Annotated in this window: 52 protein-coding genes, 3 tRNA genes and 1 pseudogene (2 of these 56 cut by a window edge); 14 read left to right on the top strand and 42 right to left on the bottom strand. The window is 45.6% G+C overall.

The window, feature by feature from the left end; all coding sequences use genetic code 11:
- Positions 1–519: the 5' portion of a tRNA (adenosine(37)-N6)-dimethylallyltransferase MiaA gene (gene miaA / locus OSC7112_RS02300; protein WP_015174387.1), read on the bottom strand. 384 nt of this gene lie to the left of the window's left edge; only the first 519 of its 903 coding nucleotides appear in the window; its start codon is at positions 517–519; its stop codon lies off the left edge, out of view.
- Positions 520–778: 259 nt separating this feature from the next.
- Here miaA and gyrB point away from each other — a divergent pair, with 259 nt between their 5' ends.
- Together gyrB and OSC7112_RS02290 are read left to right on the top strand one after the other, a co-directional pair.
- Complete coding sequence (gene gyrB / locus OSC7112_RS02295; protein WP_015174386.1) at positions 779–2,719, top strand: DNA topoisomerase (ATP-hydrolyzing) subunit B; 1,941 nt, start codon at positions 779–781, stop codon at positions 2,717–2,719.
- 235 nt (positions 2,720–2,954) lie between these two features.
- Positions 2,955–3,671: a biliverdin-producing heme oxygenase gene (locus OSC7112_RS02290; RefSeq protein ID WP_015174385.1), complete on the top strand. Its 717-nt coding sequence runs from the start codon at positions 2,955–2,957 to the stop codon at positions 3,669–3,671.
- Between the two features lie 261 nt (positions 3,672–3,932).
- Here OSC7112_RS02290 and OSC7112_RS02285 read toward each other — a convergent pair whose 3' ends face one another.
- Both OSC7112_RS02285 and mfd read right to left on the bottom strand, forming a co-directional pair.
- Complete coding sequence (locus tag OSC7112_RS02285) at positions 3,933–4,592, bottom strand: S-layer homology domain-containing protein (RefSeq protein WP_223300741.1); 660 nt, start codon at positions 4,590–4,592, stop codon at positions 3,933–3,935.
- Between the two features lie 126 nt (positions 4,593–4,718).
- On the bottom strand, positions 4,719–8,291 hold the full coding sequence (gene mfd / locus OSC7112_RS02280) for a transcription-repair coupling factor (RefSeq protein WP_015174382.1): 3,573 nt from the start codon (positions 8,289–8,291) through the stop codon (positions 4,719–4,721).
- 425 nt (positions 8,292–8,716) lie between these two features.
- Here mfd and OSC7112_RS02275 point away from each other — a divergent pair, with 425 nt between their 5' ends.
- Entirely contained in the window at positions 8,717–10,048 is a 1,332-nt protein-coding gene (locus tag OSC7112_RS02275) for a hemolysin family protein (RefSeq protein ID WP_015174381.1), read from the top strand.
- A 248-nt stretch (positions 10,049–10,296) separates the two neighbouring features.
- Here OSC7112_RS02275 and OSC7112_RS02270 read toward each other — a convergent pair whose 3' ends face one another.
- From OSC7112_RS02270 to OSC7112_RS02205, 15 genes are all read right to left on the bottom strand, one after another.
- Positions 10,297–11,628 (bottom strand): hypothetical protein, encoded by a 1,332-nt coding sequence (locus OSC7112_RS02270; RefSeq protein WP_015174380.1) that lies wholly within the window; start codon positions 11,626–11,628, stop codon positions 10,297–10,299.
- 6 nt (positions 11,629–11,634) lie between these two features.
- Positions 11,635–12,960, bottom strand: a complete 1,326-nt coding sequence (locus OSC7112_RS02265; protein WP_015174379.1) for a hypothetical protein — start codon at positions 12,958–12,960, stop codon at positions 11,635–11,637.
- Between the two features lie 13 nt (positions 12,961–12,973).
- Positions 12,974–14,206 (bottom strand): SGNH/GDSL hydrolase family protein, encoded by a 1,233-nt coding sequence (locus tag OSC7112_RS02260; RefSeq protein ID WP_015174378.1) that lies wholly within the window; start codon positions 14,204–14,206, stop codon positions 12,974–12,976.
- Between the two features lie 4 nt (positions 14,207–14,210).
- Positions 14,211–14,375, bottom strand: coding sequence for a DUF5989 family protein (locus tag OSC7112_RS39255; protein WP_015174377.1), 165 nt, complete (start codon positions 14,373–14,375; stop codon positions 14,211–14,213).
- Positions 14,376–14,783, bottom strand: coding sequence for an SxtJ family membrane protein (locus tag OSC7112_RS02255; RefSeq protein WP_015174376.1), 408 nt, complete (start codon positions 14,781–14,783; stop codon positions 14,376–14,378). It lies immediately after the preceding gene.
- Between the two features lie 93 nt (positions 14,784–14,876).
- Entirely contained in the window at positions 14,877–16,853 is a 1,977-nt protein-coding gene (locus OSC7112_RS02250; RefSeq protein ID WP_015174375.1) for a carbamoyltransferase family protein, read from the bottom strand.
- Positions 16,854–17,022: 169 nt separating this feature from the next.
- On the bottom strand, positions 17,023–17,508 hold the full coding sequence (locus OSC7112_RS02245) for a hypothetical protein (protein WP_015174374.1): 486 nt from the start codon (positions 17,506–17,508) through the stop codon (positions 17,023–17,025).
- Positions 17,509–17,829: 321 nt separating this feature from the next.
- Positions 17,830–18,750, bottom strand: coding sequence for an NAD(+) kinase (locus tag OSC7112_RS02240; RefSeq protein ID WP_015174373.1), 921 nt, complete (start codon positions 18,748–18,750; stop codon positions 17,830–17,832).
- A gap of 391 nt (positions 18,751–19,141) precedes the next feature.
- On the bottom strand, positions 19,142–20,971 hold the full coding sequence (locus OSC7112_RS39250; protein ID WP_015174372.1) for a hypothetical protein: 1,830 nt from the start codon (positions 20,969–20,971) through the stop codon (positions 19,142–19,144).
- A 41-nt stretch (positions 20,972–21,012) separates the two neighbouring features.
- On the bottom strand, positions 21,013–21,696 hold the full coding sequence (locus OSC7112_RS02230) for a DUF3226 domain-containing protein (RefSeq protein WP_015174371.1): 684 nt from the start codon (positions 21,694–21,696) through the stop codon (positions 21,013–21,015).
- Positions 21,696–22,814 (bottom strand): AAA family ATPase, encoded by a 1,119-nt coding sequence (locus tag OSC7112_RS02225; RefSeq protein ID WP_015174370.1) that lies wholly within the window; start codon positions 22,812–22,814, stop codon positions 21,696–21,698. The genes OSC7112_RS02230 and OSC7112_RS02225 overlap by 1 nt, the downstream gene beginning before the upstream one ends.
- Before the next feature lie 45 nt (positions 22,815–22,859).
- Complete coding sequence (gene cobN, locus OSC7112_RS02220) at positions 22,860–26,774, bottom strand: cobaltochelatase subunit CobN (RefSeq protein WP_015174369.1); 3,915 nt, start codon at positions 26,772–26,774, stop codon at positions 22,860–22,862.
- A 168-nt stretch (positions 26,775–26,942) separates the two neighbouring features.
- On the bottom strand, positions 26,943–27,803 hold the full coding sequence (locus OSC7112_RS02215; protein ID WP_015174368.1) for an EamA family transporter: 861 nt from the start codon (positions 27,801–27,803) through the stop codon (positions 26,943–26,945).
- Positions 27,800–28,537 (bottom strand): ABC transporter ATP-binding protein, encoded by a 738-nt coding sequence (locus OSC7112_RS02210; protein ID WP_015174367.1) that lies wholly within the window; start codon positions 28,535–28,537, stop codon positions 27,800–27,802. Before OSC7112_RS02210 ends, OSC7112_RS02215 begins: the two co-directional genes overlap by 4 nt.
- A 212-nt stretch (positions 28,538–28,749) precedes the next feature.
- A complete protein-coding gene (locus tag OSC7112_RS02205; protein WP_015174366.1) occupies positions 28,750–29,562 on the bottom strand; it encodes an ABC transporter ATP-binding protein in 813 nt (270 codons plus the stop codon).
- A 286-nt stretch (positions 29,563–29,848) separates the two neighbouring features.
- Here OSC7112_RS02205 and OSC7112_RS02200 point away from each other — a divergent pair, with 286 nt between their 5' ends.
- Together OSC7112_RS02200 and OSC7112_RS37715 are read left to right on the top strand one after the other, a co-directional pair.
- Entirely contained in the window at positions 29,849–30,229 is a 381-nt protein-coding gene (locus tag OSC7112_RS02200; protein ID WP_190274319.1) for a HEAT repeat domain-containing protein, read from the top strand.
- 25 nt (positions 30,230–30,254) lie between these two features.
- On the top strand, positions 30,255–30,440 hold the full coding sequence (locus OSC7112_RS37715) for a hypothetical protein (RefSeq protein WP_150111473.1): 186 nt from the start codon (positions 30,255–30,257) through the stop codon (positions 30,438–30,440).
- Between the two features lie 37 nt (positions 30,441–30,477).
- Here OSC7112_RS37715 and OSC7112_RS02195 read toward each other — a convergent pair whose 3' ends face one another.
- Positions 30,478–31,401, bottom strand: coding sequence for a hypothetical protein (locus OSC7112_RS02195; RefSeq protein ID WP_015174365.1), 924 nt, complete (start codon positions 31,399–31,401; stop codon positions 30,478–30,480).
- Positions 31,402–32,771: 1,370 nt separating this feature from the next.
- Here OSC7112_RS02195 and OSC7112_RS02190 point away from each other — a divergent pair.
- On the top strand, positions 32,772–34,640 hold the full coding sequence (locus tag OSC7112_RS02190; protein WP_015174364.1) for a tetratricopeptide repeat protein: 1,869 nt from the start codon (positions 32,772–32,774) through the stop codon (positions 34,638–34,640).
- 152 nt (positions 34,641–34,792) lie between these two features.
- On the opposite strand, the gene OSC7112_RS02185 is transcribed toward OSC7112_RS02190, so the two are convergent.
- On the bottom strand, positions 34,793–35,428 hold the full coding sequence (locus OSC7112_RS02185) for a L,D-transpeptidase (protein ID WP_015174363.1): 636 nt from the start codon (positions 35,426–35,428) through the stop codon (positions 34,793–34,795).
- A gap of 673 nt (positions 35,429–36,101) precedes the next feature.
- Here OSC7112_RS02185 and OSC7112_RS39245 point away from each other — a divergent pair.
- Both OSC7112_RS39245 and OSC7112_RS02170 read left to right on the top strand, forming a co-directional pair.
- Positions 36,102–36,608, top strand: coding sequence for a hypothetical protein (locus OSC7112_RS39245; RefSeq protein ID WP_015174362.1), 507 nt, complete (start codon positions 36,102–36,104; stop codon positions 36,606–36,608).
- 332 nt (positions 36,609–36,940) lie between these two features.
- Positions 36,941–38,287, top strand: a complete 1,347-nt coding sequence (locus OSC7112_RS02170) for a PQQ-dependent sugar dehydrogenase (protein WP_015174361.1) — start codon at positions 36,941–36,943, stop codon at positions 38,285–38,287.
- Between the two features lie 211 nt (positions 38,288–38,498).
- Here the strand turns inward: OSC7112_RS02170 and OSC7112_RS42620 are convergent, their stop codons facing one another.
- From OSC7112_RS42620 to OSC7112_RS02140, 7 genes and pseudogenes are all read right to left on the bottom strand, one after another.
- On the bottom strand, positions 38,499–38,687 hold the full coding sequence (locus OSC7112_RS42620; RefSeq protein ID WP_445933950.1) for a DUF924 family protein: 189 nt from the start codon (positions 38,685–38,687) through the stop codon (positions 38,499–38,501).
- A gap of 232 nt (positions 38,688–38,919) precedes the next feature.
- A pseudogene (locus OSC7112_RS02165) lies at positions 38,920–40,612 on the bottom strand (IS1634 family transposase).
- 175 nt (positions 40,613–40,787) lie between these two features.
- A complete protein-coding gene (locus OSC7112_RS02160; protein WP_015174360.1) occupies positions 40,788–41,321 on the bottom strand; it encodes a DUF924 family protein in 534 nt (177 codons plus the stop codon).
- 419 nt (positions 41,322–41,740) lie between these two features.
- Positions 41,741–42,097, bottom strand: coding sequence for a peptidoglycan-binding domain-containing protein (locus OSC7112_RS02155; protein WP_015174359.1), 357 nt, complete (start codon positions 42,095–42,097; stop codon positions 41,741–41,743).
- Positions 42,098–42,401: 304 nt separating this feature from the next.
- Positions 42,402–42,854, bottom strand: coding sequence for a peptidoglycan-binding domain-containing protein (locus OSC7112_RS02150; protein ID WP_015174358.1), 453 nt, complete (start codon positions 42,852–42,854; stop codon positions 42,402–42,404).
- 129 nt (positions 42,855–42,983) lie between these two features.
- Positions 42,984–43,622 carry a ThiF family adenylyltransferase gene (locus OSC7112_RS02145; protein WP_015174357.1) on the bottom strand — a complete coding sequence of 213 codons (639 nt, stop codon included), beginning with the start codon at positions 43,620–43,622 and terminating at the stop codon, positions 42,984–42,986.
- A 12-nt stretch (positions 43,623–43,634) separates the two neighbouring features.
- Positions 43,635–44,480, bottom strand: a complete 846-nt coding sequence (locus tag OSC7112_RS02140) for a hypothetical protein (RefSeq protein WP_223300740.1) — start codon at positions 44,478–44,480, stop codon at positions 43,635–43,637.
- Between the two features lie 277 nt (positions 44,481–44,757).
- On the opposite strand from OSC7112_RS02140, the gene OSC7112_RS02135 reads away from it, so the two are divergent.
- Complete coding sequence (locus tag OSC7112_RS02135) at positions 44,758–45,150, top strand: DUF4189 domain-containing protein (RefSeq protein WP_015174355.1); 393 nt, start codon at positions 44,758–44,760, stop codon at positions 45,148–45,150.
- A gap of 141 nt (positions 45,151–45,291) precedes the next feature.
- Here the strand turns inward: OSC7112_RS02135 and OSC7112_RS02130 are convergent, their stop codons facing one another.
- On the bottom strand, positions 45,292–45,633 hold the full coding sequence (locus OSC7112_RS02130; RefSeq protein WP_015174354.1) for a hypothetical protein: 342 nt from the start codon (positions 45,631–45,633) through the stop codon (positions 45,292–45,294).
- Between the two features lie 461 nt (positions 45,634–46,094).
- Here OSC7112_RS02130 and OSC7112_RS02125 point away from each other — a divergent pair, with 461 nt between their 5' ends.
- Positions 46,095–46,349 (top strand): DUF433 domain-containing protein, encoded by a 255-nt coding sequence (locus tag OSC7112_RS02125; protein WP_015174353.1) that lies wholly within the window; start codon positions 46,095–46,097, stop codon positions 46,347–46,349.
- Between the two features lie 72 nt (positions 46,350–46,421).
- Here OSC7112_RS02125 and OSC7112_RS02120 read toward each other — a convergent pair whose 3' ends face one another.
- From OSC7112_RS02120 to OSC7112_RS02060, 14 genes are all read right to left on the bottom strand, one after another.
- A complete protein-coding gene (locus OSC7112_RS02120) occupies positions 46,422–47,048 on the bottom strand; it encodes a Uma2 family endonuclease (RefSeq protein ID WP_015174352.1) in 627 nt (208 codons plus the stop codon).
- A 60-nt stretch (positions 47,049–47,108) separates the two neighbouring features.
- Positions 47,109–47,429: a type II toxin-antitoxin system Phd/YefM family antitoxin gene (locus tag OSC7112_RS02115; protein WP_051041571.1), complete on the bottom strand. Its 321-nt coding sequence runs from the start codon at positions 47,427–47,429 to the stop codon at positions 47,109–47,111.
- A 230-nt stretch (positions 47,430–47,659) separates the two neighbouring features.
- The gene (locus OSC7112_RS02110; protein ID WP_015174350.1) at positions 47,660–48,118 is read right to left on the bottom strand and encodes a DIP1984 family protein; all 459 of its coding nucleotides are present in this window, start codon (positions 48,116–48,118) and stop codon (positions 47,660–47,662) included.
- Positions 48,119–48,336: 218 nt separating this feature from the next.
- Positions 48,337–49,776: a vWA domain-containing protein gene (locus OSC7112_RS02105; RefSeq protein WP_015174349.1), complete on the bottom strand. Its 1,440-nt coding sequence runs from the start codon at positions 49,774–49,776 to the stop codon at positions 48,337–48,339.
- Positions 49,777–49,943: 167 nt separating this feature from the next.
- Positions 49,944–50,450, bottom strand: coding sequence for a hypothetical protein (locus OSC7112_RS02100; protein ID WP_015174348.1), 507 nt, complete (start codon positions 50,448–50,450; stop codon positions 49,944–49,946).
- 739 nt (positions 50,451–51,189) lie between these two features.
- On the bottom strand, positions 51,190–51,390 hold the full coding sequence (locus tag OSC7112_RS02090) for a hypothetical protein (protein ID WP_015174347.1): 201 nt from the start codon (positions 51,388–51,390) through the stop codon (positions 51,190–51,192).
- 124 nt (positions 51,391–51,514) lie between these two features.
- Positions 51,515–51,715, bottom strand: a complete 201-nt coding sequence (locus tag OSC7112_RS02085; protein ID WP_223300739.1) for a radical SAM protein — start codon at positions 51,713–51,715, stop codon at positions 51,515–51,517.
- A gap of 304 nt (positions 51,716–52,019) precedes the next feature.
- Positions 52,020–52,982, bottom strand: coding sequence for a GNAT family N-acetyltransferase (locus tag OSC7112_RS02080; protein WP_015174344.1), 963 nt, complete (start codon positions 52,980–52,982; stop codon positions 52,020–52,022).
- Positions 52,983–52,988: 6 nt separating this feature from the next.
- A complete protein-coding gene (locus OSC7112_RS39240; RefSeq protein WP_190274318.1) occupies positions 52,989–53,165 on the bottom strand; it encodes a hypothetical protein in 177 nt (58 codons plus the stop codon).
- A 52-nt stretch (positions 53,166–53,217) separates the two neighbouring features.
- Positions 53,218–53,291, bottom strand: a tRNA-Lys gene (locus OSC7112_RS02075).
- 335 nt (positions 53,292–53,626) lie between these two features.
- A complete protein-coding gene (gene tuf / locus OSC7112_RS02070) occupies positions 53,627–54,856 on the bottom strand; it encodes an elongation factor Tu (RefSeq protein WP_015174343.1) in 1,230 nt (409 codons plus the stop codon).
- Positions 54,857–54,957: 101 nt separating this feature from the next.
- Positions 54,958–55,043, bottom strand: a tRNA-OTHER gene (locus tag OSC7112_RS37705).
- 201 nt (positions 55,044–55,244) lie between these two features.
- Positions 55,245–55,316, bottom strand: a tRNA-Lys gene (locus tag OSC7112_RS02065).
- A gap of 101 nt (positions 55,317–55,417) precedes the next feature.
- Positions 55,418–55,990, bottom strand: coding sequence for a dihydrofolate reductase family protein (locus OSC7112_RS02060; protein WP_015174342.1), 573 nt, complete (start codon positions 55,988–55,990; stop codon positions 55,418–55,420).
- Between the two features lie 125 nt (positions 55,991–56,115).
- Between OSC7112_RS02060 and OSC7112_RS39235 the strand changes: the two genes are divergently transcribed.
- The 4 genes from OSC7112_RS39235 to OSC7112_RS02045 form a co-directional block, all read left to right on the top strand.
- Positions 56,116–56,271, top strand: a complete 156-nt coding sequence (locus tag OSC7112_RS39235) for a hypothetical protein (protein WP_190274317.1) — start codon at positions 56,116–56,118, stop codon at positions 56,269–56,271.
- A 34-nt stretch (positions 56,272–56,305) separates the two neighbouring features.
- A complete protein-coding gene (locus tag OSC7112_RS41590; RefSeq protein WP_263053578.1) occupies positions 56,306–56,434 on the top strand; it encodes a hypothetical protein in 129 nt (42 codons plus the stop codon).
- Between the two features lie 71 nt (positions 56,435–56,505).
- A complete protein-coding gene (locus OSC7112_RS02055; RefSeq protein ID WP_015174340.1) occupies positions 56,506–56,736 on the top strand; it encodes a hypothetical protein in 231 nt (76 codons plus the stop codon).
- A 682-nt stretch (positions 56,737–57,418) separates the two neighbouring features.
- Positions 57,419–57,671 carry the 5' portion of an IS1634 family transposase gene (locus tag OSC7112_RS02045; protein ID WP_150111640.1) on the top strand. 1,439 nt of this gene lie beyond the right edge of the window, so the window shows 253 of its 1,692 coding nt (coding positions 1–253); the start codon lies at positions 57,419–57,421; its stop codon lies beyond the right edge, outside the window.

The raw sequence follows: 57,671 nt of genomic DNA, 5'->3' as shown, positions 1-57,671 counted from the left end.
GGAAATAGGGCGACCGGTCGCATAAAATACTTCCAGTGCTCTTAAAGTTCTTACTGGGTCATTGAGGTGAATTTTCTCGGCGGCAGAGCGATCGACCTGCTGCAACATCGCGTAACATTGAGATTGTCCGAGTTCTGCAAGTTGCGATCGCAATTCGGGCATCGGCGCTACCCTCGGAATTTTCAAACCGCGCACGATCGACTTAATATATAAGCCCGTCCCTCCCACCAACAACAGGGGGAGAGAAACAGGAAAATCGACAGCAGCAATTAAATTTTGAGCTTGTTGCTGGTAATCTGCTAGTGTCAGAGTTTCTGTCGGATCGCAGATGTCAATTAAGTGATGCGGTACACAAGTGCGATCGACCGCCGTCGGTTTTGCGGTTCCGATGTCAAATTCGCGGTACACTTGACGGGAGTCCGCACTCAGGATCGAGGATTGCAGTCGCGAAGCCACAGCCACAGCCAGTCCAGACTTCCCCGTCGCCGTCGCCCCGCAAATCGTAATTAATCTAGGCATAAGCTGTCGCACATTTCCCTATAAAAACTCTCAAATCCTCTCCTATCCATGCTTTCCCCTCTCTCCATCCACTGATTCACCGCGATCGGCCCGCCAGAGTAGCTAAGCAATCTCAAAACTATTCCCCTCCCTCCCCCCGATAAATTTCCATTCAGAAAGCCCTAGCATCGCCTTTAACGGTTTTGTGCTATAATTTTAGAAGTTTTCCCATTTTAGAAGCTTTTGGGGCTTTAGGCCTCATTATTGGAGCTATTTTTGTATGACCAGCAGCTACAGCGCCGACCAGATTCAAGTTCTCGAAGGTCTCGAAGCAGTCCGTAAACGACCGGGGATGTACATCGGTACCACCGGCCCGCGAGGACTCCACCATCTAGTTTACGAGGTTGTGGACAATTCCATAGATGAGGCGCTGGCTGGCCACTGCACTCACATTGAGATTGACCTCAACGCCGACGGTTCCGTTACCGTGACAGACGACGGCCGGGGTATTCCGACCGGCATCGTTGCCAAGACTGGCAAATCGGGAATAGAAACAGTAATGACTGTACTTCACGCCGGCGGTAAATTTGGCGGTGGTGGCTACAAGGTTTCTGGAGGATTGCACGGTGTAGGTATTTCTGTTGTTAACGCGCTGTCCGAGTGGGTAGAAGTGACAGTTTGGCTCGACCAAAAAGAACATTTACAGCGCTACGAAAGAGGCAATCCAGTGACCGAACTTAAGGTCAAGCCCAACAAAGGCACTCGCACCGGCACTTCAGTTTCTTTCTTGCCAGATACTCAAATATTTACCACTGGCATTGAATTTGATTACACTACACTCGCCGGGCGCTTGCGAGAATTGGGTTACTTGAATGCGGGCGTGAGAATTACGTTTAGCGACCACCGTTTGGCATTGCTCAAAAGTAGCGAACCTCACATCGAAACATACTGTTATGAGGGCGGAATCAAGGAATATATCGCCTACATGAACCGCGAAAAACAGCCGTTGCACGACGAAGTGATCTACGTGCAAGGAGAACGCAACAACGTGCAAATAGAAGTGGCTTTGCAGTGGTGCGTCGATGCTTTTAGCGACAACGTTCTAGGTTTTGCTAACAACATTCGGACGATCGACGGTGGCACGCACTTAGAAGGTTTGAAGGCAGTTTTGACGCGGACGATGAATTCGATCGCCCGCAAGCGCAACAAAATCAAAGAAAACGAGCCCAACCTCGCCGGCGAAAACGTTCGCGAAGGTTTGACAGCAGTGATTTCGGTCAAAGTCCCAGACCCGGAATTTGAAGGTCAAACTAAAACCAAGCTAGGAAATACAGAAGTTCGGGGAATAGTCGATTCCTTGGTGGGCGAAGTATTGACAGAATATTTAGAGTTTCGCCCCCAAGTAGCTGACGCTATTTTGGAAAAAGCAATTCAGGCATTTAAGGCCGCTGAAGCCGCCCGCCGAGCCCGCGATTTAGTGCGCCGAAAATCCGTCTTAGAATCGTCTCCTTTGCCTGGAAAATTAGCGGACTGTAGTTCCAGAGACCCCGCCCTGTCTGAGATCTACCTGGTGGAGGGGGATTCTGCAGGCGGATCTGCCAAACAAGGGCGCGATCGCCAATTCCAAGCAATCCTCCCTTTACGGGGTAAAATCCTCAACATTGAGAAAACCGACGACGCCAAAATCTACAAAAATAACGAAATTCAATCGTTAATTACAGCCCTGGGTTTGGGTATCAAAGGCGAAGAATTCGATCCGGCGCAATTGCGGTATCACCACATCGTAATTATGACTGACGCTGACGTTGATGGTGCTCACATCCGCACCCTGTTGTTGACTTTCTTCTACCGCTATCAGCGCGCACTTGTAGAACAAGGTTACATCTATATTGCTTGTCCTCCTCTCTATAAAGTGGAACGGGGACGCAATCATTACTACTGTTACAGCGATCGCGAAATGAACAATCTCGTCCGCAATGAATTTCCGGCGAATGCTAACTACACCGTCCAGCGGTTCAAAGGTTTGGGCGAAATGATGCCGACACAGTTGTGGGATACGACGATGAACCCAGAAACTCGGACGCTGAAACGGGTGGAGATTGAAGACGCTGCTGAGGCCGATCGCATCTTTACGATCTTAATGGGCGATCGAGTCGCCCCCCGCCGCGAATTCATCGAAACCTACGGCCCCAAACTCAACCTCCTCGACTTGGACATCTAAATTAGTTGACAGTTGACAGTTGACAGTTCTTTGCTGGCGAGGATGAGTCATCAGTCATTAGTCATTAGTTAGTGGCTGATGACTGATGACTACTGACTGCTGACTACTGCCAAGTTTTGTTATAAAAATTAATACAATCTCTCATCAAATCGATCTAAGGTAAATACTTAGGTAAATTTTAGATTTTTGGCGCATCCATCAGCTACCACAAAAATAGAAGGTTGGACAGTATAGCATGAGCATCAATTTAGCGACCAAATTGCGTGAGGGAACGAAAAAATCCCACACAATGGCAGAAAACGTCGGTTTTGTCAAGTGTTTTTTAAAAGGCGTTGTAGAAAAAACTTCTTACCGGAAGTTAGTCGGAAATCTCTACTTTGTCTACTCGGCAATGGAAGAGGAAATGGAACGCCAAAAACAGCATCCGGTTGTTTCAAAAATTTACTTTTCTGAGTTGAATCGGAAACAAAGCTTAGAGCAAGATTTATTTTACTACTACGGTGCGAATTGGCGCGAACAAGTAGCTCCGTCAGCCGCAGCTAAAGCTTATGTGCAGCGAATTCACGAGATTTCGGCTACCGCACCGGAACTCTTAGTAGCTCACTCTTACACTCGCTACCTTGGCGATTTATCCGGCGGACAAATCCTGAAGGGAATTGCCCAGCGCGGGATGAATCTTTCCGAGGGAGAAGGCACTGCTTTCTATGAATTCCAGGATATTCCTGATGAAAAGGAATTCAAAGCTAGCTACCGTCAGGCAATGAATGAACTACCGATTGACGAAGCAACAGCAGAGCGAATTGTTGACGAAGCTAATGCAGCTTTTGGCATGAACATGAAGATGTTCATGGAGTTAGAAGGCAATTTGATTAAAGCTGTCGGTCAGATGCTTTTCAATACCCTGACGCGGAAGCGCGGCGGCGGCAGTACCGAATTGGCTACTGCTGATTGAGCCAACACTCATTGGCAATAATTTGAGCCTCGTTTAAGAGGAAAAACTTAAATCCTGGGGGTTTGATGGCTGCTTTTACAGTCACCAAATCTCCGGGATTTTGCATGGTGTTGGAATTGCGGGCGATCGACTTTTTAACTCATATCGTTTCCGGTTGTATCGGAATGATTTAACCGCAGAGGGCGCAGAGAACGCAGAGGGAGAGAATACAGAGAGGAATAATTCCGATGCTACCGGAAATGATATCACAACTCAACACTATCACCTTCCCACGCCGCGATCGGGAGGCTCCTCGTTCGGGACAGGCAAAGAAGTGGGCCTTACTTGCCGCTCCAAATACTTGCTCAAAGCGTAAGCGATATCCCCACGAGTCATCGGCTTCAAAGGATTAATCTTATTAGTTGCGAGATCGACATTAACAAACCCTTCATAAAGTGCAGTAGCCAGAGACTTTCTAGCCCAATTAGGAATTTTGCCTGCATCGGGATACTTAGCTAAAATCTCGGAAACGCTGGGATCTGGAAACTGAAAAACCCCGTAAGCTTGAGCAAAAATCGCCAAAGCTTCAGCGCGAGTCACCCTTTGATTTGGAAAAAACATTCCGTCGCGATATCCACTCATCGTTCCCGTTTTCAAAGCAGTTTGAATCGCGCTGTAAGCCCAGTAACTCTTCGGTACGTCCGGCACTTCCCGATCCGGTTTCTGAGCAGTTTTCCGCCGTTCCAAACCAAAAGTTTTCACTAAAATCATCGCCAAATCGGCGCGACTGACAAGACCCTCAGCATTAAAATTGCCAGTTGCATCTTTATTCATCAATCCTGCACTCACAACCCGATCGATCGGGTCAATTATTTGTTGAGATTGAACCGCCATTGGGACTCCTTGCACTAGCCCGATCGCCAAAAAAATACTCACTAACATTTTCACGATTTTAATCCTTTCTGTCGCTAAAACCATCATGAAAACAGCAGTAATATTTTTTATGGTTCCATCGGTATTATTCTGTGGTTTCGGCGGTGCGCTAGATTTGGGGATTATATATTAAAATCAAACATTTGCTTCCGGCAAAGCGCCCTGCATTTTACCCAACCAATCAATCAAATTATCCAATTGCTTTTGGGCCGTTAAAACCGCCATACCTCGAATAGTAACCTTTCCCTTGCTGTAGACAAAACGAGAGCGCAAATGTTCCGGCAAATTAGCCTTGAGCAAATTCCAAGCAGGCTCTTCCATCGCAGTTTCCAAAACTATGTGCTGCTTATTCTCCGGTTTGATCCGAGAAAAACCGATTTTTTTAGCAATTTGTTTGAGTTCGACAACACGGATAAGTTGCTGGGCTGGCAGAGGAATTGACCCATAACGATCGCACCAATCAGCCTGAATCTGCTGTAATTCTTCAGGGGTATTAGCAGAAGCCACAGACCGGTAAGCGCTCATCTTTTGATCCAAATCTGCGATGTAATCTGCAGGAATAAACGCCGTCAAAGTGAGGTCAATTTGCGCGTCCTCAACTTTCGGAATTTCCTGACCCTTAATTTCCCGAATAGCTTCCTCTAACATTTCAGCATACAAATCAAAACCGATCGCCTCCATCTGACCAGATTGTTCAGTACCCAAAACATCACCCGAACCGCGAATTTCCATATCTCGGACAGCCAACTGATAGCCCGAACCCAACTGGGCAAACTCTTGAATTGCCCGCAGCCGCTGCCTTGCAGCATCAGACAGTTGGTTCTGCTTGGGATAAAACAGCCAAGCATGAGCTTGAATCCCCGCGCGTCCCACCCGTCCCCGCAACTGGTAAAGCTGACCCAAACCAAACTTCTGCGCGTCTTCAATTAAAATAGTATTGACTCGCGGAATATCCAAACCCGACTCAATAATTGTCGTGCACACCAAAATATCAAATTCCGCCGCACTGAAAGTCAGCATGATTGATTCTAGTTCCGACGCCTCCATTTGACCGTGGGCGATCGCAATTCTGGCAGACGGAACCATCTCCTGCAACTGAACGGCCAACTCATCAATCCCCTCAATCCGCGGCACCACGTAAAAAACCTGACCGCCCCTGTCCAATTCTTGACGAATTGCCGATCGCACCGTTTCCGGGTTGTAGGGAGCCAAATGCGTCTGAATCGGGCGCCTGGAAGGAGGCGGAGTCGAAATCAAACTCATCTCGCGAATCCCCGACAGCGACATATACAAAGTCCGGGGGATCGGGGTTGCTGTCAGAGTCAGAACATCTACCTCTGTTTTGAGAGCTTTAATCGCTTCCTTTTGCTTAACTCCAAACCGCTGTTCTTCATCCACCACCAACAAGCCCAAATCGCGAAATTTAATCGCTTTGCTCAAAACAGCTTGAGTACCGACAATCACATCTAATTCCCCAGTCGCCAAACGCTTGTGAATCTCCCGGCGCTCGGTTTCAGTGCGAAAGCGATTGAGCAAACCAACTTCGATCGGATAAGGGGAAAAACGCTCCGAGAGCGTGTGATAGTGCTGTTGGGTCAAAATCGTCGTCGGCGCGAGCAAAGCCACCTGCTTGCCCGCCGTAACCGCCTTAAAAATCGCTCTCAGAGCCACTTCTGTCTTGCCAAAACCGACATCGCCGCAGACCAAACGATCCATCGGTCGATCGCCCTCCATGTCGCGTTTCACATCCTGAGTTGCCTTCAACTGATCCGGGGTTGGCTGGTAAGGAAAAGAATCCTCTAATTCTTGTTGCCAAGGCATATCGGGAGGAAAAGCATAACCTGTTTGTTTAGCTCTTTTAGCATAAAGATTCAGCAAATCCACTGCCAATTTCTTAACAGCTTTGCGAACCTTAGTTTTAGTTTTTTCCCAAGTTTGACCTGTCAGCTTGTTTAAATCCGGTACTTTATCGCCTACAGTCCGAAACCGCGACAAAGCCCCCAACTGATCTGCCGCCACCCTCAGAGTACCGTCAGCGTATTGAATCAATAAATACTCGCGAGTTTCCCGATCGATCGTCAAGCGTTCCAACTTGATAAATTTGCCCACTCCGTGCTGGCGGTGAACCACATAATCACCAGGGCTTAATTTATTCGGGTCTACTTGCTTAGAAGCAGCGCGGCGGCGCTTGCGGACGTAGCTAAAAGTAGCGAGAGAATGCTGACCGTAAAATTCCCGATCGGTAATTAAAACAATCCGAAAAGTCGGCAGAATAAACCCTTCCAATTCTGCCAGCCCGCTGTACTTCAAAGCAACCGGAACGTGCTGCAATTGCAACTTGTCGATCGCCAAATAATCGCGCGGATTCACCACAAACTGAGCCGGACAGTCGTGTTCCGAAAGCAGAGAAACCGATCGGCTCGGTTGAGCAGAAACCAGAAAAATGGTAAAACCCCGATCGCGCTCTTCCCTGAGCATTTGAGACAGCTTAGCAAATTGGTGAGGCATCACCGGCACAGCCCGAGAAGCCAAATTAATCGCAGACGGTAGCTGGTCGCCCTCTGCAGAGCCTTGAGTTTTTTTAGCGGTAGAATATTCTGCCAATTCTGAAAGTTCTAGCCTGTCGAAAGCTGCGACATCTGCCATAGATTCAGCAAAAGTGCGGTGAATTTTCGGAACTTTCAAATTAGCAATTGGCAGATTTTCTGTTTCCGCACCAGCAACGGCAGATTCCCGATTGCAATTATTCCACTGTTCCTGTGCATTCTCAAACCAGCGGTCGCTGTGAGCTTCGCACCCTTGGGGTTCGTCAACAACAACCAAAGTATTTTCGGGCAAATAATCCAACAAAGATGCAGGTTTTTCAAACGCTAAACCTAACAGCCTGCGGACAAATTTTTCCGCTTCATTTTCGGCTTCATTTTCGGGGTCAAAAGAGACTAGGTGGTTGATTTGAGCGAGTTTTTTTTCAGATAAAACTGCTTTAATAATTGTGTTAAAATTAGTAGGAGTTAAAACTAATCGATCGACCTTATCGAGCGATCGCTGCGAAGACGGGTCAAACTCCCGAATTTGCTCCAAATCATCTCCGAACCATTCCAGCCGCACCGGCAACTCCGCCGCTACCGGAAATACATCGACAATATCGCCCCGGCGACTCCACTGGCCCTCCATTTCCACCAAAGTCACTCGATCGTACCCCATCGACACCAGTTGGCGGTCAAGTATCTTCGAGTCTTGAACCGCACCTCGCTTCAGCGTCAGACAGTAGGGTTCAAAAGCAGCAGGCGGCGGCAAGTGAGACTGGAGAGCTCTTTCGGTAGCTACAATCGCGATCGGCTTCGACTGATTGGCGGTTTTTTCTTCCTTATCCACCAAATCCGCCAGCACCTGCATTTGCCCCCACGTCATTTCATTCTCGTCGGAGTAAGATAGCTCGTAGGGCGAAGCCTCCGAAGTCGGGTAAAAATGTACGGTTTGCCAGCCCATCGCCTCTAAAGAAGCCACCCAGCGACCGGCTTCTTCTAAAGTAGCCGTCACGGCCAATAAGTTTCGCCCCTCTTGCTGTGCGAGGGCGGAAGCTACTAAACCTTTAGGCAAGCGGGCGATGCCGGACAGTTGCAAGCAGCGATGGCGTTTGAGCTTGTTGAGAAGTTCTGTTGCTAGGGGCGATCGCCCCAGGGTACGAATTATTGAAGAGAAAGTCATGCGCTTTTAATTTTAATCCCCGATCGGCGAAGGCTCTTTCCCTTTGCCTGTTAAGGAGATTGTACGACAAACATCCACGATCGTGCCTCTGTGCTGTTGGCGCCTGGGAACTTAACTGGCGAGAGATTTTTGCTCGCAATTTCTCGATCCTGCGATCGCGATCGAGCCAGTTCCGTTAATATAGGGCCAGGTTTAGAAAAAATTTCGATTTTGCGATCGAGATTCGCAGCTTCCAGACCTCTGCTGTGACTGCACCCAAAGACGGATACCCTGCCACGTACTCAAGTTGTGAAGATCGAAGAATTTTAGACATTAGGGAAATCCCCCAGATACTGGCTGCAGAGTCAATCTAAAATCTAAAATTAAAAATCTCAAATCGACTAACCGGGCAGAGCGCTTCGCCGTTACTACCGAAAATTTTAGAAATGTCCCCAAGTACCGATATTCTGATTGTTCTCCTGCTAATTTTCCTCAATGGCTTGTTTGTGATGTCAGAGATGGCCATCATCTCTGTACGGAAGGTGAGACTGCAACAGATGGCCAACCAAGGTTCAGCCAATGCCCGCGTAGCCTTGGATCTGGCTAATGCCCCCAATCAGTTCTTGCCGACAGTTCAAATCGGGATTACGATGCTGGCCATTCTGTCGGGCGCTTTCGGAGAAACGACAATTGCTAAAAGGATAGAGCCTTTGTTGCGGCTGATTCCAGCCCTCGCGCCCTATTCTCAGACGATCGCCTCAGTAGTAGCAGTTTTAACCATCACTTATCTGACCTTAATTATCGGCGAACTCGTGCCAAAGCGGCTGGCGCTCAACAACCCGGAGCCGATCGCCTCAAGCGTAGCAATTCCCATGCGAATGCTCTCAAAAATTGGCGCTCCTGCGGTTTATCTGTTAAGTTATTCCACTGACTTAGTGATGCGGCTGATGAGGATATCGCCCTCGACAGAACCGCAAGTTACAGAAGAGGAAATTAAAGTTTTAATCGAGCAAGGAACAGAAGCCGGAACCTTTGAAGAAGCCGAACAAGATATGGTGGAAAGAGTGTTTCGTTTGGGCGATCGGCGAGTCAGCGCCTTAATGACCCCGCGTCCCGATCTTACCTGGCTCGACCTCGACGATTCAGTGGAAGAAAACCGCCAAAAAATGCTCGGCAGCGGTCATTCTCGGTTTCCCGTGTGTCAGGGAGGACTCGACAACGTTGTCGGTTTAGTACACGTTACTGATTTGCTGTCTCGGACTTTAACTGGTCAACCCCTAGATTTAAGCGCTTCTTTACGACGACCGTTATTTGTACCGGAAAGCACGCGGGGTTTAAAAGTATTAGAACTTTTCAAACAATCTAGCAATCAAATTGCCTTGGTAGTAGACGAATACGGCGTCATTCAAGGATTGGTTACAGTCAACGACATTTTAGTCGAACTCGTTGGCGACTTTCCCTCGATTGAAGATGCTGACGAGCCGGAAGCCGTGCAGCGCGAAGACGGTTCTTGGCTGTTAGACGGAATGCTACCAGTCGAAGATTTTTTTGAGCTGTTTGGAATCGAAGAATTGTCAGCCGAAAACAAAGGAAGTTACCACACAATGGGCGGCTTTGTGATTACAAATTTGGGCAAAATTCCCACAGCAGCCGAGCATTTTGAGTGGAACGGTTTGCGCGTGGAAGTAATCGATATGGACGGGAACCGAGTTGATAAAATCTTGGTAATGCCGATCGACTCAGCGGGCGATCGATCTAGAACCGAACCAAAAACCTAAAAACTCATGATTGTTGACTGTTGACTGTTGACTGTTTGGACATTTGGACATTTCAACAATACCGATGCAACCGGAAACGATGTTAAATTTTGTAGGGGCGGGTTTTACCAATCATAATTGCCGAAAACTGATAATCTCGTAAACCCGCCCCCACCCAACGGTCAAGCGCAATCTACTTCTTTTAAGATACAAGGAGCGGGTTTTTGAGATTGTTTGTTTGAGTCGTTGATGGTTGGTGGAACGCGCCCCTACTTCTTCTTTTTTCTTTCATCCTTCCGCCAAGATTCCAGAATAGAACGGCCCACATAATCACTAAAAATTACTTCCCCAGCTTTATTGTAGTGACAGCAGCTATCTACATAAACAGCCTCTTTAGTCTTGTCAAAAACATTGACAGCATTCACTAGATTAATCTTATTTTTTTCCAAATTAGGAATTTTTTTGAAAAGAGCCGGATATCCAATTTGCACAGCTTTAGCATAAGGAGTATCCTTGTTAAAAGCAATCTGCTTTTCGGCTTCACCAAACACCCTTTTCGTCTGATAATATTGATTAGGCTGAAGAACGTGAAAATAAGGCACATTACTAGCAGACAGAACTTTGTGCATAAAAATTGAACTTTTTGCCCAATTCAAAGCCATTTCTTGAAAAGCTACTGAATCCTGTAAAACTGACTTATTAGTATTGATATAAATAACGCTGCCACTGTCATCTTTTTTTTGTTGAGTCCGTTCTTTCTCAAACTTAATGACATCGGTTTTATAGTTATTGACTAGATTTTGAACGTAAACCGAAGTCAAAGCATCGCACGCAGCTAAAGAGCAGTGTTGCAAACGTTCCAAACCCTGATTAATCCTAGCTTTATTTTCTTGGATTCTGATAGTTGCTTTCATCGCTTTGGTAGAAAGGCTGTTATTAGCCAAGCTAGTCAGCGGCAAAATATGCTGAATGCTTGGCATCGCCAAATCAATTTGATTTTTATTGTTTAAGTTAGAAAGTGCTACTTCATTAAAACCATCTATATTGACGACCATATCTAATTCTTGACCTAAAGCCAAAAAGTAGTTTAAAATTAATAATTGCTGCGGCTGTTTGTAGCCTCCCGTCGCAAAAGACAAAATTACAAATTCTTTATCTTTCAAACCCGGAATCTGCTTGAGGTATTGAGGTAAAATTTTGTTTTGAACTTCAAATATTCCATAATTAGAAGCCACTGAACCGCCAAATACCCCGATAAAAAATTGATTTTTCTTGGTTTTTTTCAAAGGGTAATCGTAAGGAGAGATAAATCCGTAGTTGTTAACCTTAAAACCAGGGCGAAAATCCGCGCTGGGTTTTTGAATAAACCCAAAAAAAGGATGAAACCTTTCAACAATAGACTCGTTGAGCCGCACTCCTTCTAAATTAATTCCTAAAGCCGACTTATCTTGCGTCTTTTCTCTAGTATAGAAAAATTGCTTGTGCTTGACAAAATACCATGCCAAGGAGCCAAGTTCCAGGAAAACCAGTAAAAGCACTAAATTAATCAAAGCAATCTTGAGAAATTCGTGTCCTTTTTTGAGTAATTTTAAATCTTTCATAAATCTCTATTTCGACTCTCTTACTACTTTAATAATGGAACTAGAAACATAGTTTGCCAATACTTCGTCTCCGACTGAATTATAGTGGCAGCAGGCATCTTTGTAAACCGTTTCTTTTGTATTGTCTAAAATATTCACTGCGCTAAAAACATTAACCCCAGCTTTTTGCAAATCATCGACTTTGGACAACAATACCGGATAACCTTTTTTCACACCTTCAATATAAGGACTCTTCTGGTCGATCGCGATTTCGTTTTCCTTGGCGGTAAAGGCTCGCTTAGTGGGATAATACTGGTTGGGCTGGATAAAGTGAAAATACTTAATCTTTCTACTTGATAAAATTTGATTCATCCCGATCGACGATTGGTACCACATCGATGCCATTTTGTCAAAAGCAGCGGCATCCTGCAAAACAAAATCAGCTTTGGGAATGTATACTATACCGCTATTTGCCGTGTTTGGGTTGGATTGTTTGATTTGTCGGTCGTACTTGACAACTGCTTGCTGGTAATTGTTGACCAATTGTTTCACCTGCAGCGAGGTGACAGCGTGACACAAAGCAAGTTGACAAGTTTGCAATTTGTCAATACCTGCTTTCAACTGTTTTTTGGTTTCGTTAATTTGCACGATCGATCTCATCGCGTCCGGCGACAAGTTGTTGTTGGCTAAGCCCGTCAGAGGCTGTATGTGTTGAACGCTGGGCATTCCTATTTCTACTTGGGCTTTGTTGTTTAAATTTGACAGTGCTACTTCGTTAAAACCGTCAATATTGATGACTAAATCTAATTCTTGACCCAAAGCCAGAAAGTAATTTAAAATTAATAATTGTTGGGGCTGTTTGTAACCGCCGTTGCCAAAATTTAAAACAATAATTTCCTTGTTTGCAAATTCTGGATAAGTCTTCAATTTGTTAGACAATCTGCGAGTTACGTATTCATCAACTGCAAAATTATTCGCAACTGAACCCCCAAAAACTCCGATAATAACTTGATTTTTATTGGTTTTAATAAACGGATATTCGTAGAGGGAAAAAAAGCCCTCTTTGTTGACTTTTAACTTTAATTTTTCATTGGTGAAAGCACCTTGTTTGAGTACATATCCAAAAAGTGGGTGCAGTCTTTCTACGATAGATTCATCAAGTCTAATGCCGACCCTTTCAATATCTTCGACTACTTTTTCTTTGGTTTTAGTTCTGGTATAAAAAAACTGCTTTTGGTTGATAAAATAAAAAGCTAGGGATAAAGCTTCCAGACAAATAAAGGCGATCGCCAAATTAACCGCGATTATAATTAATATATTTTTGCCTTTTTTCAGCGCAGTTGAATCTTTCATGAAATTTGACTGATTACGGTTGTTTTTTGGGAATTTGAGACTGCTTCAATTGTTGGCACAAATTTCGGTTAATCAAGATACTAGCCAGCCGGTGTCCGAGTTCATTCCAGTGACCTCCACAGGGTACAGAATTCTCAAAACCGTGGGCGCAGACTTGATATTTTTCAGTGTAACCTTGGATCTGTTCGGATAAATTCAGTACCCGAAAACCCTCGCGCGCGCCCAATTTTTCCAGCCGCCTATCGGGGTAAAACAAATCCTGAATGTTGTTCTTTCTCATGAAATTTTTTCGCCGATCGGCATCAGGTCCAACTTGTATCGGATCGCCGATCGTCACAACCAAGAAATCAGCATTTTTCTGCACGACTTCATTCCGCATCGTCACAATCAAACCCTCTGTCACCCTCCAAGCCTCTTGCCAATCTGCATTCTGAGGTTCCTTGAGGTTTTGGGTACTTAAAGCGGTAAAATCCTCCGATAACTTGCGCTTTTTCCTTTCTAAGTCTACTTTTTTAATGACCTGCAAAATGCGCGAATTGTTGACGATAAAACTGGGCATCCGGTCTACGAAGGAAACTGCTCTTTCGTTGCGATCGATCGGCGCCAGATTGCGAAAAGACATATCCGGTACTAACTTGCCGCTAGCATCATACACAAAAAATGGTCGGTAAAGGTCATATTCCAATTTCGGCGAATTATTAATCACATCATTGCCAATAAAAAAGGCAAGAACTACAATATCAGGATTGTAATCCCACACTTTTTTTCGCAGCATTATTAATTCTTGAGCAGTACCGTAACCCTGCACGCCAAAATTAATTACTTCAACATTTTTGCGTCCTTTAACGGCTTCGCAGTTGCCTAACTTTCGTTCCAATTTTGACCAGAAAGTTTGTTCGACAGGTACGTGAATTGCTTCGGTGAATGAATCCCCCAAAACCGCAACGCGCAGAGTATTGGGAGGTTTGGCTTTTGTATGTTCGCGATCGCGCAAACCCTCGCTATTCACCTTCACAAAACTCGCACCTTCCCCATTCCACTCCCCCGACGCACCCGGTTTCAGCTTCCAGCCCAAATTCGGATCGGAAGTGTGGAAACGAGTTGGCGCCGACTCTACGAAATCTCCTATTTTCGGATAGCCTTCAATCCTCGCAACTCGCAATCCAATTTCACCAATTACCACCCCCATCAATAAACCGCAGAGTGTCAAACCCAAATTGACACCCAAATTTTTCAACTTGCTCATTATTTCAAAACAGCGTGTAAATAAATGGAGCAATCACAGAACCATGACTCAATACAATCAAAGCTCCCAAAAAGACTAAAGTCACAATTAACGGCAAAAGCCAATACTTTTGGCGTTCTTTCATAAACGCCCACAAATCTTTGAGAAAATCTAAAGTTGCTTCAAACACTTAAAAAGGACGCTCCATACTAACTTTTGTTCTTGCTTTACTTGGGACGCGGTAAGTATCCATTTTTGGATTCAGTTTTCGCCGCATTGCATCTTCGCCCAATAGGCCTTTGATAACTCCCATCGGCCAAATTATGAGGTAAAAAACTATTCCTAAGACGATCGGCGTTTCGATTTTGTTAAGAATAAGTCCAAAGCGCATCCACGCGTGATAAACGGGATTCAGCGATTTTGGCGCAACCAATGCTAGCAGCACTAGCACTCCGCCGATTGCCCAAGGCCACCAAGGTAGAGAATGCCGCCGCAGTAAAGGTACTGCTAAACCGAACAGCACTGCAATCAAGCCGCCAATTAGCAGCCCGAAATCGCGCAAGCCTTTTTTGTCGAGTTTTTTAATTTCGTCGCTCATTAGAAAGGGGGAATTGGGAATTGGGAATTGGGAATTAGTTATTAGCTATTCGTACCAACTAATAACTAATAACTAATAACTAATAACTAATGACTAATCTAGTTCAAATTCATTTTTCCAAGCATCATCTTGTTTCCAAGGAATTTGTTCGGACTTGGGAAGCAAGTAATTTTCCAAAACCAGATAGTCCATTTCGGTTCGCATGAAACAGCGGTAAGCATCCTCGGGAGTGCAAACAATGGGTTCGCCTCGGACGTTGAAAGAAGTATTTACCACAATAGAACAGCCCGATCGCTTTTCAAAATGGCTGATTAAGTCATAGTAGCGAGGATTGGTTTCTTTGTGAACAGTTTGGATGCGAGCCGAGTAATCGACGTGGGTGACAGCCGGAATCTCGGAACGCGGAATGTTGAGCTTTTCAATGCCAAACAACTGCTCTTGTTCGGGAGTCATCGGAATGCGGAGACTGGCTTTGACAGGTGCTACCAATAGCATATAAGGGCTAGAATGGTCAATCTCGAAATAATCCGCCACTCGTTCGGCTAAGATTGACGGCGCAAAAGGTCGGAATGATTCCCGATATTTAATTTTCAGGTTCATCACGGACTGCATTTTAGCACTGCGGGGATCGCCAACGATCGATCGACCGCCCAGAGCCCGAGGCCCAAATTCCATCCGCCCCTGGAACCATCCCACCACATTTCCCTGTTCCAAAATTTCAGCCAACTGCGGCATTAATTCGGCATCGTCCAATCGGTGATAGCTGGCTTTGACAGCATCCAAATATTCGAGAATTTCTGCGTCGGTAAACCTCGGGCCCAAATATGAACCCTTCATTTTGTCGTGACAAGTTAAATGAGCAACAGACTTTGCCACAGTTGCCACCGCTTGGTTTGCAGCGAGAACTTCAGTCCTCTCCTCAACCGCTGCGTTTGTAGTGACAAGTTCAGTTTTGAGGGATTCTCTACTATTTGCTGTCGAGTTCGCGCTCACAGTGCGAGTTTGTTCGCAATACTGATACCAAATCGCCAAAGCCGCGCCCAAAGCACCGCCAGCATCTCCCGCCGCCGGCTGAATCCAAATATCTTTGAAAATACCTTCCCGCAAGAGTCTGCCGTTAGCAACGCAGTTGAGAGCAACGCCGCCGGCAAGACAAAGATAATCGACATTCAATTCTTTTTTAACTGTTCTGCAAAGCCGCAAAACAACTTCTTCAGTAACAACTTGAATGGAAGCTGCAATGTCCATTTCTCGCTGAGTCAATTTTCCTTCTGCTTGACGCGGCGGCCCTTCAAACAGTTCGTCAAACTTCTTGTTTGTCATGGTTAAGCCAACAGTGTAGTTGAAATAATCCATGTTCAAACGGAAAGTCCCGTCATCCTTGAGGTCGATTAAATAGTTGAGAATCTTGTCTACATACTTGGGTTCGCCGTAGGGTGCTAAACCCATGAGTTTGTATTCGCCAGAGTTGACTTTGAAGCCTGTGTAATAGGTGAAAGCTGAATAAAGCAAACCCAAGGAGTGGGGAAAATCGATTTCCCACTGAGGTGTAAGTTCGTTGCCGTCTCCCAACCAAACCGAGGTTGTGGCCCACTCGCCCACCCCGTCTAGGCACAACACGGCTGCTTTTTGAAACGGGCTGGGGAAAAATGCTGATGCTGCGTGGGATTGGTGGTGTTCGGTAAATAGCAGAGATGGCAGTTTATTGGTTTTGCAGTTTGCCATTTCTGCGAGCTCTCTTTTGAGCATGGTTTTGAGGTAAAGCTTTTCTTTGAGCCATATCGGCATGGCTGTTAGGAAAGAGCGAAAACCTTGGGGTGCGTAGGCTAAATAGGTTTCGAGAAGGCGCTCGAATTTGACTAAAGGTTTGTCGTAAAAAACTATTCGATCGAGTTCCCGCAAATCTATTTTCGCTTCTTTCAAGCAATAAGCGATCGCATTCTTAGGGAATCTGGCGTCATGCTTTTTGCGAGAAAATCTTTCTTCCTGCGCTGCTGCTATAATTTCTCCGTCGCGAATTAAGGCTGCGGCGCTGTCGTGATAGTACGCCGAGATTCCAAGTATGTTCATCGCTCTCCTCACAAATCGCAATGCGTTTGCTTTTGACTATTTAGAATAGCTAACGATTATAGCTGCATAAGTGCTGATTGGGAATTGAATTTTGCGATCGCCTCTAATTTTACCTGGATCGATGTCGGTACAAAGTCCTCGGGCGATCGGCTGTTAGAGAGCATTTAAGCTAGCGCCGGCTTATCCTGCGCCCCCAAGCTCTGAAGTAAGTGACCACCGGGAATTGATAAAATTCACCTACCAACCACAGCACAATGCCTAAATGCGACAAAAAAGCCAAGCTTGTCCAAGCTACGGGGAGCCACGACAACCGGCTGCCGGGAACCGGGGGAAAATAGTAAGCTGAAAGTCCCAGCAAGGTAGTGGGAAGGAAAATTAGACCAAGAGCGGCTGCAAAGTAGGGCCATCCGAATTCTACGCCTTCGACGTGCGCTCCTATCCACTGTTTGCCGTTCCAGTGCCAAGTTACGGGCGGTTGGCGATCGGCCATTTGGAGCGATTGTCTTTCAACGCTTGCGGTATAAATGTGCTGGCAGAAGTTGCAAGCTAGGGCGTCCATCAGCGCTAGGGTGGAAATTTGACCGGTGCGGCACACGGGACAGGGATATGTATCTTGAGGGTTGAAAGGTCGGGTTGATTGTTTGAAAATCTGCATAGATCAGGCTGTTTGTCAAGATATTGAGCGATCTTAACAGAGTACAGAAATTGTATGTTGGGTCTGGCAGGTTTTGCCTGTAAAATACCATCCTGTAGGGGCGAGTTTTACGAATAATATTTAATGACCGCAAACCATCTATATAAACCCGCCCCCACACAACTAATAACCTATATCAACCTTTCTTTAGCTCCAAGCATAAAAATGTAAATTGCGATTTATCACCTTGTGGGGGCGGGTTTATGAGATTATTGATTTTAGGCAAATATTGTTGGTAAAACCCGCCCCTCCAGATTAATGATTAATGGTGGATGATTCGGATTAATTGCGGTGATTGTTGCTGTACCGAATTCTGGCTCCTGCCCAGTGAAGTTTTTCCCTCAAAGTGTTGTAATAAGAATAGTTTTCCCGCAAAATGATAAACTTGGCTTCGCAGTCTGCCCTCCGCACGTCTACGCGCTGTCCCGGCCAAATTGCAGTACCTAAAATGCCGTCTGTCCAGAGTTTGGTACTGAGTTCGTAATCTGCTAAAGGCCAAATGCTGACGACTGAACCGGGCGGCAGGACGATCGCCCGACTGGATAAACTCAAAGGGCAAATCGGAGTAACTGCGATCGCCTCCATTCCCGAGTGCATAATCGGTCCGTTGGCAGATGCGGTGTAGCAAGTCGAACCGGTGGGAGTTGCGACAATTAAACCGTCGCCTTGATACTGATCGACTACTTCGCCGTCAACTTCCATTTCTAGAATACAGCTCGGCATTCGATCGGCTGAAGCAGGTTTGACACACATTTCATTTAGTGCCAAAAATCGATCGCTTTGGGGTTCGAGGTTGGTTCTGTTTCCCTCAAAAACTGTTGCCTGCAACATCATCCGCGTCTGCACAGCATACCTGTCTTCCGCAAGTCTGTCCCAAATCTCCTCAGTCTTTTGGAAATCCTCAAAAGACTCGGTTAAAAAACCCAGATGTCCCCCCACATTCGCTGCCAAAATCGGGATGCCGTCAGCAGCCAAATTTCGCGCAGCAGCTAGGGCCGTACCGTCGCCCCCCAGCACCACCGCTAAATCAATTGGGCTGTTAATAGAAGCTAAAAACACCGGATACGGGTTATCTTTGGGGCCACTCGGCCCCATTAAAACCTGACACCCGCGACTTTCTAATTGGCGGGCACACTGTTCAGCCCACCGCTGGCTGAGGGTATCTCTGGCTTTGTGGGCGATAATTACTTGTTTTAGTTGCACAACCTATCGATTTTAGATTTTAGATTTTGGATTTTAGATGATTAGACCTCTCCCATAATTCTTGTGGAACAGGCATCCTGCCTGTTCAAAACCTGCTTTTTAGGAGATGTCTATTAGATTTTAGACTGAATTGCCGCGATCGTCCCGCTCGCACTGTACTCGGAAAAATATTATGCCGATGACAGGGCATCTCCCTTCCATCGATTTTAGATTTTAGATTTTGGATTTTTGATTGTTAGATTATTAGATTTTAGACTGAATCGCCGACTCTCCCTCTGGTTTATAGCAGTTGCAAAAAGTAATCCTATTTTTGGAAAGCTCGCCTCCATTATCTCATCTTTAATTCCTAATTCTTGAATCGAAAATCGAAAATCGAAAATCGAAAATGGTATTATCCGTCGCTGCGGCTGGATTTGGGCCGCGGCCAGATAATGCTGGAATCTGCCGCGAGTAGGCGAGAAACTGCGATCGCCCCAAAGCGGTTGAGGTGGCTGGGGTCAAAAAAATAGTCGTTGCGGCCAGGCCAGCGCTGCGACAAGTCGCGGAAAGCGAAGCCTTTTTGCCGCGAGAGTTGGTCCATTCGCTGCCGGAACTGCTGTTCTGCCCGCAGGCGAGTTCCATCTAAGTAGTCGTCGGTGAGGGGCAAATTGACGAAAATCAGGGGAATTTTGCGAGCTTTGGTAAATGCTACCACTGAATTAAAGGCTGTTGCTTGTTTGCCTCCGAGGTTGAAGTTTTCGTAGTCGCGATCGTACTGGCCTGAAACGTAAGCGCGTTCTCGATAATAAGTGTTGGGGTTGTAAGTGCCCGACATAGCCATGAATCCGTTGGAGTCGATCGAATCCGCCAATTGGTTGAGTTGTCTGATGGCTACTGTTGTGCGTCGCGAGACTGGAATCAATTGTGCTTTTTGGGTTGCTGCATTCGCTGCGATCGGTTTTAACTCATATCTTGCAGCATTTGAGGCAACGGGCAAGATGCCCGTTCCACTGGACAGGGATTTGATTGGGGGGTGGGTGTCTGCAACGGGCAAGATGCCCGTTCCACTGGACAGGGATTTGATTGGGGGGTGGGTGTCAGCAACGGGCAAGATGCCCGTTCCACTGGACAGGGATTTGATTGGGGGGTGGGTGTCAGCAACGGGCAAGATGCCCGTTCCACTAGACGGGGATTTGATTGGGGGGTGGGTGTCTGCAACGGGCAAGATGCCCGTTCCACTAGACAGGGATTTGATTGTGGGGAGTAGGGGTTGGGCATCTTGCCCGCCCCTGAAAGGTCGATCGAAAGAGGTAAATGCTTTGCGGAAAGTTTTGTTAGCGCAGGGCTGCGGGAATCTGTAACACTGGGGAATCACATTCGGTTCATCCGACTGCAGTTCGGGGCGAATGCCTGCTGCTAAAAGTTGGCTGCCTTCAGAATCGACGATCGAATTAAAAGTGCGATCGTCCCGCCCGCTGTTAAATCCGCGCACACCATCCGCCCAGACAATCATTTGAGGCAAATGACCCGGCTTTAAAAGCCGCCGCAGTTGAAAGTCAACTACTTGTGCAGTTGCGCCGTTGACTGAAAAGTTAAATACTTTTAAGCCCGGACGGCCCCTTTGGGCCAAAGATTGTTTTAGCTGTTTGGGATCTACGCCCTGCAATGCCCGGGAACTACCGACAATCAAAACATCTGGCGGCCCGACGGCAGCAACGTAGGATAGGTAAAGTCCGAGTTGTTCGTTTAGCAAATCGCTGCTGAAGCTGACTGTACTGGCTTGCGATCCGTTTGCGCCCGCTTGCTGTTGAGAATAAACCAGGTTTCTCATGTACTCCACCACTTTTTTCTCCGCAAATGCCCGTCTGGGACTGCCGGGGGGAACGGCTTGCATCCAAGCGACGGCCTGCACCCACAGGGCGGCTACTTCGTCCCAGTCTTGTTGTGAATTGGCTGATTGAGCCAAATTAGAAGCTTGGGTGGCAAAGTTAACTGCCTCCGTGAAGCCATCGTTTTGAGGGCATGAGGCAACGCTGACGGATTTTTGGGTTTGGTTGCCGTTTTTAGCTAACAGAGAGGTTGGCGGCTGCGCTAGGACAGGGGATTCGATCGAACCAGAAGTCGCTGCGGTGTTGGGCGGCTTCGTTGACGAACCTCCCAAAGTTAAGGCTAGCAAGGCGGTTGCGGCGCAGGTACGTTTTAAGATGCTGGTACTGAGGCTAGCAATGTAGCGGCGAATCATACAGCTTTCACCGTGGGCAAAATATTACTAGATATTACTAATTATCCGGCGGATCGAGCAATTAGCTCAAACAGATGTTTTAACCACTCAATAAAAATTAAGGCGATCGGGCCATCACAGCTCAGCACCTGCGCTGTTATTGCTTGTCCCATCGGCATTGCAGGCGTTTTCTGCCAGGCCAGCCAAGTGTGGATTAGCGCTTTGGGATGATGAATTAAAGTATAGCGGTTAAGTCCGGCTTGTTCGAGCTCTTGTAAAATTGCTTCGGCTTTCGGATGCAGGGTGTCGCCAGGGGGGATGAGATAGGCGACAAAATCTTCTAACATTCCAGGAAGTTGATTGTTTGGCATCAACCAAACTCCGACGCGAGGCAAGTATGGATCTGAAGGTGTGCAAACCCAGCCTTCGGGAGGGGGAGATTGCGGGATGTCTCGATAGCCGATCGCACTCAGTTTATCTTTAATAGATTGCCACCGCGCACTTAAATTGCGATCGGCATCTACCACAATTCCCAAGGTGCGTAAATTCTCTGCTTTCAATCTTTCTGGCAAGCCATTTAGCAGCGCATCAACTCCTTCTGTACCTTCTTCTTGCGGTACTTCGACGGAAAATGTTTCTGGCAGTTGATATTGCTGGCACAAAGCCCAGATTACGTGTCGGTCATTCTTACCTTCTACCAATAACTGTTGAGGTTTTGATTGAGGAGGTTTTCGTGCTTTTGGCATCAGCGCACCTCGATACTTTGGCGCACTGCAACCGACAATTCATCGGGAGTGTATTCAACTGCACGGATCTCCTCACCGCGCCGACTCAAGCGAAATAATTTGCCAACAGAACTATCTTCTGACTGTTCTAAGGCTTCTTGAAATGCAGCTATGCAGTCCCAACTGTGGGTAGTTGCAAAGACTTGAACGTTCAACCGCTGTGCTGTTTCAAATATCAACCGCCACATATCAGTTTGCGTTTGATAGTAAAGACCTGTATCAATTTCATCGACCAGCAAAAAACCATTTTGTGATGATACGGCTGCCATTGCTATACTAAGAATTCGTCGCATACCATCTCCCATACTGCCTAGAGGAATTGGGTGATTCTGTCCTCTAATTTTAATCAAAATACCACTGTTATTACTGGGATTGCTGGTAAAACTAATACGTTCTACATCTGGTTCTAATATTTGCAGTGCTGCTACTACGCTTTCTTCTTTTGGTGTCAGTGTAATACCATCCCAAAGCACAGCCATTTCGTTAAAAGTTATTGCCGTAGTTTTGAGTAAATTAAAATTATCTTTGCTGGCTCCAACAAGCGACAAATAGTTATCATTTATCTCTGTTGATTGAACAGAAAGTAAACTACTAAGATTAGCAATAGTCGCATCGCGCAGCAGTGAAATTTTGACTTGGGAATTTTGATTGTAGTAAGCAATTAATTCCCATCCTAAAAATCTGGTTTCTAGTTCTTCAGCTACCGGAATTACCACTTGTTGGTTTGTAGGGTTTGCTTGGATTTTGAGTGAGAGTTGTTCTTCTTTCTGGGATTGAATGTAAATACTTCGATCTGGGGTTAGTTGATGTCCGTAAAAAATATGTTCAAATTGATACTTGCTGCGGTTTACTGCTTGACCCGATGCAAGTTGAGTTTTTATGTTGCTCATTTCGCCACGGCCATTTAGTACATCAAACAAAGCTTGAATACTCTGTTGTTGGACTAATAAATAAATGGCTTCCAAAAAAGTTGTTTTCCCGCTATTGTTTTGACCGACTATCAGATTAACCCTAGCTAGCTCGTCGATCTGAAAATCTTTAAAACAGCGATAATTTTGGATGGTGAGATCGCGCAACATGGATTCCTCGCATATTAACTATATTCTATCATTTCTCCGTTCAGACTAGAAACCAGTATGGGATTCGATGACTGCTTCGGCTTGCAGGGCGATCGACCTCAATTTATCCAATGTATCCTGGTTCGCACTCTGCCACAACCCCCGCTGACGGGCTTCTAGCAATCTTTCCGCCATATCTCGCAGCGCCCAAGGATTGTTTTCTTGAATAAATGCCTGCACTTTCTCATCAAAAATGTAAGCCTCGGCGATTCCTTCATACATAAAATCCTCTACACAATTTGCGGTAGCATCGTAAGCAAACAAAAAATCAACAGTTGCTGCAATTTCAAAAGCACCTTTATAACCGTGGCGCATCGCACCTTCTATCCATTTCGGATTTACCGCCCTGCTGCGATAAACCCGCGCAATTTCTTCCCGCAGTTGCCGCACTTTCGGATTTTCTGGAATTGAGTTGTCGCCGAAATAGGTTTCAGGATTTTTGCCTTGCAAATTGCGAATTGCGGCCGTCATCCCGCCTTGGAATTGATAATAATCATCCGAGTCGAGGATGTCGTGTTCGCGGTTGTCTTGGTTTTGCAGAACTATTTGCATTTGACCGAGGCGTTTTTCAAATGCTTCGGGTGCAGAACATCCCCATTCACTCTGTTTAACTCCTGCTAAATCTCCCGGCAAATTTGAGGAACTAGAGGAGGTATAGGCGTAACTGCTCCAATTAATGTAAGCTTTTGCTAAATCGCTGTCGTCTGTCCAATTTTGAGCTTCAATTATACCTTGAAGTCCTGCGCCGTAAGCACCGGGTTTTGAGCCAAATACTCTAAATTGCGATCGCCCTTGCGCCTCTTCCTGACTCAAACCTGTAGATTCCCAATACTGAATCTCTGCTTGAACTTGTGCGGCTAAAGGGTTGTTTTCAGCCGATTCGTCTAAATCTGCCACAGCTTTTACCGCACTGTCAAACAAATCAATTAAATTAAAAAAAGCATCGCGGAAAAAGCCAGAAATTCGCAAAGTAACATCAACCCGCGGCCGTCCCAAAACAGAAACTGGCAAGATTTCAAAATCTACAACCCGGCGCGAAGGGCCATCCCAAACTGGTTGAACTCCTATCAGCGCCAACGCTTCGGCGATGTCGTCTCCCCCCGTCCGCATGGTGGATGTTCCCCACACAGACAAACCCAAAGTTTTCGGATATTCGCCGTTTTCTTGGGTGTATCTTTCGATTAAAGTTTCAGCAGCAACTCTGCCAACTCTCCAGGCGGTTTCTGTGGGAATGGCGCGGATATCTACTGAGTAAAAATTGCGACCTGTGGGCAATACATCTGGTCTGCCGCGAGTGGGCGCGCCGGATGCGCCGCTTGGTATGTGCCGCCCATCTAGTCCGCGCAAAAGGTTGGTAATTTCTTGGTTTGTTTGGAGGAGTGAAGGTAAAAGATAGTTATCGATCCAGTTTAATTCTTGTTGGGTTGATTCTCCTATTATTGGGAGATTTTTAACTGCGGATGAACGCGGATGAACGCGGATATTTTCGATTAAATTATCTACTAATTCAGCGGCTTTTTGTTCGAGTTCGGCTGTTAAATCGCCCGCTGTGCGGTGCTGAATTATCGACGTTGGATCGCAGGTTAAGGGGTCGAAATCGTAGCCTGAGTCTTCTGCTAGGGCGCGGGTTAAGCCCGATCGCCCGTTGGTGGGATGGCGGGCGATCGCAATTATCAAATCTCTCAACTGTCTGCCTTCGGGACACTGACCGAAAATGTGCAATCCGTCGCGAATTTGGGATTCTTTGAGTTCGCAAAGATAGCCGTCTGTGCGGGTGATAAATTCTGTAAATTCCGATTTATTTAGTTGTATTCCTAAGTCTTTATCTAAGTTTTCTTTGTTGGTGAGGGCGAGAATGCGATCGCGAATCATGGGCAATCTGGACGGATCTAAGCTTTGCGCCTCGCAATACTCGTCGATTAAGGTTTCCAACTGCTGCAAAGGCCCGTAGAGTTCGGCGCGAGTCATCGGCGGTGTCAGGTGGTCGATTATCACAGCTTGCGATCGTCTTTTTGCTTGGGAACCTTCCCCCGGATCGTTGACAATGAAGGGATAAAAATTCGGCAGCGCGCCTAATGCTACTTCTGGATAACATTTGTTAGACAATGCTATACTTTTACCGGGCAGCCATTCTAAGTTGCCGTGTTTTCCAGCATGAATTATAGCGTCAATTCCCAACTTTTCTCGCAACCAATAATAGTAAGCTAGATAATTGTGAGTGGGTTCTAAGTCTGGGGCGTGATAATTTAATGCGGGGTCAAGTTCGTAGCCCCGCGATGGTTGAATTCCTACAAATACATTCCCAAACTGAATTCCCGGAATCGGAAAAGACTTATTGTTACTTATAAAATCTTGTGCATAGCTTCCCGGAAGCCCCCATCTTTTACAAATCCCATCCTGTACTTCCTGCGGCAAACTAGCAAAATATTCTTCATATTCTGCTAAATCCAAAGATTGATAAACAGGCCGCAATTCCCGTCCTTCCGGGTCATTTGTTACGCCAGAAGTTAACTGTTCAATTAACTCGTTGCCGCTAGCGGGGATGTTTTCAATTTGATAGCCAGCTTGCTGCATAGCTTTGAGGATTTTGACACAGCTAGCGGGTGTATCTAAGCCGACGCCGTTGGCTAAGCGGGCGTTGCGGGTGGGATAATTTGCGAGAATTATGGCAATGCGTCTGTTGGTGGCTGGGGTTTGTTTGAGTCGCACCCAATTAGCGGTTAAATCTGCTACAAATGAAATGCGATCGCCCGCTGCTACATAGCCTACTACATCTGTTTCTAATTCGCTGTTCCAAGTCTGTACGGCTTTAAAAGAAACAGCCCTAGTAATGATTTTTCCGTCTACTTCCGGCAATGCTACATTCATCGCCACATCGCGGGGCGAAAGTCCCTGAAGTTCCGTTTCCCACTGTTCCAAACCGCCACCGCTGAAGATTGCTTGCAATACGGGAACGTCTAAGGATTTTAAGCTGTTTTGTTCGGGTTCTTGACTGCTGAAACCGGAGACGGCAAAACTTGTGGTATTGAGCAATAATTGAATTGGTTCTGATTCTTTAGGCTGAAAATACTCTAGCAATTCTATTTGCAAATCTGGTTCCCGCAGAGAAGACACAAAGACGGGAACGGGGACTAAATTTCGCTCAGATAGAGCTTGACAAAGTGCATCAATTGGTGCTAAGTTTCCTGATAAATAATGAGCGCGATAAAATAAAATTCCTACTTTAGCTATAGTTGGTAAACCCAGAGATCCCCCCCAGCCCCCCTTAATAAGGGGGGAGCAAGAAGTTTTCAAAGTCCCCCTTTTTAAGGGGGATTTAGGGGGATCTGAATCTGGTTGTAAAGTTGCAAAATAGGCCCCAGCGCGTCCTCCCCAATCATAAATTCCGACGCGGGAAACTGTTTGAGGGAGGGGCGGATTGTAAGCAGTTTTCAAGCAAGTATCGGCGGCAAATTTGAGTGCGTTAACAAAGTTTTGGACTCCGCCTTCTGTAAAGTAGCGCCACAGTTGATTTACTGCTGACAGCGATACAGTTGAATGGCTGATTAAATCGGGATCTGGACTGTCTTCTCCCGGCATTACAATCAGTGAGGCGTTAGTTTTTTGCACCGTTTCTCGCAGGATTTCTAACCCGTAAGACCAATAAGAACGCCCTCCTAACAGTCTTAAGATTATGACCTCTGCGCGTTCTAAAACTTCCTCGACATAGGTGTCAATTGTTAGTTGTTGCTGCAACTGAAGCAGGTTTACTGCGCGGACTTTGGGAAATTTTGCCGGCATTTTGGATGCGGCGGCTGCGAGAGTTTGAATGTCGGTGTCAGCAGCACTAATAAATACTATTGGTGCGGGGGTTTGCTGAATAAAAATTACTCCTTCTGCTTGAGGGTTCCAACCTCCTGGCGTGGCGGCTATTTTGTGCATTAATTTTTTTTATGTTAATAAATAGTGAGAGAAAGTGCGATCGCCTTTAGTATAACATGACTTATATCAAATCCGGTTGTACCGGAATGATTAAACCACAGAGTACGCAGAGTACGCAGAGGAAGAGAAGAGAGAGATGAATAATTCCGACTTCCCGGAAATCTCAACCTATAAACTGATAAATAAAACTCCCAAAATCATGATTCCGGCCCCTAATAATCTTTGTTGAATATCTTTTTCCTTAAAAAGGAAATGACCGAACAATACACCCATTAACACGCTAGTACGCTTAATCGCGATCACTTGCACTACCAAAGTTAATGTCAAAGCTTGCATTTGAAAAATCACTCCAATAGCATTGAAAAACCCCATAGCAGCTAGCATTGGTAATTGTTTGAGAATTTTTTGCCCTGGATTTGGGGTTTTGTGCAATAAAACTGGCAGTAGCAAAACACTCATTGTACCAAACAAAGAGAATAGCCAAAAAATAGGGTAGGAATTTTTCACTCCTATTTTGTCAAAATTTGAGGTAATACTCCATAGAAATGCGACGATTAACATCAATTTTGGCCCTGGTTCGTCTAGCAGTGCTTTGAATGGGGCTAAATATCCTTTAGATTTCTCTTTAATATTCAATAAATAAGAGCCTGCTACGATTAGCAAAATGCCAATATAATCAAAAAAATTGGGATATTCACCGACAATTAACGGTGAAGTTACCAACATGAATAATGGTGTCAAAGCTACCAGCGGTAGTGTCAGGGATAAATCTGATAGTTTGATGGCTTTGATGTAGAGGAGGGCTGTGACAGCGTTGATGCTACCTCCGATTAGTAGGGCGAACCAAAATTGAGAGTTTAATTCCGGAATTCCTGTATATAATACCCAGGGAAGCAAAAAGATGACTGAAAAAAAGGAGAGAGACCAAGCGACGACATATTCGTCACTTTTTTTGAGGTTTTGTTTGCCAAAAACGTCTTTGACGGCTTCAAAGAAAGCGGTCAAGATTCCAAAAATTAACCAAGTCAACCTAAATATGCGCTCCTGACTCGCTCGTCGTTTAGCAAATCTGCTCCTATACCTGTGAGGGTAATATTACCAGCTTCTAGTACGTAACCCCGATCGGCAATTTGCAGTGCTAAACTGGCGTTTTGTTCGACTAAGAGGATTGTAACGCCTGTGGAGCGGAGGTTTTGAATAATTGCGAAAATTTCTTTGACGATCGCGGGTGCTAAGCCTAAACTAGGCTCGTCTAATAATAGCAGTTTCGGGCGGCTCATCAGAGCACGGGCGATCGCCAGCATTTGCTGTTCCCCGCCGCTGAGAGTTCCTGCTAGCTGGCGGCGTCTTTCTGCCAAGCGCGGAAATATCTCAAATTGGCGCTCTAAATCGGCTTTTACGGCCGCCGAGTCCGATCGAATATAGGCCCCCAATTCCAAGTTACTCAACACCGTTTGCTGCGCCAAAACCCTCCTCCCTTCTGGACTGTGGGCGATTCCCAATTTCACAACTTCATGAGCTTGGCGGCGGGTAATATCGCGCCCGCTATAAATAATTTGTCCTTGGTTTATATTAACTATTTTGGAAATAGCTCTCAATGTGGTACTTTTGCCCGCACCGTTGGCACCGATGAGACTGACAACCTCGCCCGCATTAATCGTGAGATTAATATTTTGTATGGCTTGAATGCCACCATAATTTACAGAAATATTCTTGAGTTCTAAGAGGATGTTTTGGGTGGTTTTGGGTGGGCTGTCGTGCATTTTATGTGACTTTGAGTTTGAGGTACATTGCGATTTACTGTTGGGTGGGGGCGGGTTTATGAGATTGTTATTTTTAGGCAATTATTGTGGGTAAGCCCGCCCCTACAGAATGTGTAATAATGGTGCAATATGTGATTTTTGAATATTACTCTTAGTCCGCGTAGGCGGACATTGTTTGTGTAGAATCGATTTCCAATCGCCGGGTTTCTTAGTTATGCTTCATCTCCCAAATAAGCCTCAATTACCGCCCGGTCATTCCTGACAACAGCAGGTTCGCCCAAGGCAATAAGCTGACCGAAATGCAAGACGGCAATTCGATCGCACAACCCCATAACAAGCGGTACATGATGCTCGATCAATATTACAGTTAAATTGAATTGTTGGCGCACTTCTCGGATAAATTCGCTTAATTTGTGCTTTTCATTGGGATTCATCCCCGCTGCCGGTTCATCTAACAAGAGTATTTGCGGTTCTAGGGCTAAAGCGCGGGCAATTTCTAAGCGCCTCTGGTCGCCGTAGGGCAAGTTTTTGGCTTGTTCGCCCGCGCGATCGCCCAATCCGACTAAATCCAACAATTCTAAGGCTTTCCGCTGGGTTTTGCGTTCCATTGCGTTAGATGCTGGCAAGCCGAAAATCCCCGCCAGCACCGATAAAACTGGATTGCCCGATCGACTGTGGATGTGTCGGGCGATCGCCACATTGTCCAAAGCAGAAAGTTCCCCAAACAACCGGATATTTTGAAAAGTTCTGGCAATACCTTTATTGGCAATCTGATAAGGCTTCAATTGGGAAATATTTTCATTTTGATAAATCAAGTTGCCACTAGAGGCAGGTATCAGTCCTGTCATGAGATTAAATAGAGTTGTCTTGCCAGCGCCGTTAGGGCCGATCAATCCAAAAATCTCGTGTTTTTCAACTGTAAAAGATACGTTGTTTACAGCAATTAAACCACCAAAACGACGAGTTAATCCTTTGGCTGCTAAAACAGGATTGCTTGTTGAGAGGGTCAGGGGTTCGGAAATCATAAACACATCATAGAACGAATATAAGATATCTAATTATGCCTTAGACTGCCGAAGGTTCTTAAAGTGGCGCTCTTTAAGCAGTATTTAGGGCGATCCATTTCACGGCGGACAAGCACAAATTTAGATAGCCCGGAGTGCTGAAACCAGTTTGATGAGAATGTAAACAGAATTATTCAAATGGCTGAGACGGCTCATCAAACACAAGGATTCTAGCCCATAACTAAGCCGACAAAGATTAGCTGCCCTAATTGCCTTCTCGTTTTTATCTTTCACATCGCCTTTGCTGTTGACTCACAATGCTGCTGCTGGAATTGGGGACGAACCCACAGCTAATCCCAAACAGATTGCCTCCCTCACTGAGAAGTTAAAGAATAACGATGAAACGGCACTTGATGCAGCTATTAAGCTGTTACGAAAAATAGGTGAACCAGCCATCCATCTGAAAGACTCCGATGCAACTGTGCGTAGCCGTGCAAACTATGCTTTGGGAACGATCGGTGCAGAAGCTAAAATTGCTGTGCCGCAGCTAATTCTCTTGCTGAAAGACTCCGATGCAACTGTGGGTAGTAGTGCTGCCTCTGCTTTGAACAAAATCTGTGCACAACCTAAAACTGTTGTGCCGCAGCTAGTGGCTGTTGATAAGGTGGAATTTAGAGTTAAATACTAATAGAATCGGGGTTGATTATAGCAATATGTACATTAGCCAACCCGATCCGAATCTTTGCAAGCAAATCCGTGCGTTTGATGAACAATCTCAGGCTTTTACTTTGGTGAGGCCGGGATTGGAGGGCGATCGCGATCGGTGTTATTCCAAGAATCGCGTGCCGTCGTCAAGTCTCAGAGAAAGCCGGAGTTCTAGTTTAAAACCAATAAGGTAAGCCAGTTACATAATTCGCAAGCAAATCCGGTTACAGGTTACTTCTGTGGACTTGGAATCTTGCTGAGAAATAATTCCTTAGTCCGAGAATCACGATCGTACATATGTATAACAGGAACAAGCCGATCGTCAACCATCACTTTGTCATCGTGAATCTCCCAACATCTCTCATGATCTCCACAAAGTGTGAGGACGGCACCACTCTTCAAATTATGTTTCACCGTTTGGTTACTGGGAAATTCATAGTTAACCACCTTATTGAACATTGCTTGATCGAGAGGCTTACGACGATGGCGTTGAGCCTCCAACACCATTAATTCAATTAATTGCATCATGAGATGGTTTCCTCCTAATACTGTCCCTGCACAGAGTATAGGTTTTCCCAACAGTTTTTCAAGAGTTTTTTTCCCATAAACAGCACTCACCCATTCACTATCTACATTTTCTTTAGTGGGCGCTCCAAAATAAATACCTGCTTCTTCAAAAACGTGAAGCTTACTAGAGTCTAAGTCATCGAAGGGAGAAGCTTGGAAAACAACATCACGCACATCTGAAGTCATAACCATTCGATAACAGGAGTTAACCTTAAGGAATGTATGGTAAGTAATCCACCGACCTGCTAGTGGATGAATCCAATTGGCAACCGTACTCCTATAATCCTCCTCTAAGTAGGTACGGTTAGACCCTGAACTTAGTCGAATTAAAGCTTGCAGTCCCACCATCTTTGCGTGATAGATGAGATTTAGAATCTTTGAGCTAGTAACCCACTTCCACACATTTTCAACTGGTATAAGGGTGATATTTTTTTCGAGAGCTACCTGTGCGAACTCATCCCCTAAGGCATTAATAAACACAACAATATCAACTTTATCTGGCTGGCAATGCTGACGAGTTGATACAACGAACCTGTAGAAATCATCGAATTTACAGTTGGTTGCATAACCCATTATTAAGTCTTTCATTGTTTGTTACCTCCAAATCAGTAGATCTAAATAGTAAACATACTAACAGAGTCTTAATTGAGTCCTGGTGCAGCCGTCTAACTATCGATCGAAAACGGCTTCTGTACTCACCAAAAATTTGGCAGAGCCACCACTAATTGTGTCGCAGATATTGGGTAGCAGATGTATAATAAATTATCCCACTTAATTTACCACAAATAGCTCGTGTATGTCAACATCTTCTTACAGCCCGCAGTCATCTTTTTTTGTCGATCGACTTGGGCGCACCATCACACTCAACAATCTGAGTTTTGCCACTTAAAAATGCGATCGGGATTATATACTATAATACCTGATAACTCTCCCCAAAAAACTTAAATTTACCCTCGGAGCGAGGTGATAATTTTTATTGATAAAAGCAGCGGCGATCGTTATCGATCAAAAAAATCCGCTGCCAAGGATACCGAGTTTCTGCCACAAAAAATTACAGCGCGTTATAATGTAACAATTACCGTACCGCCTGAATCTCCTTAACATATCGCAGGGATAATTGTATAACGATGTACATACGAGATTCGCCCAACGCAAACAAAAGTGCTGCTGACGATGTACGCTCTACCAAGTGAACGCCCGGAGCACCCAGGCTTGCCTGACGACGAAGATTACCCTGGCAATCACAAAAGTTGTGAGGTAGCTGATTTATCCCTAATTATCTAGCCGATTGTATATTCTCTGCTATCGATATAAATCTCTACTACGAATCCAATCATCCCAATTGGTACAAAAGACCCGATTGGTATTTAGTTGTCGAAGTTTTGAGATTTTACAGAGACAGAGAGTGGGGCAAAAGTTACGTCATTTGGGAGGAAGCAGTAACTCATTTAATCCATCTAATTTCTGTCAAGAGGTAGGTAAGATGCAGGTTTTTAGCTGATAGAATCGCAACCAAACAAACCGCAGACTAAGTGGCAAATCTACGAGATAATTTGGAATATTCATTATTACTTTGTTTTTAGCAAATACAACAATCAATTGAGAGTATTTAGCTGAGTTGGCAACCTTTACCGCGAACAAGTGTTTACAAGTTATCGATTCGGGATACTGGAAATAAAGTTGAGTTTGGGTTTGTGGTAAGGTTCTTTCTTACAACATCAGAGGTTGTGGCTGCGCTAGTATGATGTTAATGGCAATTTAGCTCGGGTTGCCGAAGGATTTGCAAGACAGCGAGATCAATTGGAAAGGCAGCTAGCCGAATCTGAAAGTCAGCGGGCCAATCCATTAGCCGATCGACTGCGAGCAATGGGCATTAATCCAGATGAGCTGTAAAATTAAGTAGCAGCACGAAATAGGGTCTGCGGTGTCAATAAAAACTTATTAACTAAAAATAACTTATGCCTGAATCTACCTCATTGCGCGATCGCTACCTAGCCCTAATCGACAAAATTGTCGAAATCACCCTCAAAGGTCAAATTCGCTCCAAAGAACAAGTTTATCAAATGCTGGTGCAAGACATTAGTACCGGTACTGGCGAAATCTTTGAACGCTGTTTCGGCGAACGCCTTGATGCCGCCGAAAATCAACTCAGAAATGAAAAAGACGAAATCAAACAAGCAAAGGCAAATCGCACCCTCCGAGCTCTCAAAACCATCCAAGGAGAATGGGAACGCTGGCAGAAAGATAACCGCGTCGATCGCGAAATTGCCTCCTCAATCCAACAAATAGTTAGTGCCGAATCTAACGCCCGCCTCTTGGCATTATTGCAAGTAATCGATCCGAATAAAGAACATCCGCTGACTCTCGCTCAATTGCAGCAATTGGCAAAATTTCTGCACCAACAAATGCTGCAAACTTCCAATCCCGAAACCGAACAAGATTTGCAGCAAATTACCGCCGGGATCGCTAAAGGTTTGCAATCTTGGCAGCGTTTGGAACCGGAACTTGTGGGCTGGATTTATCAGCCGCAGCAGCTAGGATTTGCCGGTAGTCCCGAACAAAATGGGCCTTGGGCTTTTTGGGCAAAAAAAGTTAACAGTCCCTTTCCCCAGGCTCTGTTGAATACTATTGCACTCGGTGAATCGGTAGTTCAATTCGCAGCCAAGCAATCGAATTTAGATTTAGGCATAGTGGTGGAAGTGGCGATTATTTTGCAGTGCTTGCAGCGGGCGTTGGCGACATGGTTTGACAAGCAAGTTTACGATTCCAAAGTGTCAACAAAAGCTTCAATTTCCACTTATATTACTTTTGCGGTAATTTGGAGTCAGCTAGCTAGTGGGTTTAATAATTCTACCAAGAGCGGCGAGCAGTTGGCAAATGCTTGTTTTCAAGTAACTTTGCAAATTTTGCGCGCTTTTTCTCAGCGAGAATATTTTCCGCTTTACGGGGGAATTTTTGCTTCATTTGATGGTAAAGCTCTGCGGCATACTTTGGATTATTTAGATGAACCGCTGCGGCGAGTTGAAGGCACTCAAGCGAAAGCTCGGATTCTGACGCTTTTGGGTTATTCGATGCAGGCGGCTGGGGCCTACGAGCGATCGATCTTGCTGCACAAGCAAGCGCTGGAAATTGCCCGTACCGAAGGAGACAAAGCTTGCGAAGTTGCCAATCTCAATCACATCAGCCGCAACTATGTTGCTCAAAAAAATTATCAGGAAGCGATTAATTACAGCCAGCGGGCTTTAATTATGGCACGACAAGCGGGAGAGCGACAAGGCGAGGCAAATGCTCTAGCTAATTTGGGTTACAGTGAAGTGTTTCAAGCGCGGCAGTTGGAGGAGGTGGAACCGGAGGTTTACGAGAGTGCGATCGGCTATTTGGAACAAGGTTTGTTGCTATCGGAAAAATTGGGCGATCGCCAAAGTCAAGCTTTTTGCTCCAGCAGTCTCGGTATTGCTAAAATCGCCCTGGAAAATGCTGAAGCTGCGATCGAATATTTGCTCAAAGGTTGGCAAGCGGCCCAATTCTCAGGGGATTTATATTTGCAAGGTCTGAATTTGGCTTACTTGGCTCAAGCTTATTACAGAATCAACTCACTAGAAAAAGCGATATTTGCGGGCAGTTTGGGGATGTATACTTTGGAGCAAATTGGTGCGATGGAGTGGCGTCAATCGGCTGGTTTGTTGACAATTTTGCGGGGTCAAATGGGGGCGGAATCTTTTAAACAATCTTTGGCTAAAAGTCGAGCGAATATCATTCCGGCGATCGGTGTTGATGGCTACGATTACATCCCGGAGTTGCTGGAAAAATATCAGCAATCTATTTAATATCAAAATCGCTCGGCGGTTGAAACCGCTACTATACAAACGAAGTCCACTCCAAGCGGACTAATAAATTATTCAGTCCGCTTGGAGTGGACTTTGTATGTGTAGCCGCGATTTCAATCGCCGGGAATTGATGTTTTTATACTTGCTAATAATTAATGCTCGACAATCACCGGTGTGCCAACTGCGACTTTCTCAAATAAAGCCTGTGCGTCTTTATCAAACATTCTGACGCAGCCGTGAGAAGCCGCCGCCCCGATCGACTCTGGATTGGGAGTACCGTGAAAACCAATCACATTCTTGCCATCCGTCCAAAACCCCATCCACCTACTCCCTAATGGATTGTCTGGCCCAGCAGGAATAAGTTCTCCTGTCCAAGGATTTTGCCAAACTGGATCTTTGATCATTTGAATAACTTTAAAATTGCCTGTAGGAGTTTCCCACCCGCCTTTTCCCACAGCAACCGGGAAACTGGTTTGCACCTTATTTTGTCGGTAAACATAGACGCGGCGTTCTCGCAATTTCAGCACTAAATGCACTTCCTCAATAGGATTTACGGCAGGCTTTGGTTCCTGGGGAATATAACGAAATGGTTCTCCCAAGGGCGGCAGTTCTGGGGTTCCGAGATTCGGCAATTGTGTCTCGGATGTGGGCCGCTGTGCTGCGATCGCACTATTACTTGAATTAGCCACCACTTCGGCAGTGGCCTGCTGCTGGATGCCCACCGACAGCGCCGCTGCACTCAAGCTCAGTACAATTAACTTGTTAAACAAAAATTTGCTGTTCACCATTGTTTTGTTCGCTAGACTCCTCACCAGCAGTTCCTACAACGTTCCTATCTAATTATCCGCCAACCGCACCCGATCGTAAAAATTTAGAGATTGATTTTTGACGGCAACTGCGCTGCACAGTTTTTAGTTGAAATTCCACCACCGATCGCTTGTAACTCAACACAAAGCTTAGGCAATAATACTAAGAAAAAAACAAGGTTTTTATCACCGGCTCAGTGGAGTTACGCAATAGAAGGTCGTGATCGAACCCGGTTTATGCGTAAATCTTGCCAAAAAATGATTAAATTTTACCTCCGACTAATTTGATTTTTTAGCCATAGCCGACAGGCGATCGAGTATTCAAACTAAGGCGCTGCTGTATCCGGCAAGCACAATCTGTCTCTGGGTAGAGTTCCCCCCAGCAACAGTTAGGTGGGCGGAAAAAAACTGCAACGGTCGATCGAATAAACTCAATATATCACGGCAACACTCTAGAGATGCAAACCGCTGAACTTGTTGTAAATGGGGAACTTATGATGTAAAATTTAGTCTTTCAAAACTTGTTCGATAATCTTTTTTTGAGATTGTCATAAATTTCCTACTCTGGGGATTAAACTGGATTAGGTATAGAGGTTGGGACTTTCGCGCAGCGGAAGCAAACCCGACCCTGAATAGCAGTTAATGTGAGGTTTCAATGCGTCTTCAGAACATCAAATTATTGACAGGTGCAACACTGTCGGTGCTAATTTCGGCGGTCTCAGTACATCCTGCGATGGCTAACCCTGCAACTCAAATAGCCCAAACGCAGACCACCACAACAGCAAACTCTCGAACCATTATCGGTTTTGTCAAAAGTATTGTCGGCGACGTAGTAACTATTCGCGAAGAAAACGCGCCGTACAGGACTCTCAGGATTCAAAGATGCGTCCTGAGAATTATTGGCTTAGTACCGGGAATGAAAGTCAGAGCCACCGTCGCCGGAGATCAGATACAAAATATCGCGGTGATCCCCGATTATAAGGTGGTAGCCACAACGGTTGCTCGTCCCGCAACCCCAGCACCGGCACCGCGTCCGGCTCCAGAACCGCCACCGCGTCCGGCTCCTCGTCCGGCTCCCCGTCCGGCTCCGGCTCCGATTCCGGCTCCCCGTCCCATTCCGGCTCCGGCTCCCCGTCCGGCTCCTGTGAGAGGACTTTGGTAGAGTTAGGTTATACGATTTTCGATTTTAGATTTTCGATTTTCGATTGAAGATTGGGAATGGCAATCAAGCAATTTAGTCCGGGGCCCCCGGATTCATTCGTGGGGTCGCTTTCTTCAATCTAAAATTTAAAATCTAAAATCTAAAATCTAAAATCTAAAATCTAAAATCTAAAATCGATCGAGCTCAAGGTTTGGAACACAGGCCTACACTTGCATTCTTGTTTGCAACGGGTATCGGTAAATGGAATTAAGCCACCGCGCCGGCGGTGGCTTAGCTGTTTCATAGCAGTTAGAATAATAGAATTGTCCAGCAATTGTTGAGAAATCGCTGCTATGTATTACTTGCGTTTCTTGCTGCTAATTCTGCTGTTGCCGGTGATTGCGTGCGATCGAGCTACAGATGCGATCGCGCCTGCTGTGGGCGACAGCGGCCCCCTGTCGCAAATTCCTTCCCGTGCACCGCTGACAAATGTTGGGACAAATCAAATTGTACCGACCAAACCGCTGTCGCCGCAGCCCATCCGTATTGTTGCAACTGCTTTGCCGCAGCCAGGAGCCAGCGAAAGCGCCTCAAAACCTCCTCAAGTAGTACCGATTCCCGCATCGCCAGTCCTGCGAGTGCCTCCTGGCTTTGTCGTCAACGTTTTTGCTGACAATTTAGACGCTCCCCGATGGCTGGCTTTGACGCCGACAGGCGATGTTTTGGTAACAGAAACCCGGCAGAATCGGATTACCCTGTTGCGGGATGCCAACGGCGACGGCGTTGCTGAGGTTCGCAAAACTTTTGCAAGTGCCCAAAACGGGTTAAATATTCCCTTTGGCATGGCTTTTTCCGATCGCTATTTTTTCCTCGGAAATACCGCTGAAGTCCGCCGATTTCCCTACACAAAAGGGCAGGAACAATTGACAGGTACTGGTCAAAAAATTGCCGATTTACCGGGCGGCGGCTACAACCAACACTGGACGCGAAATGTTGTCGTTTCCCCCGACAATAGCAAGCTTTTCGTATCAGTTGGATCGCAGTCTAATGCCGATGTCGAACCGCTGCCGAGGGCGTCTGTTCAAGTGATGAATTTGGACGGCCAGAACAAGCAAATTTTTGCTTCGGGTTTGCGAAATCCGGTGGGATTGGATTTTCACCCAAAAACCAATCAACTCTACACAACAGTCAACGAACGCGACGGTTTGGGAGATGATTTGGTGCCGGATTACTTGACAAGGATTCGTCAAGGCGAGTTTTACGGCTGGCCTTACGTTTATTTTAAGCCGAATTTGCTCGACCCGCGCCACGCCAGAAACGGCAATAGCGATCGACCTGATTTAGCTGCTAAAACATTAACGCCAGACGTGCTGTTTCAGGGGCACTCGGCGGCTTTGGGGCTTCAGTTTTACGACGGCAAAACGTTTCCCAAAAGATTTCTCAACGGGGCCTTTGTGGCGTTTCGCGGCAGTTGGAACCGGAACGCTGGAACTGGTTATAAAATCGTGTTTGTACCTTTTAATGCGGCGAACGGACGCCCTCAAGGTTATTATGAGGATTTTCTGACTGGTTTTCTCACAGATCCGTCGGGCCCGAAAACTTGGGGGAGGCCGGTTGGTTTGCTGGTTTTACCTGACGGGAGTTTGCTGTTTACCGAGGAAGCGAACAACCGGATTTATCGGGTGCAGTATCGCGGCTGACGATTGGGCGATAGATACATTCTTCACCCTCCTATGCTTTTTGTTGAATCGGCAATTTATCTTGTTTTTTAATTGCACTATTCAATTTGAGAGTCGCTGGCTTGGGGCTGGTTTTGTAGAGAGTTTGTCTGCTGTTGGTTCTGATTGCGGCCTAAAACTGCCTCTACAAGCCTCGAATATATCAGAACGATCGATGTTTTGCGATCGCGCTTTAAAATCCCGAACCGGGTTGTCTCAGAAACTCTGCTTCTTCGGGAGTTGTTTCGCGTCCGAGAATTTCATTGCGGTGCGGAAATCTCCCAAAACGCTGGATTATTTCTAACCCACATTCCGCACCCTCAACTGGCACACACGCAGTTGGGGTGCTCCGTCCGAGTCTCTCGTCCGAGATAATAATCAAAAATACCCGCGACCTGTTGGGTCACAATCGCATCGACCTGTTGGGGCAAGTTGAAAATTAACTGCTTTCGGGCAAATCCTAGATTCTCGATATCTAACAACACCTTCATCCGTCATAATTAACTATTAATCGACAGCAGATATTTCCAGCAGCCTGATAATTACACATCACTACTGAATCAAATATTTATGAAATTTCTGTCAGTTTTGCTCATCAAACAAACTGCTCGATCTCAGATTAATAAATAATAAGACTTACAGGAGAGCGGCAGCAAGTTCAATATAGCCATTCGCTCGGCTGTTAAATTAGAAATTTGTTGAATCCCTTGTAGGCTCACCAGATGAATTGATTGAAATATCTGGCAAATCCAACGGAGCGTCGGTCGATTAGTTTGTTTGCCCAACTGATTTTTCAATTGGGAATTAGTGCGTTGCAAACTGTGACGCAGTAACCTTTGACCTAAAGTATAGACTAACAAACACAAACCCATTACCAATGCCAAAGCTTCGATTCTTTCCGGCGACTTGAGAAATACACTGTCCGTAAAAAACAGCGGATCTTTCAAGAACCCAAACCCTCTTTCTGCTGACTGCTGTTCTTTGTATTTCACAATCATATCGTCAGGCTCTAATTGCTGAGTTTCCAGCACATTAGTGGCGAGAATAAACCTGCCACAGGCTTTGGTTTCTTTGGCGATCGCACCTGTATCTGGTTCCAGTTTTGCTTGAACTTTAAATCTCTGTTTCGAGCTGGATTTCTCGCGAGCATTTGGATCGTTAGTATTAGTCTTTACTGTAATTTCTTTGCTACTAACTTGGGTGATATTGTAAAATTTTAGTTGTTTGGATAAGCGATGAGCTGCGGCGGCAGCGTCGGCGGCACAAGCAAATTCAATTTTTGAGAGTTCTTGCAGTTTATTCTCAGCTTCAGCCTGGGCTTTTTTGAGTTTTTTTTCGAGTTTTTGTTCGGTCTGAATCGCGTCGCAAACTGCTCTCTACTACTAGCCATCTTTGTTCAATTCCACCATAATTACTTTTGTGTTCTGACCAGCTATATCCACTCACAGAACTGGGGGTAAATTCTGCTTCATTTAACTGAGATACCAGTTGCTGCGCTTGCTTGATACTCAACGGTACGCGGGTTAACCATCTTAAATTGGTTAACATTTCTAAGTTAGGAGCTGAATATAATGCACTATCTGCAACCATTAAACTGTCAAGGTTTAACTGTTGTTTAAACTCCTGACGAATTGATGCGAATATGGCTCGATCTGATTCATTTCCCGAACCCACCCGTAAAAATAGCGGTACATCTCCATCGCTACTACAAATTAAATCTAAAATGAATTGTTTTAAGTCGGGTCTGCGATCGCGGGAGTAGCCGTAGGTAATCTTAATTGGCACGGCAGATGACACGGGTTTAGTTGACTCGCTATCTTCGCTATCTTCGCTATCTAGCGCCGTTTCTGGCTCGATAACAGATACAGATGGTAGCTCGGATTCGTATTTGCCATGCAGGTGAAAGGAAGTTGAATCTAAATGGGATGTCTCTGTATCGAGCTCAAATTTTTGAGCTGCTGAAGCGGCAATAGTTGTAAATATTTGGCTGCTGCCTGCTAAATATAGCTTGTCTAATACTCTACCTAAACGGTATTCATTCAGGTGTGATGCTTGAATACCTTCACCCATTAAATGTTCGAGCGCTTTGCCTTCAAAAAATTTAGGAAATAAGTATAATGGAGCGGAAACAAGCCCTAACCCATTGATAATCATTGCTTTGACTGCTAGACCTGGACTGACAATCTCACCCGGTTGTTCCCCTACTAACTCATTGATTTTTTGGACAATTTCTATTTCATCAACTAGACCTGCTATTAAACCAAGATGGTCGAGGTTAGAGACGGCGAGTTCAGTTGCTTGATGCACGGGTTTCATTCGATCGAGCGAATTGTTTGCTACTTGAGTTTAGACTATTTTTATCCTCCGCGTCGCACGGGGGATAATTGGTTTTTGTTGTTAATTTACACGCTCGTACATTTTCCAACTGAATCGATCGCTTGCTCGATCACCTGACACGGCAGGCGAGAGTATTTCTACTCATCTAGAGCCGACTGATCGACTCGGACGGGGCACCCCAACTGCGTGTGTGCCAGTTGAGGGTGCGGAATGTGGGTTCTAAATGCTGCATCGCGTATTCAATGAGTGAATCGCTGTCAGGTTCGCCGCTGAGTTGGCGAAATAGTTGGACAGATTTTTGCTGGTGTTCTAAGTTTTCGCTGTGTTGAAAAGGGAGATAAATAAACAATTTTTGTACAGTCAGCAATTCGCGATCGAAGTTATGATTAACAGCGTATTCAGCGGTGGCTAAAGCTTTGCTGTCTGTGGCGAATGCTTGGGGCGTTCCGCGAAACATATTACGCGGAAATTGATCGAGCAGTATAATTAATGCTAGGCAATTTTCGGGGGAATCGTGCCAGGAGTCGAGTTGACCGGAGGCGGCGAGTTCGTATTGCTGCATAAAGCGCGATCGCACTTCTGCATCAAAATCCGCATCTTTTTCAAACCATTTCTTGTGGACTTTGCCAAACTCAGGAGATTGCGATCGACCAAACCAAAAATCTAAAACTTCATTCATTAGCAATCTAGTAGGCGATTGATTTTGGATGGCAATTTAGGTATCTGTAGTTGCACAAAATCTACTTGATGTGCAACTACAAATCCAGGGATTAATTATTACCAAAGATGACTCCACCCAAACACAGGTACTTGCTTTCCGACGCGATCGAGGGTCGAGAAAAAAAATTAGATTACAGAGTTTAAGCTTCCAGATTCATCTGTTATCGAGTAAATCTAAAATCTCAAATCTAAAATCTAAAATCGACTGACTCCACCCAAACACAGGTACTTGCTTTCCGACGCGATCGAGGGTCGAGAAAAAAATTAGATTACAGAGTTTAAGCTTCCAGATTCATCTGTTATCGAGTAAATCTAAAATCTCAAATCTAAAATCTAAAATCGACTGACTTAGGAACTTTTGTTGTCCGGTGCTTAAAGTTACAAACTAGCAAACAGTCTGTCCCAAGTTTTGCCTCCCACAACTCCGTCTACAGGAATATCTGCTTGTCGCTGAAATCTTTTCACTGCATCTTCGGTTGTCGGACCGAAAACGCCATCAATTACGATCGGGTGTCGGGACAAGCCCCGCGCGTTCAACAACTTTTGCAGTTTCTTCACATCGTGCCCTTTCGAGCCGCATTTTAAAATCCTTTTATGGTGTCTGACTACTGGTTGATGGCAATCATCAGTGTAGCAAACTGCGGAACCCGCTGCATAGTTTGCTCTACTTGTCCCCGTCAAAACTAATAGAGCGAGAATTGCTAGTAAATAATAAAAAGTCTGCGATCCTGCCATATTTTCCCTGTTAATTTTTCATTCGATCGACCAAACCAAAAATCTCAAACTTCATTCATTAGCAATCTAGTATAGCAATCCTAAATGATTTGCTTGCATTATATGCGAGCTAGATGCTCGCACTGCAAGGATTCTGGTCTCGCTCGATTTGGCGGCTGATTTAGGATTGCTATAGACGATTGATTTTTGATTGCAGCTTCTGTGTCTGTAGTAGCACAAAATGCGCTATCTGCACAACTAAAAACCGCAGGAATTAATGATTAGCAATGATGACTTAGGAACATTTGTTGTCCGGTGCTTAAAGTTACGAACTAGCAAACAGTCTGTCCCAAGTTTTGCCTCCCACAACTCCGTCTACATGAAGGTGATTTTGCCGCTGAAATTTCTTCACTGCTGTGAGAGTTGTCGGGCCGAACACGCCATCAATTACGATCGGGTGTGGGGACAAGCCCCGCGCGTTCAACAACTTTTGCAGTTTCTTCACATCTGCCCCTCTCGATCCGTGTTTTAAAATCCTTTTATGGGGTCTGAATTCTGGTTCGTTGCAATCATCGTGCGGCGCGCAAATTGCGTCACTTGATGAAGAAGTATATGCTCCGCCACCGATGCCAGTCAAAATCAAGAGAACTAGAATTGCTAGTAAAATCAAAAAAGGCGACTGCGGAGGCTTAGGCGGAGGCGGAGGCGGAGGCGGAGGAGGGGGCGGTTTTGGCTTGCATTCTAGTGAAATAGTACCAGTACAAACTTGTTCGGACATAGTTTCCCTGTTAATTTTCTCAAGCGTTTTTTGCAATTTTGACGATTGTTTGAGAGTGAGAAACCGGGTTTCTGGGATGGGGCATCCAATCTCGATTCACCGGGTTTCTGGCAACAGTCAACCGACATTCTACAATATAAGTGGCTTTACTGCAAAATCTCCGATCGTGCAAGTTAAATTTTGTTGCTCTTTGGTAGCAGCAAAGGTAACAATTACTTCGCAGGCAACTGCAACTGTCAGCATTACCAAGTTTCTCGCCAGCGGGTAATCGCAAACGTCATCATTCGCCGCTGAAGGAACCCGATAGTGTTGGTTCCAAATTATTTCGGAGTAATCGGCAGCTAATCCGACGTGCACGCAGGGAAGGGAGACACTCGCACAGTAATCCTTGACTGCTTGCCGCCCGACACTGTTATCAAAAGTATCGATGACTGTGGCGCTGTTGGCAAGCAGCCGATCGGCATTTGCGGGTGTCAATTCTTTTGAGTGCGCCTCAATGCTGACTCCCAAAGCGCGGTAGAGGTTGTTGGCGAGAATTTTGGCTTTGAATGCGCCGATGTCCGATCGATAATAGGGTTGAGTGGAAAGGTTGCGTTCCTCGATGCGATCGCGATCGATGACTTTTAACTGACAAAAGCCCGATCGCGCCAGACTTTCTGTAATATTCGCACCCAAAGCACCCGCGCCGCAAACCGTTACCGGGAAATTTTCGATCTGCGACATCACTGCGGCACTTCTGTAAAGTTGTTCGTGAAAAAATATACTCATGGTAATCAAGAATTAGCGATTTTCGACGACTCCAACCAATGAATGCAAGTCGAAGTCTTTGTCCAATCCGCTGAGACAAATGCCCGCACTCATAACTGTCAAGTCATTTTTGGCGATCGCAGAAGTGTGGTGTTCTCCCGTTCCGCTAGTCCATTCAACCAGCCAATAATTTTCGCGATCGAAAAAATCCCGCAATTCACCGCCCCCCATTTTCAACGCCCGCTGCAAGCGCTTTTCTTCCCGCACTTTCGGATCGAAATCTTTAATATTTCGGGACACCAATTCGTAAACAGTTCGCATTTCCGGCGTCATCCCTTTAAAGCGAACTTCTTGAGGCAAAATCAACTTTTTTAAAGCTGCTTTCAACTTCTCAGAGGGCAGCGGATCGGCGCGCCTGTCAATCTCTTCAAACCACAAACAATGACCGTCCCAGCGCGCAACAATCGGCTCAAACTGCGAACTTTCTGTTACTAAATGCACTGGTACGGGTTTCGCAACACCCGTGCGCTGTTTAGCATCAGATTCGTTAACAGGATAAGCCAGCCACGTTTGCCCTTGCAGCACGCAAGCCAAGTGCAAGCGAACGGGTACGAGCAGTTGCAAATACTCGGCCACTTGCGCCAAGCTCGGCTCCTCAATTACCGCAGCAATTTTCTCATTAATCGGCCTAAAAATAGCCCATCCTTCAAAGTTGCGCGGCTGGGGTAAAAAAGTATAAACCATTGAGCTAACCCGTATCCGCACGCTTCCCCCGGACACGCAGGGAGCCAGGAATTGGGTATCTAGTAGGTGCGCTTCTTGGGCAGCTAGTTGGCTGAGGATTTTGCGGATATCTGCCACTGAATTGACCTCCGTCAATCGATTTTAGATTTTAGATTTTAGATTTTAGATTGACTTGCGCGAGATAAATGCTCTTTCTTGAGGATTTTCGATTTTCGATTTGGGATTGATTCCACGGATCGATCGCGTGGCGGGTACCACCTTTGAAATTCTTGGTCATCTTACTTTTTGTTACAGAAGACACTTTTGGTTTAAGAAAATCTAAAGATTTTTCAACACTATTGACAGGAATTAATGCCTCGATCTAATATCGAGCGAACCTCGCAACTTAACTTTGTAAATATCTTAAGTAAATATGCTGCAAAAACTTTTTTCTAAGTGGGTTGTAGTCACAGCTTTGACACTTCCTCTTTTTGGCTCAGTCCATGTAGCTAAAGCTCAAAACACCTATGGAGCTACTGCTTATTCTCCGACTTCTGATGCCACTGGTATTAGTTGGGATCATGCTACAGAGAAAGAAGCACTAAACGCAGCAGTAGCCGCTTGCAATCAACAAAGCGGAGGTGCGAACGACTGCGAACCCCTGACATCTAATAGTAATAATTGTGGAGCGATCGCAGTAGGCAAAGGAGGAGCAGGTGCGGGCTGGGGCGACGATAAAGCCGCAGCAGAAGCTCAAGCTCTTGCCGGTTGCAGCGAACTAGAGGGCGGCAGTTGTAAAATCCAGCTTTCAGCTTGCAACAACTAATTAAAGTGATAAAAATTGGTCGGAGCAGTGTAGATTATCGCTGGTAAAATAGTTTAGACAATAGTAAGTTTAAGGTGCGCTGGGCGCACCTTACAGAATACAAATCGGCTCAAAGTAGGGTGCACCACGTGCACCTTACAGTTAATCTCCTACTTCGGAAGTAACTGCATCAGGTGGCAGCAAACTTTCTAATCTATCTTTAGACCAGTATTCAGTAGGGTAAGCAAGTGCAATAATATCAGAGAGTCGAATCAGCCACGTAACTTGTCCGTAAGCATCGATATTTTCCGCCTGTTCGTTAGGGGGAACTATCACCAAAAGTTCCGCAAACTCCCCGAACAAATTAATCGGGATGCCGCCGAAACTGCTATTATTTGTTTTAATCCAAACTTTGCTGCCTCGATCGAGAGCTTCTTGGAGTCGCTGGCAGAGCAAACTGGATTTTTTGACCTGGGATTTTTTGGCTTTCGACTTTTTTCCCATAGTTTTAAGAAGTTAAAGTAGTTGTATTGTGGGTTGCACAGTGGGTTGCACAGTTCGTTAGACAGTGGGTTCAGATTTAGCGCGATCCTCTTCGTTGGCGTAGCCCCCGTAGGGCGGGCAACGCTTACGCAGTTTGGTATTGAAACGGACAAAATGAAAAAGGGCGATCGCCCCGTCGCTACCCCATTACTCTAGTCTATAAGAAAGTGCTGTACTGCGATCGTAATAACAATTTAATCGCAAAACCGCGAAATGACACCAGTCCAAAAAAAATGCGACTCTAGCCAAACTCCAAACCCTTAAGCCATCAGTGATTCCCAATCTAAAATCTAGAATCTGAAATCTAAAATGGTATCACCTGCGGTGGCACTGTTACAAAGTCAGTCAACGATACCCGTGTTTCTACTGTGTCCGAATGCAGTATAATCGGCGGAATCTTCCCCAATCGTTTAAGTAAAACAATGGACTGGCGAAAGCTCATTCATCCAAACCCGAAAGCTTCCACAAGTCAACCTGCAGCGCCAGAAACTCGATTGTCTGTAGAATTTTTGCTGGGGCTCTTTGCTGCGGGATGGACTCAACAGCAGGTGTTAGAGAAATATCCCGCACTGACTTCGGAAAAGTTGCGCGCTGCTTTGGCTGGTGCGGATTCCCAGTTAGTGTCATCCATCGCTAATCCAGAATTACAAGAAATTATCGCTCAAATTAAAGAATAATTGAAAAAGGTAAAAAGTTGTCGCTTGAGGATATTGAGGGAGATGTTTGGTAGTAAACAGCGATATTAAATCTCAACTTCCCCCTAAATTTTCTCTAACTCTTTCTCGAAACTCCAACACCGCCTCAAGGGGGTCAGGCCGTTGTACATACCGTGCAATCAGTGATAAATCCAAATTCGGCAACAACTCGCTTTGCTGCATTTTTTCATATTCCTCTCCCCGAAGATGATAAACCTCAAAGCGACGATTTTTCCAGAACCAAACCTCTCTGATTCCGAGCTTTTTGTAAACTGCTAACTTGTCCAGGCCGCCACTGCTGAGTACAACCTCGATCGCTAAATCAGGAAATTCTTTTTCAGTACCGATACAATAGCACTCATCAGGTTCTGTACCGCCCTTTTTTGCTTGAATGCGGAAGGTAGTTGAACCCAACCCCCAAAACCGAGTCCGTGTTTCTTGAAAATACGCTTCTAGCAGCATCCCGATATTGGTTTTATCTCGATCGTGACGGCGACTTGGGGCCATAATTTCCAGCACTTCATCTAAATAAGTAACCCGATACCAAGGACTATCTCCGAGTTGAGTCAGTAGTTGTTCGTACTGTTCCCAACTTACCCCGCTGGTAATAAATCTTTCCACGGGATCTTCGGTGAAAAGCTCTAATTCGGTTGCTAAATCTTTGATTAATATTGAAGTCACCAACGGCTCCTCCCAAATTTAGAGTATAGTAGAAGATTGTGATGTTGTCCTCTCAATGGTTTAACTGGCGATCGCTACCTCATTTTCAGTATCATCCTCTTGATTAATCCCAAATTTTTTGCAAATTTCATCGAGTGTCTGAGGTTGAATGACTCTTGATTTAGCTCTTTTTAATGCTGTAAACAAACGAGTTGCATTGGCAGGCGACCTCAGCAAATAAAGCGTTTCTAGCAAACTTTCTAATTCTGCCTCAGAAATCAAAACCGCATTTTTGCCGTTAGGTCTAGTAATAACTATTACTTCCCCAGTTTCAACAGCGCGATCGCACAGATTTTCTAAATTTGCTTCTGCTTCAGTGTATGTAATCTCAGTTGACATCATACTGGAATTCCCAATATTTTTTGCAATTGAGCAAGAAACCCCTAACCCACCCTCACCAATATCAATAGACCAGCACGCGGTAGTAACTTTAACAATGCCCTGTACGCTTGTGACAATATTGGGCTTAATTTGTGAGATTTTAGCATGGCCCCTCATGGAGGAGGTTAATGCCAACTTAACCCAATTGGCTGGGTTTGTGCTCGCTTCTATTGGTTTGGCTACCAACTTGCTCAATCTATAAGTTCAGTATTCCAGTTTGCTTGCTGTATTTTAGTATCTAACTCCCGATACTGTCTAGACATTCGATCCATTTGCGTTTGCAGTTCACCCACGTCGATCGTACTGAAAAATTTGACTTCCGATCGACTATAGCGGTCTCGCCTCAAAGCGCTTGCGTCAACTAAAGAATTGTAGATGCCGCGCTTAAGCGCCAGAGCATCTCTCTTGGCTAAAGCATCCGATAAAGTCACTCCATCTTCCAGAGTGGTCAGCGAATTAGTCTTGTTAATTTTCTTAATTAAGTCTTCCAGTTCTTGCACCCCTGCATCTAATTCCCTAATCAGTGCTTGGGGATTTTCGGGAGGTTCTTCTCCTTCCTGTACTTTAGCACTTCTTGTCAATCTGGCTCGCAGTTGTTCCATTCTTTTTTGACAGTCAGCTCTTAAAATTAAAGCTTCAGCTAGTTTCATAGTGTGTTGTCCTTCAGATCCGTGCCAATTGTAGCTATATAAGTAGATTGCGATTTACCGTTGGGTGGGGGCGGGTTTACGAGATTGTCGATTATCGGCAATTATTGTCTGTGAACCCGCCCCTACAATACCGGGAATTAGATCGTAACGGAGCGCTCCAACTTGATATTACAGCCGCTTGAGACTAAGAAATAAGGTCGCAGCGCCCACCCTACATTTTACTTATCATCCCTCACAGGCAGCGACGTGTCGAGAATTTCCATCAACAATTCCAGCCGCGAAGGACGGCTCAACATCGGCACTAAATTCGGCAAGGAGTAGTAATCGCCGGCAAACGTAAAGGTTTCCACCGATACTTGTTTGTCCTTCAATTGCTTCTGGACATATTCGCACCAAGAACCAACTCGCACAATCACAACATCAGGATTTACCCCCAAACTGCGGCAGTAATTCTGATAAGCATCGGCAAAATAAGGTGCAGCGTTTTCGCCTTCATCTGTTACCAGAATGAATTGCTCGACAACCTGCTTTTTAATCCGCATTGCTTCCACCGCGCAACCGCAACTTGTGCCGCCGCCAGCGCGAATGTGCTTGAAAGCGCGTTCCCAGTCTGTCAATTCGCTGCCGTTTGCTTCCACTGGATACGGCATGGTGTCAAAGGCATAAACGAACAGTGCAGCCTCGGAAATGCCGGAAATCAAAGCAGCCAGACGCTTCCCAACTTCGATCGCACTTTCCATCGAACCAGACTTGTCAATCAACAAAGCAGTTGCTTTCGCAATCTTGCCGCGCTTCTTCACCTGTTCGTTTGTCACCGCTTCCAGCTTCGCCGCCGTTGCTGCGTCGAAGTTCGCGCCCGCGCCCGCAACACTCGCTTTGTAAGCAGAAACCCGATCGCACTTGGCGGCTTCATCCAGCTTCGAGTCAATCAACTGCTTGACTTCAGCGTTATCCATCGCGCCGCGCGACTGAATCGATTTCAAATTGTTGATGACTTCCTGCGGCGACATCGAGTTAATCAGCGCGGCCAAAACTGTTGGCGTTAGCTGTCCGATCGCACCAACTGCGATCGCATACGGAATTTTGTACTCAACAATCAAATTCGCCTGTTCCGCAGGTGTCGCCGCCTTCGCCAACTGCTTCAAAACGAATGCCAGAGAGTCTGCCGGCGGATTGTCTTTGAAGAGAATAGCGTTAGCGCGATCGCTCGGCTTGACGTGCAGCGTTGCGTACAAATGCTTCATCGCCTTGCGGTTGCGGATGGCGGCGCGATCGAAAAACTGTGCATTCTTTTCCCGCGATTTCAGATAGCGAGTGACAGCAGTGCGCGCGCTGCGGGGCACCTTATTCTGGTGCCGCTTCATAAAGTCCACAATCCGCGAAACCTCGTAGGGAGGGAACTCTTGCAGCATCATAAAACCGGCATCTCGGTGTTCCGTCAGCGCCGAAGTCAGTAAATTTCCGGCAAAAACTTCCTTGTGATCGCGCACGTCGCCGTGACGCTGATACCACACCGCTAAATGACCGTAAAATATTGGGTCTAATTCGATAATTAACTTGTGAATTTCTGCTACTTTTTCTAATTGACGGTGCGGAGTTGTGAGCAGACTGTTGAGCATTTCCAAACGTAAATCGCGCTCGGCTGTATTCATATTCATTGGTGTCACCTAATATTTTGCACCTATTGCCTCAGTCCGCCAGGGATTGAAATCCCTGGCTCAAAGCTTAAGTCCTCGCTATGAGGACTGAAATGCGTGTTTAAAAATGTATTTTCTGTGATTAAAAACCAACAAAAACAAATATCTTTAGTCCTCTTTAGAGGACTTTAGCTATTAGACAGGGATTTCAATCCCTGGCGGACTATTTCGGAGTCTAGTGACTTCAAGTCTGGTTCAACCCAATTAATCCGAGCTTCCCAAGACATCAGCCGATCGCGCGTGTAGTAGCGAAATGGTAAATTGCGTGAAGCGGAGCTATCCCGTAGGGAATCGGCATATTTTGCAATCAAACCGTTAGCCAAATGTACGATCGATTGATTCCGACTTTCCTGAGCCAGATACTGGCGAATAGTTCGCACCCAAAACAGCGTTAGCGTTTCGTGATACCCGCTATCTTTTGTGCTTTCAATTCCCTGAATCGAGTTGTAACGTTTAATGCCAGTGCGAATCGCATTGATTGCTTCTTGCTCGGAGTCATAAAATAGATACCACAAAGCAACGGTTAAATGCGCTTCGTGAGTCCATTGACTTCGCGGCAAGCTGCATTCTTGGAAGGCATGAATCAGACTGTCTATCTCCTTGGGCGATCGGTAAATTAAAGTTGTATTTTTCATAATTTAATTCTCTTCACCACTTTTACATCTAATATTTATAAATATGAGATGTTCCGCACAAGTTTGCAAAGCGTTTTGACAGTGCGATCGCTCTACCCCTGAGCTACAGCCCCTTAAACGGGGCTGGCAGGATTTGAACCTGCGACCAATCGATTAAAATGTGTGTATTCGCTTCACTCGTTAGGGTGCGGAACAGATTTTTTTAGGAACAAAACCGGAGAATAATTTTACTTTTCTTTGTGTTACATCGGTAAAAATTTATTTCCTTAGAGTAGTGAAATGCACTTCGCGCAAGTCAAGAAAGCCGTTGTTCATACGCAGGAGTTGAACCCGCGACCTATTCCTTTAAAGGGAAGTGCTCTACCAATGAGCTAGTATGTAAGCTTCCTCAGTTAGGGCGCGAAGTGTTTTTTCACTTTAAAAATTGCTGGTTTTGGCGGCGCACAAGTCCGAGAAGCTATTTTTAAAACCCCTCTCCAAGAGGCGGAGAGGGCAGGAGTCGAACCTACTATTCGAGCGCTCGAATGTTACCAGTTTGTAAGCTTCTTTAGTTGGGGTGCGCCTCCGACAACTGATGATTTTTTTATACCGCGCAAGTTTGAAAAGCTTTTGACAGTTTCTAGTGTGTCTACCATTCCACCATAAAGGCCGAAGCCTTCAGCGGGACTCGAACCCGCAATCTTTTCAGAGCTAATGTGTGTAGGCTTCTCGAATTAGGGCGCGGAAAAAAAGTTAATTCCTAGCCGTAAACGGCTTCGGGGCGGACTATCAAATCACCGCTGGGACGGCGATCGAGCACGTAAGACTCGAAGCGATCGCCTTTGACATCAAAATGATTTGCCAGACATTCCTTAATAGCCTTGTCGCTCATTCCTGCCGCGATACCCAGTTGGTTTTCTGCCACGTCATAGGAACGTCCTTCAAAACGAATGTGAACCATTACCGATACCTCCTAGAGCAATTTTGGATTTTGGATTAGTAGCTTATCTGCTCTCGACTTTGGCTTTTTGTGAGACGCGGGCAAATTGCCAGTATCGGTAAAGATTCACGAAATGTGATAATCTTTACTGAAAGAAGCGCCGTTCTAAATGATAAACTTGTTTGATTTTGCGGATTTCCTCAGCTTTTTTGGTTGATTCAAATCTGCCAGAAATTGTCTGTTCTGAATCCGCATCAAATTCGTTGAAATTAGACTGATTTCGTACAACATCTGACTCGCGCCGAGTCAGTTTGTAACCGAACAGTCTCGTATAAAGTAACAACATGACCATCGAGTCTATATTACAAGACTTTCAAATTGATGTTCGTTGAAATTTTGAGCAATATTTAGTTGTCAAGGTTCAGAATTTGCACGAAAAATACAGGTTTTTGCTTGTCCTGCGCTTTCCGTACCTACATACTACATACATACTACACAGGTGTCAAGGGGGTAGCAAAAGTTTTTTAGATAAAACTTACACGAGTGGCGAGAAAGCTGGTTTTTTCAGGAAAATATTTCGTTGCAACCCGCAGATCCGTTAAAAAACCGGGTTTCTTGGGTGAAAGGGCGATCGCGAACTGTAACATCGATTAAACATCCTTAACATAGGAAATGCTGTCGCGAATATTGTGGAAGCCAGCAGACTCGTAAAGACGCAATGCACCGGAGGAATTTTCAGCATCGACGCCGAGAATAGCAGTAGCGACACCGGCAGCTTTCAGTCGATGCAAACCCGCCAGCAACATCGCTCGTCCCAATCCCATTTTGCGGAAGCCGCGCCTAGTGCCGAGACAAGCAATCCAGCCTTCATTGCGCCCGGTACGATCGCACTTTTGCACGCTAATTTCGCAGTAACAAAAAGCGACAAATGTGCCGTCACCAGCAACAGCAATCAAGTCTAAATCATTTCTGTAATCGGGTTTAGCTAACTCGTGCTTAAATTTATCCACCGTTAAATCGTGATGATTCCAGTGATCGATAAACGACTGGTTGAACATTTCTACCCAAGCTGCCGCATCCTGTTCGCCGGGGAACTGACGCAGGGCAAAACCTTGTGGGAATTGCGGTTCAGGGATGGGTTCAGAGAGCGATCGCGCCATTCGGTAAAAATAGCGATCGGGCTTAAAACCGCAACTTGTCAGCACAGAAATGCGATCGCAATCCTCAGCGCGAGCGTAGGTTCGCAGCTTCACGCGCGCGCCCCGCATCGCAGACACTTCGCGCATCCGCACTTCACCCCAGGCGATCGCGGCTGCTTCCACATCGCCTCCGCGCGCACCTGGGTGGACGCGAAACCACAGCCAGCCGTCAATTACTTCCCCAGGCTCAGAAATCCACAACCGAGCGAAACCGATTAATTTTCCTTCCGCATCTTCCCAAAGGCGGATATCGCGCGCTATATCTAGGGACGGTGCGTTAAATTCTTGTTGTAGTTCCGAGATGGAAGTGCCTTCATCGAGCCGATCGACTGATTCGCAAGTATTGATTAAATGGGCGATCGCATCTAAATCGCGATCGCCCGCATAGCACCGCGCCGAGAGATTTGCCATCATAGCTAATCACCATTTCCTGTTGTTATTCAGTTTCAAAATAGCTTGGGCGATCGCACTTTTATCGATCGACAGATCGGATCGGTCGATCGGCATTTCAAATCCCACAACGCAAACACTCACAGTAATCCAACCGCTACAGCCGTTGACTGCGATCCTGAGCGCAAAATGGGCGAAAAACGACATACTAGAGACAGTTTAAAGCCTCAAAGCCTTGTGAATAGTATGTTATTTGGGATGGGAGTAGAAGGACTCGAACCTTCGACCTTGAGATTAAGAGTCACCTGCTCTAACCAACTGAGCTATACTCCCGCATCTACGCTAGCTTAACACAACTGTTCTGAAAAATCAACTATTTTTGTATAAATTTGTGGCGATCGCCCTTACTCCAATATTTAATGTAAGTTCGATCGCCCTGATTCCACATTTCAATTAAGCGCGATCGACCTCAAGCACCTCCCCAGAGTTGTGCAAAACGTGCGGCATACCATCCAACCAAATCTGATACTTGGCCATCTCCAATCTCGACAATTCGCTTGACTCCATCTTGGCGCTACTACTGCATCCACACAGAAAAACTTGCTGTGAATTAATGAGTAAGGTGGACTTTTGCCCACCTTACTGATTCTAATTGGTTCCGAAAGCGTCTATTTCAGAATGTGGGAGACGACACCGGCACCGACAGTACGATTGCCTTCGCGGATGGCAAAACGCATATTTTGTTCGATCGCGATCGGCTGCAACAACTTCACACTCATATTAACCCGATCGCCCGGAACAGCCATGTCGATCGCCCTCCCGTCATCAGCCGTAAAAGATGCGATCGTACCAGTAACATCCGTTGTCCGCACGTAGAATTGAGGGCGATATCCCGCAAAGAAAGGAGTGCGGCGGCCTCCTTCTTTTTCCGAAAGTATGTAAACCTCAGAAGCGAATTCAGTGTGAGGTTGAATTGAACCGGGTTTAGCAAGCACCATCCCCCGCTCAATTTCGTCTTTTTGGATGCCGCGAAGCAACAAACCGACATTATCTCCAGCCATTCCTTCATCCAGAATTTGCTGGAACATTTCAACACCGATCACAGTTATCGTGCGAGTGTTGTGGATTCCCACCAATTCCACAGTATCGCCGACTTTGATTTTACCCCGCTCGATTTTGCCCGTTGCGACAGTTCCCCGACCTTTGATCGAGAACACATCTTCAACAGCCATCAGAAAAGGTTTGTCAATATCGCGATCGGGCGTAGAAATCCAGTCATCTACCGCATCCATCAAATTGTAAATGCCATCAACCCACTCATCCTCGCCGCGCTGTATTTTCGGATTAGCGGTCATCTTTTCCAGCGCTTTCAGTGCCGAACCTGCGACAATTGGAATATCATCGCCCGGGAAACCGTAAGAACTGAGAAGTTCGCGAATTTCTAACTCGACCAACTCCAAAATTTCCGCATCCTCCACCATATCTTTCTTATTCAAAAAGACAACCAACTTCGGCACACCCACTTGCCGCGCTAACAAGATATGTTCGCGAGTTTGAGGCATCGAGCCATCTGCAGCCGATACGACGAGGATTGCACCATCCATTTGAGCGGCACCCACGATCATGTTTTTCACGTAATCAGCGTGACCCGGACAATCAACGTGAGCGTAATGGCGATCGCCTGTTTCATACTCAACGTGAGCCGTATTAATCGTGATTCCCCGCTGTTTTTCTTCCGGTGCAGCATCGATTTCATCGTACTTTTTAGCCTTGGCCCGACCCTGTGCAGCCAGCGTCATTGTAATCGCCGCTGTTAGGGTTGTTTTGCCGTGGTCAACGTGACCGATTGTACCGACATTTACGTGGGGTTTGTTCCGTTCAAATTTGGTGCGTGACATTACATTTGATTCTCCTCTAAGAGTTGTTTTTGGTTTCTAATCATGAGTTTTTAGTCCTTAGTATCTTATTGATGACTAATGACTTATGACTAATGATTAAAAGGGAAAGTGGAGGAGTCGAACCTCTACAGCTTTCGCTGCACCCTGGTATTCCAAACCAGTTGCCGTCCGCACAGCCGCACTTTCCAAGTTTTTGATTTTTAACCGCAGATAATTGCAGATAACGCAGATGAACGCAGATAAATGCAGCAGATTCCCTGCAACAATATGCCGTTAAATCTCAAGTCTAAAATCTCACAGTTATCCCTCAATCTCAAGTCTAAAATCTCACAGATATCCCTCAATCTAAAATCTAAAATCTAAAATCTAAAATCTAAAATCGATTGAGTGGGTGGTATAGGAGTTGAACCTATCTGGTACCGGTTAAAAGCCGGGTGCATAACCGCTTTGCTAACCACCCTGAAAAATTTAGCTTTTGTGTAATTCCTCAAAAATCATTTTGTAGTAAACACTTCACTCCTTTTTTGCCCGCAGCAATTGCAACGAATAAAGTCCTGATTGCTAATGCTTCACTCGATAATGTAGCAACATGAAACCGTTGCTGTAGATTTGGCGATCGGCAAGTTCTAAATTTGTCGGATGGAGTGCACGGGAAAAAAGAGGAATTCCCGAGCCGATAACTACCGGATTTAACTTGACAATCATCTCGTCAATCTCAGAAAAAAGAGTGGCTGCTAAAGCGCCACCACCGCAGAGCCAGATGTCTTTACCCGTTTCTTTTTTCAATTCCTTAACCAAGGCCACAGGATTTTCCGAAACAAGTTCAATATTCTCATCGGGACTGGCTTTCATAGTGCGTGAAAAAACATACTGCTTTAAGCTGGGATAAGGATTAGTTACACCAACATTTAGCCCTACCTCATAGGTTTTTCGTCCCATCAAAACCGCATCAAACTGCTTATTTTCTGCACGAAGGCCTCGTGCTTCCTGAAAGTGAGCCGGAAAAGTTTCAGGAAAGGAATCGAACAAATCAGCGAAATGCTCTCCTGACATAGGAAAACAATCAAATGAGCCATCCTCGCGAGCAATAAACCCGTCAACGGTGCAAGCAACGTAATATTTTAGTTTTCGCATATTTAATATTGTTTTTTAAGAAGTTTTGGGAACTATCCAGAGTGAAACCATTCTAGCAGTAGCTCTTTTAAATTGCATATTCGGGGCGGGCTCATAGGCCCACCCCACAAGAGTTTTATTGTTTTTTGACATACAATTTAAATCCCGAACAGCTTAGCAGTAGCGCTTTTAAAGTGCCCGATCGCCCGCATCCCTACAGACAAAGGTCGCAGCAAGGTGCGATCGGCACTCAAAAGAAGATAAGCTGGTGTCAACTAAATATGATTGCTGCTAATGCCTGAACAAGAGGAAGGTTCCAAAACCATAAAAGTTACAATGCCCAACCGAATCCATCAAAAGCTGAAGAAGCTGTCTGACGAGTCAGGAATATCCATGTCTAAACTGATGCTCCTGGCAACTATCAATGAATATAAGCTGATTGACGATAAACTTACCACTGATTAACCCCATTTAGTACCCGGTCTTTCCCCATTGTGCTATCCTTCAGGAAAATAGTCAACCCTGGAGGTGTGCTTGTGACTCAAGATGAACTCGAAGCCCTTGTCGATGAACTCGGCTTAGTGTCAGTCGTTAGCCTGCTGGCGAATATCTGCCATAACAAAGCCCGACAAACCTTGTGCCTGAAGGGACAAGGGGCTAGTCCTTATACCGCTTGGAACAGCAATGGCTTCTTGCTGAAGCAGTTGATGACCAGACTGCGGCCAATCGGCAGCTACGATCGCGATTTAGACCTCAAGAACAACTGAGGTTCTCAGGTTCAACCCGTGCAAGTGCGTAAAGCATTGGTTTTAGTCGGTTAACAGCCGGGTATGTATGCTTTAACTGTTAGGGCACGGGTTGGAACTTTTCAACAGGGACTTGAAATGGAGAGGACGGGGCTCGAACCCGCATCGATCGACAGCAACTTTCAGGAAACGCGCTTCCTTACTGCCCGCAAGCAGACGGGAACTGCCCCCATCTCGGACTGTCAATTCCTTTCAGTGCTTCCGCAACCCGCTGCCAGTTTGCGTTTTCAGGGAACGTCGCGAAGCAACTTTTTACCCTACTCAACAAACCCGATCGTCCTTTTGGGAGCCGCTTTTCCAAAGTTTTTACGGTGCCATTCCACTTAGGCGACCTCCCCATAATTTTGCTCGCTGTATGTACGATCGCCAATCAGGACAACTGTTTTCGCTCCAGAACCCACATTCCGCACCCTCAACTGGCACACACGCAGTTGGGGTGCCCCGTCCGAGTCGATCAGTCGGCTCTAGATGAGTAGAAATACTCTCGCCTGCCGTGTCAGGTGATCGAGCAAGCGATCGATTCAGTTGGAAAATGTACGAGCGTGTAAATTAACAACAAAAACCAATTATCCCCCGTGCGACGCGGAGGATAAAAATAGTCTAAACTCAAGTAGCAAACAATTCGCTCGATCGAATGAAACCCGTGCATCAAGCAACTGAACTCGCCGTCTCTAACCTCGACCATCTTGGTTTAATAGCAGGTCTAGTTGATGAAATAGAAATTGTCCAAAAAATCAATGAGTTAGTAGGGGAACAACCGGGTGAGATTGTCAGTCCAGGTCTAGCAGTCAAAGCAATGATTATCAATGGGTTAGGGCTTGTTTCCGCTCCATTATACTTATTTCCTAAATTTTTTGAAGGCAAAGCGCTCGAACATTTAATGGGTGAAGGTATTC

This window comes from Oscillatoria nigro-viridis PCC 7112 (assembly GCF_000317475.1).
Classification (GTDB): domain Bacteria; phylum Cyanobacteriota; class Cyanobacteriia; order Cyanobacteriales; family Microcoleaceae; genus Microcoleus; species Microcoleus nigroviridis.
This window is presented reverse-complemented; position numbering and strand designations above follow the sequence as displayed.

Excerpts from the sequence above, each read along its gene's own strand:
- OSC7112_RS02170 (WP_015174361.1), top strand. The coding sequence starts at position 36,941 with ATGTATTACTTGCGTTTCTTGCTGCTAATTCTGCTGTTGCCGGTGATT.
- OSC7112_RS02190 (WP_015174364.1), top strand. The coding sequence starts at position 32,772 with ATGCCTGAATCTACCTCATTGCGCGATCGCTACCTAGCCCTAATCGAC.
- OSC7112_RS02160 (WP_015174360.1), bottom strand. The coding sequence starts at position 41,321 with ATGAATGAAGTTTTAGATTTTTGGTTTGGTCGATCGCAATCTCCTGAG.
- gyrB (WP_015174386.1), top strand. The coding sequence starts at position 779 with ATGACCAGCAGCTACAGCGCCGACCAGATTCAAGTTCTCGAAGGTCTC.
- cobN (WP_015174369.1), bottom strand. The coding sequence starts at position 26,774 with ATGCACAAAATAGCCGCCACGCCAGGAGGTTGGAACCCTCAAGCAGAA.
- OSC7112_RS02080 (WP_015174344.1), bottom strand. The coding sequence starts at position 52,982 with ATGATGGCAAATCTCTCGGCGCGGTGCTATGCGGGCGATCGCGATTTA.
- OSC7112_RS02130 (WP_015174354.1), bottom strand. The coding sequence starts at position 45,633 with ATGGGAAAAAAGTCGAAAGCCAAAAAATCCCAGGTCAAAAAATCCAGT.
- OSC7112_RS02125 (WP_015174353.1), top strand. The coding sequence starts at position 46,095 with ATGGACTGGCGAAAGCTCATTCATCCAAACCCGAAAGCTTCCACAAGT.
- OSC7112_RS02260 (WP_015174378.1), bottom strand. The coding sequence starts at position 14,206 with ATGAGCAAGTTGAAAAATTTGGGTGTCAATTTGGGTTTGACACTCTGC.
- OSC7112_RS02290 (WP_015174385.1), top strand. The coding sequence starts at position 2,955 with ATGAGCATCAATTTAGCGACCAAATTGCGTGAGGGAACGAAAAAATCC.
- OSC7112_RS02270 (WP_015174380.1), bottom strand. The coding sequence starts at position 11,628 with ATGAAAGATTTAAAATTACTCAAAAAAGGACACGAATTTCTCAAGATT.
- OSC7112_RS02205 (WP_015174366.1), bottom strand. The coding sequence starts at position 29,562 with ATGATTTCCGAACCCCTGACCCTCTCAACAAGCAATCCTGTTTTAGCA.
- OSC7112_RS02060 (WP_015174342.1), bottom strand. The coding sequence starts at position 55,990 with ATGCGAAAACTAAAATATTACGTTGCTTGCACCGTTGACGGGTTTATT.
- OSC7112_RS39250 (WP_015174372.1), bottom strand. The coding sequence starts at position 20,971 with ATGATTCGCCGCTACATTGCTAGCCTCAGTACCAGCATCTTAAAACGT.
- OSC7112_RS02255 (WP_015174376.1), bottom strand. The coding sequence starts at position 14,783 with ATGAGCGACGAAATTAAAAAACTCGACAAAAAAGGCTTGCGCGATTTC.
- OSC7112_RS02100 (WP_015174348.1), bottom strand. The coding sequence starts at position 50,450 with ATGAAAAATACAACTTTAATTTACCGATCGCCCAAGGAGATAGACAGT.
- OSC7112_RS02230 (WP_015174371.1), bottom strand. The coding sequence starts at position 21,696 with ATGCCAAAAGCACGAAAACCTCCTCAATCAAAACCTCAACAGTTATTG.
- OSC7112_RS02115 (WP_051041571.1), bottom strand. The coding sequence starts at position 47,429 with ATGATGTCAACTGAGATTACATACACTGAAGCAGAAGCAAATTTAGAA.
- mfd (WP_015174382.1), bottom strand. The coding sequence starts at position 8,291 with ATGACTTTCTCTTCAATAATTCGTACCCTGGGGCGATCGCCCCTAGCA.
- OSC7112_RS02245 (WP_015174374.1), bottom strand. The coding sequence starts at position 17,508 with ATGCAGATTTTCAAACAATCAACCCGACCTTTCAACCCTCAAGATACA.
- OSC7112_RS02285 (WP_223300741.1), bottom strand. The coding sequence starts at position 4,592 with ATGTTAGTGAGTATTTTTTTGGCGATCGGGCTAGTGCAAGGAGTCCCA.
- OSC7112_RS37715 (WP_150111473.1), top strand. The coding sequence starts at position 30,255 with ATGTACATTAGCCAACCCGATCCGAATCTTTGCAAGCAAATCCGTGCG.
- OSC7112_RS02185 (WP_015174363.1), bottom strand. The coding sequence starts at position 35,428 with ATGGTGAACAGCAAATTTTTGTTTAACAAGTTAATTGTACTGAGCTTG.
- OSC7112_RS41590 (WP_263053578.1), top strand. The coding sequence starts at position 56,306 with ATGCCCAACCGAATCCATCAAAAGCTGAAGAAGCTGTCTGACGAGTCA.
- OSC7112_RS02145 (WP_015174357.1), bottom strand. The coding sequence starts at position 43,622 with ATGAGTATATTTTTTCACGAACAACTTTACAGAAGTGCCGCAGTGATG.
- OSC7112_RS39245 (WP_015174362.1), top strand. The coding sequence starts at position 36,102 with ATGCGTCTTCAGAACATCAAATTATTGACAGGTGCAACACTGTCGGTG.
- OSC7112_RS02135 (WP_015174355.1), top strand. The coding sequence starts at position 44,758 with ATGCTGCAAAAACTTTTTTCTAAGTGGGTTGTAGTCACAGCTTTGACA.
- OSC7112_RS02090 (WP_015174347.1), bottom strand. The coding sequence starts at position 51,390 with ATGGTTCACATTCGTTTTGAAGGACGTTCCTATGACGTGGCAGAAAAC.
- OSC7112_RS02105 (WP_015174349.1), bottom strand. The coding sequence starts at position 49,776 with ATGAATATGAATACAGCCGAGCGCGATTTACGTTTGGAAATGCTCAAC.
- OSC7112_RS02210 (WP_015174367.1), bottom strand. The coding sequence starts at position 28,537 with ATGCACGACAGCCCACCCAAAACCACCCAAAACATCCTCTTAGAACTC.
- OSC7112_RS02110 (WP_015174350.1), bottom strand. The coding sequence starts at position 48,118 with ATGAAACTAGCTGAAGCTTTAATTTTAAGAGCTGACTGTCAAAAAAGA.
- OSC7112_RS39240 (WP_190274318.1), bottom strand. The coding sequence starts at position 53,165 with ATGTCGTTTTTCGCCCATTTTGCGCTCAGGATCGCAGTCAACGGCTGT.
- OSC7112_RS02085 (WP_223300739.1), bottom strand. The coding sequence starts at position 51,715 with ATGTTGTTACTTTATACGAGACTGTTCGGTTACAAACTGACTCGGCGC.
- OSC7112_RS02150 (WP_015174358.1), bottom strand. The coding sequence starts at position 42,854 with ATGTCCGAACAAGTTTGTACTGGTACTATTTCACTAGAATGCAAGCCA.
- OSC7112_RS02155 (WP_015174359.1), bottom strand. The coding sequence starts at position 42,097 with ATGGCAGGATCGCAGACTTTTTATTATTTACTAGCAATTCTCGCTCTA.
- OSC7112_RS02225 (WP_015174370.1), bottom strand. The coding sequence starts at position 22,814 with ATGTTGCGCGATCTCACCATCCAAAATTATCGCTGTTTTAAAGATTTT.
- OSC7112_RS02275 (WP_015174381.1), top strand. The coding sequence starts at position 8,717 with ATGTCCCCAAGTACCGATATTCTGATTGTTCTCCTGCTAATTTTCCTC.
- tuf (WP_015174343.1), bottom strand. The coding sequence starts at position 54,856 with ATGTCACGCACCAAATTTGAACGGAACAAACCCCACGTAAATGTCGGT.
- OSC7112_RS02195 (WP_015174365.1), bottom strand. The coding sequence starts at position 31,401 with ATGAAAGACTTAATAATGGGTTATGCAACCAACTGTAAATTCGATGAT.
- OSC7112_RS02250 (WP_015174375.1), bottom strand. The coding sequence starts at position 16,853 with ATGAACATACTTGGAATCTCGGCGTACTATCACGACAGCGCCGCAGCC.
- OSC7112_RS02265 (WP_015174379.1), bottom strand. The coding sequence starts at position 12,960 with ATGAAAGATTCAACTGCGCTGAAAAAAGGCAAAAATATATTAATTATA.